This is a genomic window from Bradyrhizobium sp. 18BD, from assembly GCF_054185225.1.
In genome coordinates this window covers 1-47,586 of sequence record NZ_JAVAYL010000036.1, presented here as the reverse complement: position 1 = coordinate 47,586, position 47,586 = coordinate 1, and the positions used below count along the sequence as shown (strand labels likewise).

The following is a 47,586-nucleotide window of genomic DNA, read 5'->3' as shown; positions in this document are numbered from 1 at the left end:
CGATCGCGGCGGTCCGCGCCGTCCGCCGGATGTCGGCGCTCCCCCGGCCGTGCCGCCGCCGGCGCCGGGCGTCCGCGGCTTCCGCGACATCACGGCCGATGCCAACGATCTCGGCGGCGCCGCCGCGCAGGCCAACCGCGCCGCGCGCCGCACCTATGCCAACGTGCCGTCGCCCTCGCCGGAATTCGACCGGCTGGAGCCGAGCCTGGAAAACCGCGTCGGCGAGCAGGACGCGCCCTATTCCTACGACGAATCGATCGAGGAGGCCGAGCGCTACGCGCCGCGGCCGCCGTCGGGGCGCCCGCACATTCCCGTCCTCGACCGCGACGGCAAGAAGCCCAAGCGCCGCGGCTCCGCCTTCCCGTTCAAGAGCGCGATCGCCGTCGGCATCGTGCTGATCCTGGTCGGTGCCGGCATCCTCTGGGGCAAGCAGGCGATGCAGACCGTGAACGGCCTGTTCAAGTCCTCGCCGACCCAGGTGGCGGAGACGCCGAAGGATACGTCGCAGCCGCAGAGCAAGCCGAAGATTCCGGATCGCGTCGGCCAGCCCTCGGCGAGCGACCAGCCGGTCGCGCCGGTGGCGCAGAAGGTCGTGCTCTATGACGAGGATCCGTCCGATCCGAAGGGCAAGCAATATGTCGGCTCGGTGGTGTGGCGGCTCGAACCGATCAAGGCCTCGGGCAGCCAGAAGGCCGACGTCGCCGTGCGCGCCGACATCGAGATCCCCGACCGCAAGTTCAAGATGACGATGTCGTTCGTGCGCAACACCGACGCATCGCTGCCGGCGAGCCACACGGTCGAACTGAACTTCAACGTTCCCGCGGACTTCGCCGGCGGCGGCATCGCCAACGTGCCGGGCATCCTGATGAAGTCGAACGAGCAGGCGCGCGGCACGCCGCTGGCGGGCTACGCCGTGAAGGTCACGGATTCGAAGGTGACCGATCCGCTGAAGGGCCCGACCGGCATCACGGCCCTGTTCCTGGTCGGCCTGTCGAATGTCGATGCGGACCGCGCCCGCAACATCCAGCTCCTGAAGGAGCGGTCATGGTTCGACATGCCGATGGTCTACACCAACCAGCGCCGCGCCATCATCGCGATCGAGAAGGGCGCTCCCGGCGAGCGCGCCTTCAACGAAGCGTTCGCGCAGTGGGGCGACTGAGCTAAGCGAACTCCATCTTCGTCATTCCGGGGCGACGCATAGCGTCGAGCCCGGAATCTATCTCTCTACGTCATCCGCTGCGCGATGGATTCCGGGCTCGCGCTACGCGTCGCCCCGGAATGACATTTTTCAGTGAGCGCAATGCTTACTGCGCCGCGGCTTCCCGCTTGCGGGCTGCCGCCGCAGCTGCGTGCTCGCGGTCCATCACCGCGCGGCATCCGGGACTGACGTGCGACTTGTTCCGCACCATGCAGGCGGTGATCCTGGAGATATCAGGGATTTCACTCGAGCACAGCCGCATCGCATCGGCCGAGCACATCTGCTGCGCTTCGGACGAGAAGGCGAGGCCGGGCGATGTCTGGACGGCGATGGCGGTGGTGGAAAGGGCGAAGAGAGCTGCGATGGTCCGGTAGCGTGTCATGAAAATGCGTCCCCGAGTTCCGTGGGCTTGAGCCACTTGATTTTGGGGCGCCGCACGCGGCTTGATCTGCCGCATGTCACAGCCTTCACGCCGGGATCTCAATCCCGCATGTGGTCGCTCGATTACGTGATGTTCGAATCGAAAAGTGCTGCGCCGCCCGAGCGAAGTATGCGCCATTGTCGAGCGGCTGCAATGGTCATCGCGAAGGAATTCGCAATTGTTGCGCGCGAGTCACGTCGCGGCAATCAGATCGGCCGATCGGATGATGCGCTCGCTTGTTCCGCCTCACTCGCGCCGAGCGATGCGGCGTGTTCCTCCACCGCCGTGACGCCCTTCGCGGTGAGCTCGAACAGATCGCCGTCCTTCATCACGTAGCCGTCGGCGATCAATTGTCCCATCTTGCCTTGGCGGTCGTCGGCGAAGGCAACCGACTGGCTGATGTCCCGCAGGATCGAGAGTTGTTCGTCGCGCAACATGGCTTCACGCTCCGTTCGCGAGGGACGCCATCACATGCCGTGAGTCTGAAACACCTTGCTGCATGATCTCGACAGCTTGGCCCGGTTGGCCTGCAGGCAGCTCTGCACTGCGCCGTCATTGCCGAGGTCCTTGCGGCAGAGGCGCGACGCATCGCGCGAACAGGCGTTCTGCTCCTGCGGCGTGCCCATGTGGCCTTGTGCGAGAGCGGGTGCGCTCGACAGGCCGCTCAGGGCTGCCAGCGTGATCGTCGCCAGAAGAAATTTACGGGACATTGGCGGCTCCAATCCGACAGGGAGAATTTGAGGTTCTGTCTGAACTCGTCGCCTTGCCACTTGTTCCCCAGCCGGCAGGGCCCGTGCCCGGCTGTTCAAGGTTCCCGGGGCGCTGCTATAACGGGGCGAGTGTGAGGGTATCTGATGAAACGCTATCTGGTGTTTGCGCTGGTCGGTCCGTTCGTGGGCGGGTTCCTGCTGCTGCTGACGACGACCTACCAGTCCGGCTATTGGGCCCAGACCAGCCTCGGCGAGGTCGGCAAACTGTTCGTCGTGTTCTTCAAGACCCTGCAATACAGCTATCTGTTCGGCTTCCTGCCGTCGCTGATGATCGGCGCGGTCGACGACATCCTGATCCACATCCGCCGGATCGGTCCGGGCCTGCGCATGCTGCTGGTCGGCCTGTTCGCCTTCGTGCTGGCGTCGCTGACCTACAGCTCGCGCGGGCCGGATTCCGGCGCGGTGCAGTTCATCCTGTACGGCCTCGTCGGCTTCGTGCCGGCCGTGATTTCCTCCTGGCTCGTGCATAGATACATCGAGGAGCCGCACGCGGCACCGGCCTCGACCTGAGGGCGCGACGTTCGGGCGCGGCGCGGCAACTTCCGCCGCTTCGGAACGTTCTCCAGAGGCCATGACCATGTCCGACGACGATATCCTTGCTCCGCGCAAACCCCGTTCCGGGGGCCGCACGCACGCGACCTTCTCGGGCACCGAGGCGCGCGGGCCGATCATCGACCAGGACGGCCACGAGATCCGCCCGGAGACGCTGGAGCAGGGCTTTCGCGAGTTTCGCTTCGAGTTCGGCAAGGACGGTCAGTTCGCGGGCAATCCGTTCGGCAATCTGACGCGCGAGCAGCGCATTGCGCGGATCGAGGCGATCGCAAAGCTGCTCGACGTCGCCTTCATCCTGCCCGGCACCAACATCCGCTACGGCATCGACGGGCTGATCGGCCTGATCCCCGTCGTCGGCGACATCATCACCACGGCGATCTCGCTCTGGCTGGTGCGCGAGGCCCGCGCGCTCGGCGCGCCCTGGTACATCACCGCGCGCATGCTCGGCAATGTCGCGGTCGACGGCGTGGTCGGCATCGTCCCGTTCGCCGGCGATGCCTTCGACGTCATGTTCCGCGCCAATATGCGCAACGTGCGCCTGCTCCGCCGCTGGCTCGACAAGCAGCCTCGGATTTAAGAGCGGCGGCGAGGGCGCTCGCCGCGAGTCCATCCGGTCGACAATGCGCCGGATTTCTCGGCATCGTCATTGCGAGCGCAGCGAAGCAATCCAGCGTCCCTCCGCGGAAGGATTCTGGATTGCTTCGCTGCGCTCGGAGAGAGCTACCCCCAAACGCAAAAAGCGCGACAGCCTTTCGGCCGTCGCGCTTTCCACGCACATCGGAGTTTGGCGAAAACTTACGCCGCGTCGGCGTCGGTCTCGGCGACCGGTTCCGGCTTGCGGTGGCGCGGCAGCGGGAAGGCCTCGCTCTCATAGAGCGAGCGGATGCCGTTCTGGTCGAAACGAGCTTCCTCGACCTGAAGATAGGCGCCGTTCAGCGAATCCGTCGGCAACTGCTCCATCGCGAACTGCACGGCTTCGGCCGCGGTGCCGAACCGGCGATAGGTGAAGCCAGCACGCTTCTTCTTGCGGATCGCGGCGGGGAAGAGCTCGGCAGAAGTGTTGAAGTTGAACGGACGCAGTGGACGCATGGTCAAAGACCTCGTGATCTCTCTGGGGCTTTAAGCGCGTGGGGTTTGGGAGGGCGGAGGCCGCAATCAAGCGGGCCCGCCGCATGTCATTTTCGATCCCTAATATAGGCTGTTTTGACAGAAATGCGACCCCTGCGATGGGAGATGATGAATCCGCGCATGGCAGCCCCGCAGAGGCTATAAACCAAGTAATTTCAATGTCTTATATGGTTTACAATTTGCCAAGAAGCAGTAGGACGATCAGCACCACCAGCACGACGCCGCCGATCCCCATGCCGGAATGGCCCATGCCATAGCCGTAACCGCCGATCCGGCCGGACATGCCACCCAGCAGGTAGATGATCACCAGAATGATCAGGATGGTCCCGAGGGTCATGACATCCTCCCTGACGGCCGCCGGACTGCGCGCTTCGGCCGCACCGCCAGAGAAGAAAAGCACAACGGGCCGCCGGGTTCCATGAGGGAACCGGGCGCCCCGCAAGCTTATTTGGGCATTTTGCGCGAGGCTATTTCGGCTCGAGCTTCAGCGCGGCCGAATTGATGCAGTAGCGCAGGCCGGTCGGCCCGGGGCCGTCGGGGAAGACATGGCCGAGATGGCCGCTGCACTTGGAGCAGAGCACCTCGGTGCGGATCATGCCGTGGCTCGCATCGTGCTCCTCGTCGATATGGCTCTCGACGGCGGGCTGGGTGAAGCTCGGCCAGCCGCAGCCGGAATCAAACTTGGCGTCGGACTCGAACAGCACGTTGCCGCAGCCGGCGCAGACGTAAGTGCCGGCACGGTGGTCGTGCTCATACTCGCCCGTGAAGGGACGCTCGGTCGCCTTCTCGCGCAGCACCGCGTACTGCATCGGCGACAGCTCGCGCCGCCACTGCTCTTCGCTCTTGATGACCTTGTCGTCGGTGGATTTCATCTTGGTGTCGGGCATGGGTCTCCCGTTTCTTTTGCGATCTTCCGATCAGTTGGTGGCCTTGCCGGCATTCACCAGCGTCGGCTTCTCAATGTAGTTATCCGCGAACAGCTTTTTCAGGTTCTCGACCTTGGGAAGGTCGTTATAGGCGATGTAGGGCTGGTTCGGATGCAGCGTCAGGTAATCTTGGTGATAGGCCTCCGCCGGATAGAACGCCTCCAGCGCGCCGACCTTGGTCACGATCGGCTTGCCGAACACCTTGGCGCCGTTGAGCTGGGCGATATAGGCCTCCGCCACCTTCTTCTGATCGTCGGAGGTGGTGAAGATCGCCGAGCGATATTGCGTGCCGATGTCGGGGCCCTGGCGGTTGAGCTGGGTCGGGTCGTGCACCACCGAGAAGTAGATCTGGAGAATCTTGCCATAAGAGATCTTCTTCGGGTCGTACTTGATCTCAACTGATTCCGCATGGCCGGTCCGGCCGCTCGAGACGGTCTGGTAGTCCGCGGTCGCCTTGGTGCCGCCGGCATAGCCGGAGACCGCGTTGACGACGCCCGCGGTGTGCTGGAAGACGCCCTGCACGCCCCAGAAGCAGCCGCCGGCAACCACGGCAGTCTGGATGTTGCTCGCCGCCGGCGCGTCCATGGTCGGGGCGGGAATCACCACCGCGTCCTCGGCGGCCCGGGACGGCACGGCAAAGGCCAGCGTCAGGGCGGTGGTCGCGGCAAGCAGGGTCAGGAGGGCAGGACGGCGCATGGCGGGCCTCTTTCCGGAAGGTTGAAACACTCTAGGTCGGTTGGCGCCGGGCGAACAGACTGCCCGGCCGCATTTTCGGGTCACCTGAGATACGGGTGCTGCCGGCGTTTGTTACACCGGGACGGACACGAGACCGTGAAAAGCGTGGCGTGAGACAGCCGGCTTGGCGGAATGCGGAACTCCGCGCTAGATGAACCCGCGCGATCGACGATCGACTTAGACAAGTGGTGGTTGGAGCTGACCTGATAACATGCTGCGCGTCGTATCCCTGACCCTCGTCACTCTGATCTTCGGACTGGCGACCGCCGCGGCCGAGCCGCCAGCCGGCGACGATCTCGCCACCTGCCGCGACCGGCAGGCCGAGTTGCAGGCCCGCGTCACGGCCTGCGACAACCTGCTCAACGCCGACCGCCTCACCGGCAAGGACAAGGGGATCGCGCTCTCGGTGCGCGGCAGCACCCTGCTCAACAAGCGCGACTACGTCCACGCCATCGAGACCCTGTCCATGGCCGTCGACCTCGATCCGGACAACGTCGTGACGCTCAATCTCCGTGGCCTCGCCTATGAGCGCAAGGGCCAGGACGACCTCGCGATGGCGGACTACAACCTCGCGCTCCAGAAGCGGCCGACCTACGGCGTTCCCTACAACAACCGCGGCGTCATCCAGCTTCGCAGGGGGGCGCTGCAAAGCGCGCTCGACGATTTCAACCTGTCGATCAAGTATACGCCCAAATTCGTGCTGGGCTGGACCAATCGCGCCCGCGTGCGCACGCTGATGAAGAACTATGACGGGGCGCTCGCCGATTTCGCGGAGGCCGAGAAGATCGATCCGACCGCGCAGCAGATCGCGGGCAATCGCTGCATCACCTACGGCCTGATGGGCAAGTACGACCAGGCCTTTGCCGATTGCAACGGCCTGATCGAGAAGCAGCCGAAGAACGTCTACGCGATCAACAATCGCGCGGACGTCTTCATGCTGAAGGGCGATCTCGACGCCGCCCTGAAGGACTACAACACGGCCATTCAGCTCAATCCGAACAATGTCCGCGCCCATTCCGGCCGCGGCCAGATCTACGAGCGCAAGAAGGATCTCGCCCAGGCCCGCGCCGACTATCGCGCCGCGGCTTATTCGCTGACGAGGTTCGACGAGTTCGACGTCGCGCGCGCCCGCACGATTGCGCAGGAGCGGCTCGCAGCGCTGACGCCGCAGGAGCAGGCCGCGCCCACCGGACGCCGCGTCGCGCTCGTGGTCGGCAACGGCGCCTACAAGAACGTGCACGCCTTGCCCAATCCGCCACGCGACGCGAAATTGATCGCCGACGTCCTGCGCGATGTCGGCTTCCAGACCGTGATCTCGGTCAGCGATCTCACCCGCGACAAGTTCTTCGAAGCGCTCGCGACCTTCGCCGCCGAGGCGGAGAAGGCTGACTGGGCTGTGGTCTACTACGCCGGCCACGGCTTCGAGATCGGCGGTGTGAACTATCTCGTTCCCGTCGACGCCAAGCTCGCCGCCGACAAGGATGCCGAGGCCCAGGCGGTCGCGTTGGAGCAGGTCATCGCCGCCGTCGGTGCTGCGCGAAAGGTGCGGCTGGTGATGCTGGATGCGTGCCGCGACAATCCGTTCGCGCCGACCATGCAGCGGACGCTGTCGCTCAAGCTGGTGGACAAGGGCTTTTCCAACATCGAGCCCGGCGCCGGGTTCATGGTCGTCTACGCCGCCAAGCACGGCGAGACCGCGATGGACGGCGACGGCGGCGCCGACAGCCCGTTCGCCACCGCGCTCGCCCGCGAGATCAAGGTGCCGAAGGTCGAAATCCGGAAACTGTTCGACATCGTCCGCGACGACGTCTGGTCCGCGACCAAGCGCGAGCAGCAGCCGTTCACCTACGGCTCGCCGCCGGGACGCGAGGATTTTTATTTTGTCGCGGGGAAGTGAGGGGATCGTAGCCCGGATGAAGCGAAGCGAAATCCGGGAATCCCGACCGCGGAGCCAACCCCGGATTACGCTTCGCTCCATCCGGGCTACGACGGTGCTGTAGGGTGGGCAACGCGAAAGCGTGCCCACCATTTTTCGATGCGGAGAGAGATCGTGGGCACGGCTGCGCGCCTTTGCCCACCCTACGGCAGCGGCGTTCTAAACGACGATGCTCAGCCTTTTCGCTGCGCGCGTGATGCCCGTGTACAGCCACCTTGCCCGGCTGTCCTGAAACGCAAAACTCTCGTCGAACAGCACGACGTCGTCCCATTGCGAGCCCTGCGACTTGTGCACGGTCAGCACGTAGCCGTAGTCGAACTCATCATAGGGCTTGCGCTGCTCCCAGGCGATCTGCTCGACGCCGCCTTCGAAGCAATCGGCGCGCACCGAGACCTTCGTCACCTTGTGGCCGAAATCCTCGTCCGGCGACAGCCGCATCGAGAGGATGCGCGATTTCGAACGCGAGGTGTTGCGCGACTTCACGCGCCACAGGCCGCCGTTGAACAGGCCCTTCTTGCGGTTGTTGCGCAGACACACCAGCTTGTCACCGGCGACCGGAAAGACATCCTCGATGTTCTGGCGCTGGCGCACCCGCATGTTGTAGGCGCGTCGCGTGTTGTTGCGGCCGACCAGGACCTGGTCGGCGCCCATGACGCGGTCGGGATCGAGCTCTTTGCGTGACACCACCTCGCTCTCGCCGTAACGGCCGATGTCGAGCTCGCGGCCCTCGCGCACGTCCATCGACATCCGCACGATCGGATCGTCTTGGGCCTGGCGGTGCACCTCGGTCAGCATCGCGTCCGGCTCGGTGTTGGTGAAGAAGCCGCCGCCCTGGATCGGCGGAAGCTGCGCGGGATCGCCCAGCACCAGCAGCGGGCAGTCGAACGACATCAGGTCACGGCCGAGCTCGGCGTCGACCATCGAGCATTCGTCGATCACGATCAGCTTGGCCTTGGAGGCCGGCGCGTCGTCCCACAGCTCAAAACTCGGCTGCTCCTCGCCGGATTCGCGGGCGCGGTAGATCAGCGAGTGGATGGTGGAGGCCTCGTCGCAACCCTTGTTGCGCATGACGAGGGCCGCCTTGCCGGTGAAGGCGGCGAATTTCACCTCGCCGTCGACGCCCTCGGCGATGTGCCGCGCCAGCGTGGTCTTGCCGGTGCCGGCAAAGCCGAACAGGCGGAAGATCGGCGGCGTGCCGTTGCGTCCGGGTTTTGCCTTGAGCCAGTCGCCAACGGCTTTTAGCGCGGCGTCCTGATGCGGGGTGAAAGTGGCCATATCTGTCTTGAGAAAGGGCGAAACGAGGCGATTCGCCATCCCCCAAAACTAACCATTCGCCCCGCCGGTTCAAGCGGGGCGAATCCGGTCGCGAACGGCCCTACTGCCAGCCGGGAACGCCGCGCATGTCGGGCAGGTGGTGGGCGATGCCCTTGTGGCAGTCGATGCAGGTCTTTTCCTTGGTGAACAGGAAGCGCTGGTGCGCCACCGAGGCCCGCGGCGACTGCTTGGTGATGTCCATGGAATCGGCGCTGTGGCAGTTGCGGCATTCCAGGGAATCGTTGGCCTTGAAGCGCGCCCATTCATGCGCGGCGAGCTCGAGGCGATGATCCTGGAATTTCTCGCGGGTGTTGATCGTGCCGAAGATCTTGCCCCAGACCTCCTTTGAGGCCTGCATCTTGCGTGCGATCTTGTCGGTCCAGTTGTGCGGCACGTGGCAGTCCGGGCAGGTCGCGCGCACGCCGGAGCGGTTGGTGAAGTGGATGGTCGACTTCAGCTCGGCGAAGACGTTGTCCTTCATCTCGTGGCAGCCGGTGCAGAACTTCTCGGTGTTGGTCAGTTCCAGCGCGGTGTTGAAGCCGCCCCAGAAGATCACGCCGGCCATGAAGCCGGCCAGCACCAGCACGCCGAGCCCGAACACCGAGCTCGGCCGGATCAACACCTGCCAGAGCTCGAGCAAAAAGGCCCAGCTTCGCGCGATGAAGCCGCGCTTGGCTTTTGGCTCGTCAGCAGTCGTCGTCATCGGCGGCCACCGGGGCTGGAGCGCGACAGCAGCGTGTCGATGTCGGTGAAGTCGTTGCTGACGGGCGGATTGGCGGTGTTCTGCGGCACGTGACATTCCGTGCAGAAGAAGCGCCGCGGCGAGATCGAGGCCAGGAACTGGCCGTCGCGGTCCATGAAATGCGTGATCGAGACCATCGGCGCCTGCGATTCCGCGGTGCGCGCCCGCGCGTGGCAGGACAGGCACTTGTTACCGTTGAGATCGATTTGGTAGCCGTCGATCGTGTGCGGGATAACGGGCGGCTGCTCCGGATAGTTGCGCGATTCCCGCTCGGACGTGTTGCGGTTCGGCAGCATCGGCGGCGCCGGGCCTTCGTCGTTGAGCGGGGTCGCTCCGCGCAGGCCTGAATTGACGGTCTGCGCGGCGAGAGAGCTCGCGCCCGCGGCGATCACGACCGCGAGCAGGGCAATGCCAAAGCGTTTCATCATGACTGGGTCACCCGCTCGATGCGCACGGCACATTTCTTGTAGTCGGTCTGCAGCGAGATCGGATCGGTGGCGTCGAGCGTCACCTTGTTGATCATCTTGGATTCGTCGAACCACGGCACGAACACGAGGCCGCGCGGCGGCCGGTCGCGGCCGCGCGTCTCGACGCGGGCGCGGATGAAGCCGCGGCGCGAGACGACCTTCACCTCATCGCCGCGCCGGAGCTTGGCTTCCGACGCGTCGTCGGGATGCATGAAGCACACGGCCTCGGGGAACGCCTTGTAGAGTTCGGGCACGCGGCGCGTCATCGTGCCGGAATGCCAGTGCTCGAGCACGCGGCCGGTCGAGAGCCAGAACGGATATTCGTTGTCGGGCGATTCCGCCGCCGGCTCGTAGGGCAGGGCGAAGATGCGGGCCTTGCCGTCGGGGTAGCCGTAAAACTGCACGTCGGTGCCCTGCTTGACGTAGGGGTCGCTGCCTTCGCGGAAACGCCATTTCGTCTCCTGGCCGTTGACGACAGGCCAGCGCAGGCCGCGCTCGCGGTGATAGGCGTCGAACGGCGCGAGGTCGTGGCCATGGCCGCGCCCGAACGAGGCGTACTCTTCGAACAGGCCTTTCTGTACGTAAAAGCCGAACGCCTTGGATTCCTCGTTGGCATAGCCTTCCTCGATGTCCGTGGTTGGGAATTTGTCGACCTGGCCGTTCTTGTAGAGCACGTCGAACAGCGTCTTGCCGCGCACCTCCGGCTTCTTGGCGATCAGCTCCTCCGGCCACACGTCCTCGATCTTGAAGCGCTTGGAGAACTCCATCAGCTGCCAGAGATCGGACTTGGCTTCACCAGGCGCCTTGACGAGCTGGTGCCAGAACTGCGTGCGCCGCTCGGCATTGCCGTAGGCGCCTTCCTTCTCCACCCACATCGCGGTCGGCAGGATCAGATCGGCGGCGAGCGCCGTCACCGAGGGATAAGCATCCGAGACCACGATGAAATTGTCGGGGTTGCGGAAGCCCGGATAGGTCTCCTCGTTGGCGTTGGGACCGGCCTGGAGGTTGTTGTTGACCTGCACCCAATAGGCGTTGATCAGGCCGTCCTTCAGCATCCGGCTTTGCAGCACGGCGTGGGCGCCGTTCTTGTCGGGAATGGTGCCTTCGGGCAGCAGCCAGAGATGCTCGGCGTGATCGCGATGCGCCTTGTTGGTCACGACCATGTCGGCCGGCAGGCGGTGCGAGAACGTGCCGACCTCGCGCGCGGTGCCGCACGCCGAGGGCTGGCCGGTCAGCGAGAACGGGCTGTTGCCGGGCGAGGAGATCTTTCCGGTCAGAAGATGGATGTTGTAAACGAGGTTGTTGCACCAGACACCGCGGGTGTGCTGGTTGAAGCCCATGGTCCAGAACGAGACCACCTTGGTCTTGGGATCGGCATAGAGCTCGGCCAGCGCCTCGAGCCGGTTCAGCGGCACGCCGGACATCTCGGCCGCCTTCTCCAGCGTGTAGTCCGAGACGAACTTGACGTACTCGTCATAGCTCATGTCGGTGGAGTCGTTGGCCTTGGCTGCGCCCGTCGCCTTCTTCTGCAGCGGATGCTCGGGTCGCAGGCCGTAGCCGATGTCGGTCTGGCCGCGCCGGAAGATGGTATGGGCGGCAACGAAGTCCTTGTTGACCCTGTTGGTCTTGATGATGTGGTTGGCGATGGCGTTGAGGATGTAGAGGTCGGTCTGCGGCTTGAACACCATGCCGATGTCGGCAAGGTCGAACGAGCGGTGCTCGAAGGTCGAGAGCACGGCGACGCGGACATGCGGCGCGGACAGCCGGCGGTCGGCGAGGCGCGTCCACAGGATGGGGTGCATCTCCGCCATGTTGGAGCCCCACAGCACGAAGGCATCGGTGGCCTCGATGTCGTCATAGCAGCCGGCCGGCTCGTCGATGCCGAAGGTGCGCATCATGCCGGCGACGGCCGAGGCCATGCAGTGGCGTGCATTGGGGTCGATGTTGTTGGTGCGGAAGCCGGCCTTGAACAGCTTTGAGGCCGCATAACCTTCCCAGATCGTCCACTGGCCCGAGCCGAACATGGCGACGCCGTTGGGCCCGCGCTTCTTAAAGGCTTCCTTCCACTTCACTTCCATGATGTCGAAGGCTTCGTTCCAGCTAACAGGCGTGAAGTCGCCGTTCTTGTCGTACTTGCCGTTGGTCTTGCGCAGCATCGGCTGCGTCAGCCGGTCATGGCCGTACATGATCTTGGAGAGGAAGTAGCCCTTGACGCAGTTGAGGCCGCGATTGACCTCGGCCTTGATGTCGCCATGGGTGGCGACGACGCGGTTGTCCTTGGTCGCGACCATCACGGAGCAGCCGGTGCCGCAGAAGCGGCAGGCGGCCTTGTCCCATTTCAGTTCGCTGTTGTCGCGTTCGCTGACGAGGTTGGCGGCGAGCGCCGGAGCCGGCATGCCTGCTGCGGCGGCCGCAATCGCGGCGGCCTCGAGCTTGAGCATCTGGCGGCGGTCGAGCTTTGGCGATGTCATGATGGCTCTTCCTGACTCAGGCGGTTTCGATGGCGTGGAAGACCAGCGCTGCGGAATAGACGTCCGGCAGCGACTGGATGGTGTTGAGCATGGTGCCGAGGCTGCCGGCATCCGGCGCTTCGGTCACGACGACGAGTTTGCCGCGCGGGTCTCGTCCGTGAATCTCGCAGCCGGGAAGCACAGTGATCGCGGCTTCCAGCGCGTCGAGGCGCTCGGGGCGCGCCTGCACGACGATGCTGGCGATCTCGCAGCCGGGCGGAGAGATGACGCGCTCGGCGCTGAGCACCCGGCCGATGATCAATGCACGGCGGTTGAATGTGGTGTGGGCCATGATGGCTGTCTTTCGCTGTGAGAAGATCAATGCGGGGAAGAAGGGGGGCCGGGAGGGCCGGCGAACATCTGGTAGATCCAGACGCCGAGCCCGTAAGAGCCGACCGTTCCGACCGCGAGGACGGGCATCACGACCGCGGTCAGGAACAGGAACGCAAAAATCTCCATGCGCTTACGGCGCACGCGCGAAGTCGTGTCGTCAGGGGCCGACATATTCGGTCTCTCTGAAATGGTATGGGGAATCGGGACGGCATCCGGGCCGTTGCCTTGCTGCTCTTTAGATACGTTCGAGCCGCTAACGCGTTGATCTGGATCAATCGCTCAAGTTGCTATGGTCGAAGCCGCCACAACCCAAGGTTAAGTTTAGCAAGCGCAAGTTTAGATTGTGCACGCGCGAAGACGATGCGAGAGTTGAGTTCCCTGGTGGAGACGACAAGGTGTGATGGGGCTCACGGCCATCGATCTCGGGCTTCGCGGCGCAACGAGCGGCGTGTTCCTGTTGATCATTCTCGTGGCGCTTCAGCGCCGTGCCGCTCATCAGAACGCCTTTCTGGGCATCGCCATGTGCACCGGAGGCGTCTTCTACTCCATCGCGACTGCTCCGTTCTTTCCAAAATCGTCATGGTGGTGGGTGTTGCCGATCCTGTCCGCGCAGCCTGTCGTCTTCTGGCTGTGGGCGCGCGCGGCGTTCGACGACGATTTCGTGCTCAGGCGATGGCACGGCGCCCTGTGGCTGGGCATCGTGGCCTACGGCTTTGCGATCGCGCTGGGCTGGGCGTACTGGCCCGCTTTGGCCGTGGCCGGCGGCCGGGTCCTGGCGCTGGTCGCTCTGGCGCCGGCTCTCGCGGCCGCGGTCCAGACGGTCAAGACCTGGCGTGCCGATCTGGTCGCGCGGCGCCGCCGGCTGCGGCTGGCGATGCTGGCGATCAATGTCGGGCTGATTGCAGCCGTCGCCGGCGCCGGCTTCGCCGCAGTTCCCGTCGCGGTCCCCGGCGCGCCCGGCAGTCTCCCGACTGCGCTCGGCCTGTTCGTGGTGGCCATGCTCGCCGGACTGGGTGCTTTCGTGACGCAGCCGGCCGTGCCCGTCAACGACGCCACGGCGGCCATCGCATCCGGCGACGCGCGCGGGGCCGATCGTGCTCCCGCGGGCCGGGTCGCGGTTGACCCCATCCTGCTGCGGCGTCTCGACCATCTGATGACCGTGGAGCGAACCTACCGGCAGGAAGGTCTTGCGATCGGGGCGCTCGCGGCACGGCTCGACGTTCCCGAGCACCGGCTGCGCCAGGCCATCAATGAAGGGCTGGGCTATCGGAACTTCAATGCGTTCTTGAATCACTACCGCATCGAGGATGCCAGGCTGGCGCTGTCCGATGTGACACAACGGGAGGTCCCCGTGCTGACCATCGCCATGGATGCGGGCTTCCAGTCGATCGGACCTTTCAACCGGGCCTTCAAGGCCGAGACCGGCGTGACCCCGACCGAATTCCGGCGCGAGGCGCTGAGCCGGCCGGACATGGCTGAAATCAGCCGGCCGCGTCGAGAAATCGGCTAGCCGATTTTTGGATCGGGCGAGATGGCCGCGGCCCGATTGGGCAGATTGCGGGGCAGAAAGACCTGTCCAGCCAGCGCGAGCCCATCCATGTCCACTTCGCCCTCCGCCGTCCCTGCATCAGAACGACTCCACGCCCTCGATGCGCTCAGGGGAGCTGCCCTGCTGCTTGGCATCTTCCTGCACGCGGCAATGTCGTTCGTGCCTGCAACGCCCCGGTTCTGGTTTATCCAGGACGCCCATTCAAGCCTGCTCGTGGGCCCGCTGACTTTCACCATCCACGTCTTCCGGATGACGACCTTCTTCCTGATGGCGGGTTTCTTCGCCCGCATGAGCTTTCATCGCCGGGGCACGTGGGGTTTCGTCCGGGACAGGCTCCAGAGAATTGGGCTGCCGCTTGTGGTCGGTTGGCCGATCCTGTTCACGCCCATGAGCCTCATCGTGATCTGGGCGTCTCATTTTCCGAATGGCGGTTGGCCCCGCAGCTGGCCGCCGGTGCTGCCGAATTTCCCCCTGACCCACCTCTGGTTCATCTATGTGCTGCTGGAGCTCTATGTCGCCATGCTCTTGCTGCGCGGCGCCTTTGTCTGGCTCGATGCGTCAGGCACCTGGCGAGCTGTGATTGATCGCCTCTTCGCAGGGATCATGAGAAGTCCGCTGGCCCCCCTTGTTCTGGCGATCCCGATCGGCATCGCATTCTGTCTCGATCAACGCTGGATCAATGTGATGGGTGTGAGGACGCCGGATCAATCGCTCATCACCAACGCGCAGGCCTGGATCGGCTTCGGCACCGCCTTCGCCGTCGGCTGGCTGCTGCATCGGCAGGTCGATCTGCAGCGGCTCATCGAGCGGCGCTGGCTTCCGCACCTCCTGCTCGCGATCGCTCTGATCCTGATCAGCTTCGTGCTCTCGGGTGTGATGTTGTCTGCGCCGGGCGCGCCGAAATTGCCGGTCAGTTTCGCCGCGCTCAGGCTTGTCTCCGCCATCCTCTACGCACCGGCAATCTGGATTGCGACCTTCGCGGTCATGGGTCTCGCGCTCCGCTTCATGTCGGGCTTCAGCCCGACACGGCGCTATCTCGCCGACGCCTCCTACTGGCTCTATCTGATCCACATGCCGATCGTGATGACGTTACAGGTCGCGCTGTCGCAGCTCGACTGGCCCGGGCTGGTCAAGTTCGCGATCATTCTCGTCGTCGCCATTCCGCCGATGCTGGCGAGCTATCATCTCCTGGTGCGCTTCACTTTCATCGGTGCGGTCCTGAATGGCCGCCGCGCCGAAAAGCGCGTTCTCCCGCATGGCGGAATTGCGACTGCGTAGACAGCGCCGTCCCGCACATTAAGATGCCTGCAACAAGAATAAGCGGGCAAAAAACTTGGGAGAGGCGTCATGAAGTTCGGCATATTCTACGAGCTGCAACTGCCAAGGCCTTGGGTCGCCGGCGACGAGCTCAGGCTCTATCAGAACGCACTCTCGCAGATGGAGCTTGCAGACAAGCTCGGCTATGACCACGCCTGGGTCGTCGAGCACCACTTCCTCGAAGAATATTCGCACTCGCCTTCGCCGGAATCCTTCCTCGCCGCCGCCAGCCAGCGCACGAAAAACATCCGCCTCGGCCACGGCATCCTGCAGCTCACCACCAACCATCCGGCGCGCGTCGCCGAGCGTGTCGCGGTGCTCGACCTGCTCTCCAACGGCCGCTGCGAATTCGGCATGGGCGAGAGCGCCTCGATCACCGAGCTGACGCCGTTCGGCCGCGACATGGAGACCAAGAAGGAAGTGTTCGAAGAGGCCGTCGCCGCGATCTTCCCGATGTTCAAGGACGCAGGCTCCGAGCATCACGGCAAGTATTTCGACATCCCCCTGCGCAACGTCGTGCCCAAGCCGGTGCAGAAGCCGCATCCGCCGCTGTGGATGGCGTGCTCGCAACTGCCGACCATCGAGCGCGCCGGCCGTCACGGCTTTGGCGCGCTCGGCTTCCAGTTCGTCAGCGCCGATGCTGCGCATGCCTGGGTGCATGCCTACTACAACGCCATGACGAAACGACTGCATAAGCTCGCCGATTACGAGATCAATCCGAACATGGCGCTGGTCTCGTTCTTCATGTGCGCCAAGACGGATGAAGAGGCACGCGCGCGCGCCGACGGCGCCACCTTCTTCCAGTTCGCGCTGCGCTTCTACGGCGCCTCGCAGAACCGCCAGCGTCCCGCGCCCTACACCGTCAACATGTGGGACGAGTACAACAAGTGGAAGCGCAACAATCCCGAGGCGCAGGAGGCGGCGCTGCGCGGCGGCCTGATCGGCTCGCCCGAGACCATCGCTAAGAAGCTGAAGCGCTTCCAGTCGTCGCACATCGATCAGGTCATCCTGCTGAATCAAGCGGGCAAGAACAGCCACGAGCACATCTGCGAGTCGCTCGAGCTGTTCGGCCGCGAGGTGATGCCGGAGTTCCAGAACGATCCGGCGCAGGCCGCCTGGAAGAGGAGCGTGATGAGCGGCGAGATCAAGCTGGAAGAGATCGACACCGAAGCCTTCACGGACCGCTATGGCAAGCTCGCCATCAACGTCGCGCCGGCGAAGGCCGCGGCGGGATAAGCCGTTGGTTAAGTCGATTGTTTGCTCGAACAATCATATCGAGGACTGACGCGGTCGCCCCTAGCTCCTGCCGTACGCGTCTTGATCGTAGGACTGCAGGATCCGGACAAAATCAGCCATGCTAGATCGATCTCGGTTTTCGGCAATAGCTGCGATTTCAGTATTGGATGTGGACTGGCCCCCTTGCCAGAATCGCATCAGGAGTTCGGCGATGTTTCTCATGGCGTACTCTCTGCGGCCAAGCGTGGCAGTAGACACCAATTGAGCGGCCACGCGCCGCTCGGTCGAGAAAGGCCGGCGGGCACTACGCCGCCGTCCTTGCCCCGCAACTGCCGGCTCGCAAGACCGGTTCCGTTGCTTTTCACTCCGGATTTATTGGTAGCATCACGCACTCGGATGGCGCCATTGCGCACGGGTATGAAGGGGGCATACTTAGGTAGACTTGGGTTAGATAGGCTTGGATTAGGTAGGCTTGGACTGGTGAATCGGAATCAGTCGACCCAGCCGCCTCGTACGCTGGCCTCGCCGGCTTCCGGGAAAATCCCCTTGCTGCTAACCTCCGGCAAAAGGCGTCTGACGGAGGAAGCGATGCGGTCCCATGGGACAGGCTCAGGTTTGGCGGCGGGCGATGTCACGTCCGCGGTGCTCGCCATCGGCCGCCCGGACTTCCCAAACATCCTCATCGACACCCTGCGCCGGCAGGCCGGCGTCGGCCATTGCATGGTGTTTGCGCTGACGCGCGCGGGTGCGGCGCGCTGCCTGCTGGATGCCGGCAACATCCCGACCGGCGGCGATCTCGGCGCCGCCTATGCCGGCCAGTTCCACGAATCCGATCCCAACCGCGGTGCGCTGTTCGAAGCCGAGAGCAGCGCGCCGATCGTGCTGCCGTCGTTCGCGCCGCGCATGTATGGCGCGCGCTACCGGAAGATCTTCTTCCAGGAGTCCAACATCGTCGACAAATGCGCCACCGCGATCTGGACCGGCGACACCTGCTTCTACGTCAATTTCTACCGCATCACGTCCCAGGGCCGCTTCGACGATGCGCAGCGTGCGCGGCTTCAAGCGATCGCGCCCGCGATCGGCGCCAGCGTCGCACGTCATTTCCAGCAGGCCGCAACGCCCGACCAGAACCTCGGTACATTGTTCGCGACGCGCGCGCCGCTCTCGGCGCTGACGCCGCGGGAGCAGGAGGTCTGCCGCCGCATCCTCGAAGGCTTCAGCTCCGAGGCGATCTCGCAAGCCCTCGGCATCAGCCTGCACTCGACCCTGACCTACCGCAAGCGCGCCTATGAGCGGCTCGGCATCTCCTCGCAGAATGAATTGTTTTCGATCGTGCTGCGCCTGTTCGCGGGGCCTCACAGCCTGAACTAAGGGGCTCTTAGTCCGCGATCCGCTTCGGAGCAAGGCGGATACGCAGCCCGCCCGCCAGGATTGTCGTCTTCTGGAGCCCATAGCTGTCCTCTGTCTCCAGCGCCAAAGTGTTGGTTGTCGGCTGGTGCTTAAGGATTTCGCGGCGACAGTCCTTATGCCGACCGGGGCGAATACCGGAGCCGTTCGGGCGTCACCCTTAGGCCCCTTCGCCGATCTCTTACCTCTCGGGAAAGAGCAGAGATAATTGGGCTCGCAACTGCCAATTTGGTGCGCCGGTTGGACGAACGACATTCTAGTAGCCGGCAATATTTGCACTCACCGGCTGGTCGCCGAGCTTGAAGATTCGACCAAAGCCGCCGCCGATCGGGACGGTCCATTGCTGGCCCGGCGCTGCCAGCCAGTCCGCGGTGATAACTGGTGAGCTTGTCAGGTACCAGCCGTGCGCCATGTTGTAGTTGACAAACGGCTGCGCGAGAAACTCGTTCACGGGCGGCCGCAACGGATTGCCGCCAACTGACCACTGATTGTTGACCAGCACGCCGATCACCCAATGTCCGGGCGTTACGAGGGCAACCGCGGTCGGGCCGAACAGCACCTTACCGGTTCCGAGAATCGGATCGGTCGCGGACGGGACCGTAAAGACGGGACCGACGCCCCAGATCAGAGTGCCTGGATGGGTCGGCGTGAAGAAGAACTGTTGGGTAATGTCGCCAATTCCATTCGTGTTGTTGTTGAAAAACGGACTGGGTTGACTGATCACGGGCATGATGGTGCGCGAGATCACGTTCCAGTCCGCGTTGATGCGCAGCGGTATGACAGGCTGAATGTTGAGCACTTCCTGGGTGCGGTTGAACGGCCCGGCGTTGAAATTCGTATTGCTCTGGAACGGAACGCTGACGAGATCGGCGATAGGGTTCTGCGATTTTTGGGCGAGGTCTTCATCTTCGGCAGGTTCGACAGAATGCGCGACTTTTGTCGGCGCGACCTTGTCGGGAAGGCCGCTCTCAAATTTGTAGTTTGCACCGAACTTGACCATTTGAAGGTCACGGTTCAACTGGATTGACGGGACGGTAGGCGACGTCCAGTGTCCCAGCCCAATGTAGTCGTATTCGAGTTTGAGCGTCCAATTCGGTTTGAATCCGTACTCGACACCCACGCCAGCCAGCCAGCCGGGGCTGGTGTTGGACCCCTGCCAGGTGACGCCGGGGAAGTTCAGCAAGGCATTGCTGTGCACCCAGCCGCCGCCAAGCTTGGCGTATAGGAGCCACTTATCCTCCACCAGGCCGACGCGGCCTGCAATCGTTCCAATCCAGTTCTGCCTGACGGTGCCGAGCGTAGGTGTCGGAAGCGCGGGATGACCAAACGTCGCCCCATCGAAATCACCTTCGACGCCAAGCAAAAGATGATCGGCCTGGAAATTATAGCCAGCCTGAATGCCACCGATGAATTCGGTGATGCCGCCATACACATTGTTGCCTGGAATGTTCAGGCTGCCGCTGGTCCACGCGCCACCGAGATTTACGCCAAGATAAAATCCTGACCAATTGTAGGCCGGTGAGGGAATCGGCGGAGCCTTCAGCGGCATATCCGCGGCACGCGCGGTGACACTCACACAGATTGCAAGAAGTGCGGCGCTTCCAAGGAACGGCTTCATGACGCCCCCCAAAACAGGGTAACGATAACTGCCAGTTCTTCCCGTAGCCCCATTCGACTACAAGGCCTTGCTTTCCCCTGTCTCTCACGGGCCACACTCTCGAGAAATACGATTTGCCGTTGGGCGACTCACATCTTCCTTTATTTCGTCCTGAACGACACGCAAGCGATGCGCTACGGCATCGGCGTCGGCCGCGAAGGGGTCACGTGGTCCGGCGAACAGACTGTGGCTGTTCCCGAGATCGGCACCAAAATTCCGCGCGACGCAGGATATCGGGAAATTCACCGCGAACTCTCAGGGTATGATCGGATCATCATTCGGAACGCTGAAGTTTATAGTCGAGCTTGGTCCCAGTGCCTTTCCAACCCAACTGGAGCACAGGTGAGCACTCACCCAGCGCGTCGTACAGGAGGACTCAGATGGGCCGTATTGTGTTTGCTGCGGTCTCCGCCATCCTGATCCTGATCACGGTCGGATCACTCTCGCCCGCGTTCGCAGATCGCTACTGCCTGCAAGGCCGTCGCTGGGGCTTTCCCGGCAACTGCCAGTTCTCGACTCTCCAGCAGTGCAGGGTGGCTGCCTCCGGCACCCATGCGTCCTGCGGGCTCAATCCGCGCTATGCATTCGGACGCTCGCGGCAGGGCAGACAGTAATTGAGCGCTGCGGGCGCACCGGGCGAGGCTTCGCGTGGGTTCGGCTCCTGGCCTGTGATGGACTCGCGTCAGTTTCGGCTGAGGTACTTCTCCTGACCAAGCTCGCGGAGGCCACGGGGCTGAAATCGTGAAGGGAGCCACGGCCATGAAGCGATTATCTCTGCTGATTGCAGCTTTGGCCGGAGCTGCCATCACTCCAGCCCATACCGCCAAGCCGCCCCAAGTCGACGACATCATCACGTTGCAGTTCCAAACGCTCGCCTGCTTCGACCTGGAGAACACCAAGGAGCTGGAACGCACGCGCGCCAGGGATGGCCTCTCGGCGGCGCTGCATTTTGTCGACCGCCATCCCCTGCCGGACAACCCCGCCGCGGGAACCGGCATGTTCACCAACATCTGCAGCCGCCTCGGACCAGGCGGCACGATGTACCGGGTCAAGAAGGTCTACGACTGGACGAGCGGCGGACTGACCCTGTTTTGCATTGATCCGGCGACAAAATGGGATCTCGGCCCGCCAGGCGAGCAGAAGGAACCGACCGCTGAGGTGGCCGATCATTGTTGGTGGGTGCGGCTTGGTGATTGAGAAAATCGTCGACCTGGACGAGTCCGTCTGCCTGAACTTCAAGGACTCAAACGGAGGGATGAGAATGTCGGTCCCCTGCAAGTTCGAACGCAGCCTGCTCAGCCACGAAGAATATGAGACGATCCGCCTCACGCACCATCCCGCCATCTATGACGTCGAAATCGCTGAGCTTGAGGACATGCGACCCCGCCTGCGCAAGATGCGCGATAAGGAGCGAACGTTCGGCCGACAAAGGCAGCGAGAGGGGCGTGGAAAGGCCGAGGCTCGCGGAGCCAGCTTTCCCGGAACCGCCGAGCATGCATCAGAACGCAAGCAAGTCTTCGCCGCGGCGCTGAAGCGGTTGAACAACGAGCTGAGGCGTCTCCACAACCTGGCAGCTCGGACCGCGCATGTGGAGGCGGCTCGAAAGGCTCTCGCGCTGCATCGCGCCGCGAACTTCACGACTTATCCGCCAGCCGGAGCGACCGCAGGGGAAGGAATGGTGCCGAAGGCAAGCACACGCCGAAGAAAGATCATTGCAGGCGCAAAGATCGGACGAGTGTCGCAGGCGACGAAAGTCGCGCAGGCGGTGCGCGACGCGCGAGGTGGATGAGCCTAAAGCATGATCCGTTGAACCCTTGATGTGTATCAAGCCTGCTCTACTGGACGCTGTCGCAAAATTGCGAACGGATAGCAGTTACGGCTTCATTGCGAGACGCCGGGGGCACGTCACGTGATCGGGCGGCTTTCCCCCGAATCTCGTTCCCCATCGCCATTTATTGAGGAGATCGACATGGAGCAGATTCTGATCAATCTCATTGCAGGCGCCGTCGGCGGCTATGGCGTTGGCAAATCGTCCCCCACATTTGATCTGGGCACGGCTGGAAACATTATCTCAGGTCTGGTCGGAGGCGGGCTCCTCGGGCAGATCGCGACCCTGTTGTTGCCTTCTGTCCTGGCAGCGGCACAATCAGGAAATTTCAGTGTGAGCGGTATTATCTCTCAGGCGGTCGCGGGTGGCGCAGGCGGCGCTATACTGACCGCGATCGTCGGCGCCATAAAGAACAAGGCGGCAGCCTGACTTTGGGCGCAACAACTGTTCCAGATGGCGCCTGCTTCGCAGGTTGACGCTGCTTCGCGACCGCGATGGGAAGTGCGTTGTTCCCGCCGCTACCTCAATACAAGCAGTACTTCCATTTCTGAAATTGCCGACCAAGAATTCGGCGTTAACCATCACCGACGGTTCCTGCCCGGGCGGCATCGCTTCGAAGTTTCTTAAATTTTGCTGGGTTACCTCTTCAGGCATAGTGACCTGGGGAAAGAGTATGGGTAAGCGGGCCAAGCGTGGAAAGGCGGAGACGTTCGCACTGCCAATGGCCGCGCGCGTTGCAATTGGCGTCGTGGCCGTCGCCGCAGCGGGGTACGGTTTGCTGTATCACCCGGCGAGCGAGCAACCGACACGGAAGCCGTCCCCACCCCAGGCCCAGGCATCGTCATCGCCGGTTTACGTGGCACCTCCAGTTCGTGCAGCAGCGGCAGCGCCGGCTCTTGCCCCTGTTCCGGTTCCGATCCCGGCCCCGGCGCCTCTGGTCGAACCACCAAAAGCCGCTGACGGTCCCGGGGCACTTGTCCGGCAGGTGGTTGACTACGCCAGCCACCAGCCGCCGGGCACCGTGATCATCGATACCAAGAACACATTCCTCTATTTCGTCCTGAACGACACGCAGGCGATGCGCTACGGCATCGGTGTCGGCCGCGAAGGTTTCACATGGTCCGGCGAACAGACCGTGGCTCGCAAGACGGAATGGCCGGACTGGCGTCCGCCCGCAGAGATGGTTGTGCGTCAGCCTTATCTGCCGCGCTTCATGGCAGGCGGCCCCACCAATCCGCTCGGCGCCCGGGCGATGTACCTGGGCGAGACCGAATATCGAATTCACGGCACCAACAAGCCCGATACGATCGGGAAGCGGGTGTCGTCCGGCTGTATCCGGCTGACCAATGAGGACGTCACGGACCTCTACGACCGGGTGAAGGTCGGTGCGAAGGTGATCGTGCTTCCGGGAGCCGTTGCCCGCCGTCCGTCTCAGGGCGCGCCGTCCGACTCTGCTTCCCGATCGCCGGACCCGGCATCGCCGATGAGCCGGCCCCTGGCAGCCAACGCGCAGATGCCGTCATCCGGACCGAGGATCGCCGAGGCTCAATAACCCGGGTGCTCCGTCCGTCCCTATCGCTAGGGACAGACGCCGTCAGCGGAGTTCGCTAGTCTGGCCTGAAGCACAATAGCATCAGGGGAGACTGTCTTGAGCACCGCGCCGCGCATCGACATCGACCCGGCCGCGTTCTGGGCCGATCCCTATCCGATGCTTGCGAAGATGCGCAAGGAGGCGCCGATTGCCTTTGTGCCGCAGCTCGGCTCGACATTGCTGGCGAGCCGCGACGACATCTCGATCTCCGAGAAGCAGATCGACGTGTTTTCCTCGTACCAGCCGGCCGGCCTGATGAACCGGCTGATGGGCCACAACATGATGCGCAAGGACGGCGAGGCGCATCAAATCGAGCGGCGCGCGATGTTTCCGACGGTGTCGCCGAAGACCGTGAAAGCGCACTGGACCGTGCTGTTCCAGGCGCATGCCGACCGTATCATCGATGCGATCGCGCCCGGCACGCGGATCGACTTCATGCGCGACTTCGCGTTGCCGTTCTCCGGCGAATGTCTGAAGTCGATCACCGGCCTTACCAATATCGGCTATGCGGACATGGATGCGTGGTCGCAGGGCATGATCGAGGGCATCGCCAACTACACCGGTGATCCCGCGGTCGAGGCGCGCTGCCACGCGGCGACGTCGGGTATCGATGCTGCGATCGACGACATCCTGCCGGTCATGCGCAAGAATCCCGACCAGAGCATTTTGGGGGTGCTCCTCGCCTCGGGCATGGCGATGGAGAGCGTGCGCGCCAACGTCAAGCTTGCGATATCAGGCGGCCAGAACGAGCCGCGCAAGGCGATCGCCGGCACCGTGTGGGCGCTGCTGACCCATCCCGAGCAGCTCGATCTCGTGCGCAAGGGCGAGGTGAGCTGGCTGCAGGCGTTCGAGGAATATGCCCGCTGGATCTCGCCGATCGGCATGTCGCCGCGGCGCATCGCAAAGCCGTGGAGCATCCGCGACGTGTCCTTCGAGACCGACGAACGCGTGTTCCTGATGTTCGGCTCCGCCAACCGCGACGAGAAGCATTTTGAGCGCGCCGACCAGTTCGACGTCCGGCGTGACACCTCCAAGAGCGTCGCCTTCGGAGCCGGTCCGCATTTCTGCGCCGGAGCCTGGGCCTCCCGCGCCATGATCGCCGACGTCGCGCTGCCGACGGTGTTCGCGCATGCCGGCCGGATCGAGATCGCCGATGACGAGCCGGTGCGGATCGGCGGCTGGGCGTTTCGCGGGCTGCAGAATCTGCCGATGAATTGGTTGCATTAGGGCACGGCTTCGCCTGCCGCTGGCGCCTGCCAACCGTATGCAGTCGAAAATCGTGCCATTGGGCAAAGACTGTCGCTGAACAGATCCTCCTATGAGTTGTCTCTGGTTTGATCCGGGACGATGATCATCGCCGTAACGGCGCGGACGAGGAGGCAGACATGACGTCTGATTCAGACGGAGCACAGCACGCCGCTCCACAACCGCAGGCAGGCCCGCCTGTTGCCATGTTCAGCGCACCCGGACACCGCGATACCGTCTGGTCCGATGTCAAGGGAAGCGTGCTTCAACCGCGGCAGATCAAGTGGACGGGCGGGATCGCCGCCACGCACAGAATAGGCAAGGTCACCGGCGCAGCCGAAATTCGCACGCGGTCGCTCGCGCTCCAATTCTCGTGGAACTCCGGCTATGTCGAGGCCGATGCGGAATCAAGGAAAGAGCTTCGCGCCTACAAGAACAGGCCTCGTTACGGTCTGGTCCTGCCGCCTGAAACTGCCGTGGAATTTCGGATCAAGGAGAAGTCGAACTATCGATTCCTGGCGATCGAGTTCGAGCCGGAATATCTGCTCCGCACCGTCGAAATCCAGCACCGCCATGACGTCGAGTTCGTGGAGGCGTGGGACTACAACCATCCCCTGACCTGGGAGCTTGCACAGATCATTTCCGAGGAATGCGAAAGCGACGCTCGGCAAGGCATGTGTTATGCCGAGACCGCCGTCACGCTTCTCGTCCTGCATGTCTTCAGAAGTTTTTCCAACCATCCCGATGCGGTGGCCTTCACGCGCCGGGGCGGACTTGCGCCGAACATTTTACGCCGGGCCTGCGAGTACATGGTCAGCCGTCTGGCTGACGACCTGTCGTTGTCCGAGGTCGCGAGCCTGTGCAACCTGTCCACGTCGCATTTCTCGATCGCTTTCAAGCAGTCGATGGGGATCGCGCCGCACGCGTGGCTGCGTCGCCAGCGTATCGACCGGGCCAAGGTTCTGCTCCGTCAGCGCGAGCTGAACCTGACGTCGATTGCACAGCTGGTCGGCTTTGCAAATCAAAGCGCATTCGGCGTCGCCTTCAAGAAGGAGACGGGCATGAGCCCGATGGCGTGGCGACGGATGCATTGGCTGTGAACGCGCGCCCAAGTCTGTCTTCGTTCAAGAGGCTGTCTTCGCCCAAAGAGACTGTCTTCGTTCAAAGAGGCTGTTTTCGCTCAAAGAGGCTGTCTTCGTTCAAAACTCAGGCGATTGTTCTGAACGTCTGACGAAACGACGAGGTCGAATCGTTGTGAATTCATTTTCTCCTTTCGGACGGCCTAGATCGGGCGTCAGCCGAAAGGAGCCAAGTGAACCATGCAGCAAGTCGCGCGCGTACTTACAGAAGAAGGCGCTGTCCCGGTCGTCCTGAGAGGGAGTGATCACCTCGATCTGCGCCCGGTCGTATCGGACATCACACCGGACGCCATCGCCACCAACGCCCTCGCCAACATCGACACGGCGCGTTTGCGTCCGGTCGCCGGCAAGTTCTCCTATCTCGCACCGATTGAAGGCATTCGCCAGGTTGCGGCGACCGGCTTCAATTACAGGAAGCACATCGCGGAATTCCATATGAAGCCGCCGACCGAACCCGAGGTCTTCCTGAAGGCAACGTCGTCGCTCTCAGGACCGTTCGACCCGATCTCCGGTGGGCCCAACCCGGGCCTGAAGCTCGATTGGGAGACCGAGCTGGCGATCGTCATCGGCCGCGAGACGAAGGACATCACGGCGACCGAGGCGGCCAGTCATATCTTCGGGTATCTCTGTCTGAACGACATCTCCGATCGATCGACGCAGGTGGATGCGGAGGGGCAGCAACATCTGGTACGCGCCAAATCGCGCCCCACTTACTGCCCGATCGGCCCGTATCTGACGACCGGCGTCGATGGAATGAACCTGGAGATGTGGACCAAGCTGAACGGCAAGTTCGAGCAGCAAGGCAACACCAGCGATATGCTGTTCGACGTCTATCAGATGGTCGCCTATTTCTCCTCGCACATGCTGTTGCTGCCGGGTGACCTCATCGCGACTGGGACGCCGCCGGGCGTCGGCTTCGGCAAGAACCGCTATATGGCCGTCGGAGACGTGCTCGAATGCGGCATTGCGAATCTCGGTGCGCAGCGTCACGAGATCATGTCCTAGGAATCCGCTGCGCACGCGCTTGAGGGATGGCGGCATCAGTTCACTGGGATGCTCGCCCATCCCGAGCGCCGCCATGATGTCATTATGCCCCTGTTTTGCCCGACGGGTCAATCAGATTTCGGCTAATCCGTAAGTCATTGTTTTTGCTCGCCCCGGCTACTGTGCATGGGGTTGTTTTCGCCGTTTTTGGTTCCGGCCCCGAGAGCATTGCCCAAAATCCGCGCAGCCCTCACATTCGCGTGCAGAAAAATTCCATCCTCATTCGCTTCGCCGCTTGAAAGATTAATCATGCACTCCGCCACGTGCGCAGTGCTCGCATCGCTATTTTTCCGGCTGTCTCGACACATCCAGCAACCCGCACCATCATTCACAAAATCTGAATGAACGACGGCCGCACGCGGCCGGGAGCTTGGAATGCAGCGTCGCGACTTCCTGAAACTGTCCGTTGGAACTGCAGCCGCCGCTGCGTTCGCCTCGCGTGCGAATGCGCAGGGCGCGGTGAAGGAAATTCGTATCGGCTATCAGAAGAACGGCGTGCTGGTCATCACGCGCCAGCAGGCCGCCTTGGAAAAACATTTCACGCCGCAAGGCATCGAGGTGAAATGGGTCGAGTTCTCCTCGGGGCCGCCGATGATGGAGGCGATGAATGTCGGCAGCGTCGATTACGGCGCGGTCGGCGATTCGCCGCCGGTGTTTGCGCAGGCCGCAGGCGCCGCGATCGTCTATGCCGCGGGACAGCCGATCACCAACGGCCAGGGCATCCTGGTGCCGAAGGATTCGCCGATCCGCTCGATCGCGGAGTTGAAGGGCAAGCGGGTCGGCTTCACCAAGGGCTCCAGCGCCCACAACATCGTGGTGCAGACGCTGGAGAAGGCCGGGCTCACCTATGCCGACATCACCCCGGTCTATCTGACGCCGCCGGATGCCGGCCCCGCCTTTGCCAATGGCAGCATCGAGGCCTGGGCGATCTGGGATCCCTATTTCGCGATCGGCGAGACCAAGCAGAACGGCCGCATCCTGATCAATGCGCGCGAGGTCACCAAGACCAACTCCTTCTACATCGCCAACCGCGACTTCGCGAGGAATCACGGCGCGATCCTGCAGCAGATCGTCGACGTCACCACCGCGACCGCCAAATGGGCCGAGCAGCACCGTGACGAGGTCGCCAAATCGCTCGCCGCGGTCACCGGCATTCCGTTGGAGATCCAGACCATCGCGGCGAACCGTTCGAACTTCGTGGTCGGTCCCGTCACCGACGACATCGTCACGACTCAGCAGGGCGTCGCCGACCGCTTCTACAAGCTCGGCCTGATCCCCAAGCCGATCGTCATCCGCGACATCGTCTGGCGCAACCCGGCAGCCTGATCGTGCCGACCAGCCTTCCCACCCACAGGGGTTTGAACATGAGGCGTATCATTCAGCGTCTGATCGCGGCCATCGTGCTGTCGATCGGCATCGTCGCCGCTGCGGTCGGCACGTCCTATGGTCAGGACAAGGTGGTCCGCATCGGCTACCAGAAATACGGCAAGCTGGTGCTGCTCAAGAGCAAGGGCACGCTGGAGCCGAAGCTCGCTGCCGACGGCTACAAGGTGGTGTGGACCGAATTCCCGTCCGGCCCGCCGCTGCTCGAAGCGCTCAATGTCGGCGCGATCGATTTCGGCAACACCGGCGAAGCCCCGCCGATTTTCGCGCAGGCCGCCGGCGCGCCCATTCAATATGTCGCCTACGAGCCGCCGGCGCCGAAGGGCGAGGCGATCCTGGTGCCGAAGGACAGCCCGCTGAAATCGGTCGCCGATCTCAAGGGTAAGAAGGTAGCGCTCAACAAGGGCTCCAACGTCCACTATCTCCTGGTCAAGGCGCTGGAGAAGGCGGGCGTCAAATACTCCGAGATCGAGTCGGTGTTCCTGGCGCCGGCCGATGCGCGTGCCGCCTTCGAGCGTGGCGCGGTCGATGCCTGGGTGATCTGGGATCCGTTCCAGGCCGCCGCGGAAGCCGCCACCGGCGCGCGCACGCTTGCCGACGGCACCGGCATCGTCGCCAACTATCAGTTCTATTTCTCCTCGAAGAAATTCCTCGAGGCCAACCCGAAGATCGTCGATGCCGTGCTCGCCGAGCTCAGCTCCGTCGATGACTGGGCCAAGGGCGATATCCACGCGGTCGCCGAGCAGCTCGCGCCGGCGATCGGTCTGTCGGTGCCGGTCGTCGAGGTCGCCTTGAAGCGGCAGTCCTACGGCATCAAGCCGCTGACCGATGCCGTCATCGCCGACCAGCAGCAGGTTGCGGACGCATTCTTCGCGCTCAACCTGATCCCCAAATCCATCAAGATTTCCGACGTGGCGCGGAGGCCAGGTTCATGAGTACGAAGTCCAACGCGAATATCCTCTGGTTCCTGCCGACCCACGGTGACGGCCGCTATCTCGGCACCGGCATCGGCGGGCGCGAGGTCAACTTCAACTATCTGCGCCAGGTCGCGCAGGCGGCCGATCAGCTCGGCTACTACGGCGTGCTGCTGCCGACCGGGCGGTCCTGCGAGGATTCCTGGATCGTCGCCTCCAGCGTCGCGCCGTTCACCGAGCGGCTGCGTTATCTCGTCGCCGTTCGCCCCGGCCTGCAATCGCCGACCGTGGCCGCACGCATGACCGCGACGCTCGACCGCGTCACCAACGGCCGGCTGCTCATCAATGTCGTCACCGGCGGCGATCCCGTCGAGAACAAGGGCGACGGCATCTTCCTCGGCCATGACGAGCGCTACGAGGTCACCCGCGAGTTCCTCAACGTCTATAACGACCTCCTCGCCGGCAAGACCGTGACGGTCGAGGGCAAGCACATCCACATCGAGGATGGCAAGCTGCTGTTTCCTCCGGTGCAGTCGCCGCGGCCGCCGCTCTATTTCGGCGGCTCGTCCGATGCCGGCATCGACGTCGCGGTGGACGCCGTCGACAAATATCTCACTTGGGGAGAGCCGCCGGCCTTGGTTGCCGAGAAGGTCGCCAAGGTGAAGGCGATCGCGGAAGCGCGCGGCCGCAAGCTCTCGTTCGGCATCCGTCTTCACGTCATCGTCCGCGAGACCAATGAAGAGGCCTGGCGCGCCGCCAACGAGCTGATCAAGCACGTCAGCGACGAGACCATTGCCACCGCCCAGAAGAACTTTGCGCGGATGGATTCGGTCGGCCAGCAGCGCATGGCGCAGCTCCATGGCGGCAAGCGCGACAAGCTCGAGATCGCGCCGAACCTGTGGGCCGGTGTCGGCCTCGTGCGTGGCGGCGCCGGCACGGCGCTGGTCGGTGACGCCGAGACCGTCGCGGCCCGCATCAAGGAGTACCAGGACATCGGCATCGATACCTTCATCATGTCGGGCTATCCGCATCTGGAGGAAGCCTATCGCTTTGCCGAGCTGGTATTCCCAAAGCTCTCGCTCGATCTGCCGAGCAACGTGACCAAGCTGCACTTCAATGGCGGTCCCTTCGGCGAGACCGTCGGCAGCGATTATCGTCCGCAGCACCGGGTGTCGCAATCATGAGCTTGATCGATAGCGTTTCGCTCCCGCGCGGTTTTCGCCTGCCGCGCGTCGACGGCCTGGTCCAGTGGATCGTGCCGCTCGCGATCATCGCGATCTGGCAGGTGGCGAGCGTCACCGGCTTCGTGCCGGTGCGCGTTCTGCCGGCGCCGAGCGACGTCGCGCTCGCGGGCTGGAAGCTGCTGCTCTCCGGCGAGCTCATCCGCAACATCTGGGTCTCGTTCTGGCGTGCCTCGATCGGCTTCCTGATCGGCGGCAGCATCGGCTTCGCCTTCGGTCTCGCCAACGGCCTGTCGCAGCTCTCGGCAAAGCTCACCGACACCACGCTGCAGATGGTGCGCAACGTGCCGCATCTGGCGCTGATCCCGCTGGTCATCCTGTGGTTCGGCATCGACGAGAGCGCAAAGCTGTTTCTGGTCGCGCTCGGGGTGTTCTTCCCGATCTACCTCAACACGTTGCACGGCATCCGCACCGTCGATCCGCAACTGATCGAGATGGGCCGCATCTACGGCATGACCGACAGTGAGCTGTTCCGCCGCGTGATCTTCCCGGGCGCGCTGCCCTCGATCTTCGTCGGCATCCGCTTCGCGCTCGGCATCATGTGGCTGACCCTGATCGTCGCCGAGACCATCGCGGCCTCGTCGGGCCTCGGCTACATGGCGATGCAGGCGCGCGAGTTCATGCTGATCGACGTCGTCGTGCTCTCGATCCTGATCTACGCCCTGCTCGGCAAGCTCGCCGACAGCGCCTCCCGCGTGCTGGAGCGCCTGACGCTCTCCTGGCACCCCGCCTTCCAGAAACGCTGAGCAGACATACTGGGAATCACATGCAGACAGCTCTTCGTACCTCCCTTCCCGAGACCGAGCTCGCCAGCCGCGCCAATTTCGCGCCTCACGCCCGCGTCGTGCGCGAGGAGCGACCGATACAGACCAGCGGCCTGCCGCTCAGCATCCGCGGCTTGCGCAAATCCTTCGGCGACAACGAGGTGCTGCGCGGTATCGACCTGCACATCCCCGCCGGCCAGTTCGTCGCGATCGTGGGCAAGAGCGGTTGCGGCAAGAGCACGCTGCTGCGCCTCATCGCCGGCCTCGAGAAGATCGATTCCGGCAGCATCAGCTTCGGCCAGGATGTCCAGCCGGAAGATATCCGCGTGATGTTCCAGGAGCCGCGGCTGCTGCCCTGGGCGCGCGTGCTGTCGAATGTCGAGGTCGGTCTCGGCCGCGATCGTGCATCTGACGATGCGCATGCGCGGGCCGAGAAGGCATTGAACGAGGTCGGCCTCGACGACAAGCGCGACCAGTGGCCCTCGGTACTGTCGGGCGGTCAGAAGCAGCGCGTCGCGCTCGCCCGCGCGCTGGTGTCCCGGCCGCGCGTGCTCGCCTTCGACGAGCCGCTCGGCGCGCTGGATGCGCTGACCCGCATCTCGATGCAGCGGCTTTTGGAGCGCGTCTGGCGCGACCAGGGCTTTACCGCGATCCTGGTGACCCACGACGTCGCCGAAGCGGTCGCGCTGGCCGACCGCGTGCTCGTGATCGACGAGGGCCGGATCGCCCATGACGTCACGGTTAACGCCGCCCGGCCGCGCGAACGCGGCTCCGCCGAGCTTGCCGCGCTGGAAGGCTCGATCCTGAGCCACCTTTTGTCGGCGGACGATCGTACCTAAATACAAGGGAACCCCGGTGAGGGGACCATGCCATGAATGTAGTGCCTCGCGATCTCATGACTGAAATCCCCGTCTCGGCCGCCGATTTCCGCGGCGCCATGCGCCATCTCACCGGTGGCGTCAGCGTCATCACCGCGGGGCGGGGCAAGGACATCACCGGCATGACAGTGACGTCCGTCACCTCGCTGTCGGTCGACCCGCCGACGCTGATCGTCAGCATCAACCGCGATGCCTCGTCCTTCCCGCTGATCAAGCGCTACGGCGCCTTCGGGGTGAACATGCTGGCGGCAGACCAGCTCGACGTCGCCGAACGCTTTGCCGGCAAGGGCGGCCTGAAGGGTGCCGATCGTTTCACGGGCAGCCAGTGGGTGACGGTGGTCTCGGGCGTTCCGCTGCTGGTCGGCGCCTTGTCCGCGGTCGATTGCGAGGTCGAGGAGATCGTCGAGCGTCACTCGCACGGCATCGTCATCGGCCGCGTCAGGGCTGTCCGAAATTCGACCCGCAACGCGGCGCTGGCCTATTGGCACGGCCAGTATGTGGCGGTGGACCAGGACGAGGACGCCGCCAGGCTCGCCGACGTCAGCGTTCCCGCCCGCGGCCGGCGCGGCGTGTGACCGCCGCCGGTCCTTGTCCCTTGGGCTGGCCTTTTCCCCCTCATCGCTCTAGAAGCGCCCTGAGCCGTCCCGCCGGGTCGGCAATGGAGCGGACCAATGAAACGCGTCGCGACCTGGGCCTTCTACGCCGTCGGCGCGCTGGCGATCGCCTATCTCGCGCTCTATGCCTACGCGATGTTCTCGGGCCAGCCGATCGTGCCGGGCGACCCTATCCATATCTTCCGCAAGCCCGACGCGCCGAGTTATTCGTAAGGCTCGGGAGGTCTCGTAGGGTGGGCAAAGGCGCACTTGCGCCGTGCCCACCATCTCTTCACGACCGCGAAAAGTTGGTGGGCACGCTTCGCTTTGCGCACCCTACGGCACCTTCGTTCACCCCTGCAAAATCGCCAGCGCCAGCGCCTGTGCGCGCGGCACGATGCTGTCGATCTCGAGATATTCCTCCGGCGTGTGCGCGAGCCCGCCGACCGGCCCGAGACCGCAGATGGTCGGCGTGCCGACCGCGGCCGTGAAGCCGGAATCGGCGCAGCCGCCGGAGAATTCGCCCTGCAGCGTGGTGAGGCCGACCTGCCGTGCGGCGGCCTGATAGCCTTCGAACAGCGCCTTTGACTCCGCGCTCTGCACCACCGGCACGAACTCGCCCTTGATCGTCAGCGTCGCGCTGGTGCCCGGGACGTAAGAGGTGGCGACGATCTTCTCGATCGCGGCCATGATCCGCGCGCGATCGGCGGGATCGACATAGCGCAGGTCGATCTGGCCTTCCGCGTAAGGCGCGGTGGTGTTGACGGACTGGCCGCCCGAGACGAGGCCGACATTGAGCGTGATGCCCTTGTCGAGATCGGTCAGCGCGTGGATCTGGACGATCTTCTGCGCGAGCTCGCCGATCGCGCTGACGCCGGCGGCGAAATTGGCGCCGGAATGCGCGGCCTTGCCGGTGATGGCCATGTGCATGAAGATGCCGCCCTTGCGGCCCGTCACGACATTCCCGGTCGGCCGGCCCGGCTCGGAGTTGAACACCGCGCGGGCGGCGCGTCCTTCGCGCTCGATCACGGGACGGGAGGAGGGCGAGCCGATCTCCTCGTCGGAGGTGATCAGCACCTTGATCGGATGCGGTGAGCCGCCGAATTTGTGGAAGGCCGTCGCCACGAACACGTTCATGACGAGGCCGGACTTCATGTCGGCGACGCCGGGACCATAGGCGCGGCCGTCCTTGATCGTGAACGGGCGCCGCCCGGCCTCGCCCTTGCCGAACACGGTGTCACGATGCCCCATCAACAGCACCGGCTTCTCGTTGCTGCCCGGCTTTGCCACCTCGGCATGGATCACATCGCCGAAGGTGGCATCGCTTTCGCGCTTGCAGGGAATGCCGTGCTCGGCAAAATGCCGCTCGAACCGCGCACCGACCGCATCGACGCCCTCCTTGTCATAGGACCCGGAATCGATGTTCACGACATCGCGCAGCAGATCGATCATCGCCTGCCGCTGCGACGCCAGCCAGTCCGTGATTTGGGCTTGAGACATGTTTATCCTCGCGTGGTTCTCACGCGGGGTTATAGGGCCTGACGTGCGCCCGACCTAGTCGCCGGATGCGGTGCGGCCATGTGCTGGCCTGCGGTAGCCTGCGTAGCCCGGATGAGCGAAGCGATATCCGGGGTGCCACAAGGCGCCACTGCCCCCGCATGTCGCTGCGCTCATGCGGGCTACGGGAGCGGTGCGTGTGGAGGCAAGGTGGCCCCGCAACAGGACGGATCTCCCGTAACCCCGCTCCAAAGGCAGCAGCTTAGCGGCTTGGCTGCGCCAAGGCCTCCACACCGCGAAGCTGCGTCGTGACCGTCAATGCGCCGATCTTTCGACCCATCTCCTTGCCGACTTCGGTCGAGAACCGGTAGTGAAAGCCGGCCCAGATGCGGGCGTTGGAGACTTCATCGCCATAGTCCTGGAGCCGCGACCACTTTCGTGTGACGCCCGGTGCAGTCGGGCTGGTCAATGAGAACTCGCCGAAATCTCCGACGACGTTCTGAAGCACGGTCGAAATCGTGGCCGAGACGATGCAGTGAGCGCAGGGATATTCCGGGTGCATCGGTGTGTCCCCCAGCGGCAGCCAGGATGGATCGCGCGCCGTCGCTGGATTTGACGTCAGGTCGGCGTTGCGTATGGCCGTGATCGGCCGCCAGAAATTATAATGGTACTTCGCGTCAAACACGGCGACGATGGCGTCGTTGCCCGCGATTGACGTCAGCGCGAACAGCCGGGCACAGTCGACGAGATCCATCCCCTTCGCCATTGCAGCCTGCCTCACGATGGGATTGTAGGTGCGGGCACCGACCAAGAACCAGAATCGACCGACCGTGGTTTGCTCGGGCGTCCGGGTCGGGCTGCTTCGGCTACCGACCTCGCGGATCTCGTTGACGTCCCGGGTCCAAACGTCTGAATCGAGTGCCGGTGGCGGTCCGGGACGAAATTGCGATCCGGAGGCCATGACCCACGGCGTTGTCGCGCCCGTGGTTGAGAAAAGCGGGACGACGGTTGGAACGTACGCGCCCGGCGTGGTCAGGGGCCGGTAGGCTTCCTTGGCAGCGCTGCCGTCGTTCGCACGAAGCTCGATGATCTTTGTCGCGGCCTCGTTCCCAAGGTTGATGCCGGCGACCTTGGACTCACCGTCGGCAATCGACGCCAGCGAATTCGCCAACGTCGCATCCAGGTCCTGCTTGAGGTCTGGATAGATGGACAGCAGCACCTCGTGGGCCGCAACGGCTGCGGCAGCTTCCCGCGATGTCGAGCGCTCCGCGGACAGGGTGAATTTATACGGCGCGTAACGGTGGTCGATCGCGTTGACGGCTTCGAACATTGCGACGTGCATCATCGATAAGGCGCGGCTGTGGGGTGCCGGAGGAATTTGCTTCTCGGTAGCGATCGCGTCGGCCTTTGCGTTCCAGTCCATGATCACGTCGGCACGTGCGAACGTCACCGGCGCTGCGAGCAGCATTGCGATCATCGATAGGCGGGAGATCGTCCACGACGAGTGTTTCATGGCTTGCCCTTTCGAGTTGAAGGACGTTTGCGAAGACGGATGCAGCCCCTGGCCGACGTCACGTCACTCCAAATTCTACCGATCCCGATGCATGTCGATAGTGAACTGCTTCACTCGCAGCGCGCCTCGATCGTCGATCGTCGAATTTGTCGCATGCGGCACGATAGTAGTGGCGCGCCAATGGGTCGGCTTGGCTTACCCTTCGCGCAGCACAGAGGAGTCGGCTATATTCCAGACAAGCTGCCAGACGGACGTGCCGAGGTCCGCAACTCGATTTTCAAGGCAGCTCACGTGCCGTCGGCAGGCGGTGCCTTGCTCTCGCTCAGAGAGCTCTTTCCAAAACGACATTTGTCATCGCTCTAACTTTGACGGAGAGAAAGCATGCCGCTGTTCATCTCGTACGTCTCATACTCAAATGCCGGCATCAAGGGATTGGTCGACAAGCCGTCCGATCGCACCGCCATGATCGCTGGGATGATCGAGAAGGCCGGGGGGAAGCTGCAGGGAGCGTTCATGACGACAGGCGCACATGACGCGCTGGTCGTTGCGGAGTTCCCCGACGGAGCCGATGCTGTCGCCATCGGAATGGCGGCCGCGGCGAGCGGCGCCATCGCCAAGATCGAAACCGTACGCGCCTGGAAGATGGGTGACTTCAAGAGCATCGCGGAAAAGGCCGCGAAGCTTACGAGCGCTTACGTTCCGCCCGGGAAGTAGCCGGATGTGAGCGTGCCGCCGCGATGAAGTAGGACACGCCGTGGCCGGGCTCGTCCCGGCCATTCGCGCGCTTCATGTGAATGCACCGCGGCGGGTGGGATGAGATCGAAGAGCTGTCTGCTTACCCCATGGCCGGCATGCGGGGATATTCTCCGGGCGCGCCCGCGGGCGTGATCGGAATGCCGCCGTCGGCGTATTCGTTGAGCTTGTTGCGCAGCGTGCGGATCGAGATGCCCAGGATGTTGGCGGCGTGCGTCCGGTTGCCGAGGCAGTGCTTGAGTGTCTCCAGGATCAGGTCGCGTTCGACGTCGGCGACGGTGCGCCCCACCAGCGCGCGGGTCACCTGCTCGGCGGCCATCGTGGCGTGCGCCACGGCCGGCGCGGTCTTGGCGAGGTCGAGGCGGTCGCCGTCCGGGGTGATGATCGCATCGGGCCCGATCTCGTCGCCCTGTGCCATCAGCACCGCGCGGTGCATGGTGTTTTCGAGCTCGCGGACATTGCCCTGCCAGCGGTTGGTGGAGAGCACACGGCGCGCTTCCGCCGAGATCGGGCGCATCGGAACGCCGTTGGCCTCGGCATATTTCTTCACGAAGTGCTGGGCGAGCTCCAGAATGTCGGCGGGACGCTCGCGCAGCGGCGGGATCTTGAGGTTCACGACGTTGAGGCGGAACAGCAGATCCTCACGGAACGTGCCTTCGCGCACGGCCTCGGCGAGATTGCGGTTCGAGGTCGCGATGATGCGGATGTCCACCGACACCGGCTTGGTACCGCCGACGCGATCGATCACGCGCTCCTGGATGGCGCGCAGCAGCTTCGATTGCAGGCGGACATCCATCTCCGAGATTTCGTCCAGCAGCAGCGTGCCGCCCGTCGCTTCCTCGAACTTGCCGATGCGGCGGGCGATCGCGCCGGTGAAGGCGCCTTTCTCGTGGCCGAACAGCTCGGACTCCAGGAGATGCTCAGGGATCGCGGCGCAGTTGATCGAGATGAACGGGCGCTTGGCGCGGGCCGAGCGGGTGTGGACGTAGCGGGCCAGCACTTCCTTGCCGGTGCCGGACTCGCCGGTGATCATCACCGAAGCGTCGGAACCTGCGATCTGCTGCGCCAGCTTGATCACGCGCGCCATGGCGTCGTCGCGATAGACCAGCTCGCGGGAATCGTTGGCGACGGCGGCCAGCACCGCGGCGATCAGCTCCGGCTCCGGCGGCAGCGGGATGTATTCCTTGGCGCCGGCGTGGATGGCGGCGACCGCGGCGCGGGCATCGTTGGTGATGCCGCAGGCGACGATCGGGGCGTGGATGTGCTCGGCTTCCAGCCGCATCACGAGGTCGCGGATGTCGAGGGCGACGTCGACCAGCAGGAGGTCGGCACCCTTGCCGCCGCGCAGCACCCGCATCGCCTGCTCGTGATCCTCGGCATGGGTCACGGTCGCGCCGTTGTCCATCGCGATCTTGGTGGCGGTGGTGAGCTGGCCCTTCAATGTGCCAACGATGAGAAGCCGCATGTCAGTCTCCTGTTCGTCTGGTCGCGCTGCCGCGCGTCATTCCCTGCGTATTAGGTGCGTTCGGTCTTGATGATTTCGGTCATGGTCACGCCAAGCTTGTCCTCGACCAGCACGACTTCGCCGCGGGCGACCAGCTTGTTGTTGACGTAGATGTCGATGGCTTCGCCGACGCGGCGGTCGAGCTCCAGCACCGTGCCGGGCCCGAGCTTGAGCAACTCGCCGACGTCCATCTTGGAGCGGCCGAGCACGGCCGAGACCTGCACCGGCACGTCGAACACGGCCTCGAGGTCGGCCGCGGCGCGCGCCGCATATTCGTCCTCGTTGTAGCCGACGTCAGTGGTCGGCGGCATCGGGCCGTTGAGATCGGGCAGCGGGACTTGTCCGTCGGTGTCGCTCATGGCTTAGCTCCCCCTGCGGGACGCGATATAGCGTCCGACCATTTCGTCGATCTTGGCGGCGATGGCGCTGCGCTCCAGCACGACGCCGCCATCGGCCCATTCGATCCGGCAGTCGCCGGCGGCAATTTCAGGTTCGGCCAGGATCACCAGCCGGCCCTCGAAGCCGCTCTGCTTGGCCAGCCGCTCGATCTTCTCGCGCGCGGCGTCGTAGAGCGCATCGTTGATGCGGACGACGAGATGCGGCGTGGCGACCAGATGCGAGAAGCAATCCTTGACCAGCGCCATGACCTCGCCGAGCGGCTCGGCGGCGACGAGGTCGGCGCACAGCTTGCGGGCCACCGCGATCGCGACCTCGACCGCCTCGGTCTCCATCCTGGTCTCGATGTTGCCGATGCCGGAGGCGACGCCGCGGATGCCGATGTTGATTTCTTCCATGGCAAGCGCGATGCGGCGGTCGCTCTCGGCCTTGGCTTCGCGCTGGCCGGCGGCAAAGCCGTCCTGATAGGCGCGCGCCTCGGCTTCCGCGATCTTCTGCGCGATCTCGGCCGCGGTCGCGGCCTTCTCGCGCGGCGAGCGCTCGGGCGCCGTGAAGTCGGTATCGAACAGGAATTTTGCCGGAGCGGCCATCAATACACCAGTTCGTCGTCAGCGCGGTTCTTGGTCAGCATGATCTCGCCCTTGGCGGCGAGGTCTTTGGCGAGATTGACCAGCAGCGCCTGGGCCTCGTCGACGTCGCGCAGACGGACCGGGCCCATTGCCGCCATGTCGTCCTGCAGCATCTTGGCCGCGCGCGAGGACATGTTGCCGAAGAAAAAGTTGCGGACGTCCTCGTTGGCGCTCTTGAGCGCGACGCCGAGCTTGTCCTTGTCGACGTTGCGCATCAGCGTCTGGGCCGAGCCGGAATCGAGCTTCACCAGGTCGTCGAAGGTGAACATGAGCGCCTTGATGCGCTCGGCGGATTCGCGGTTGTCCTCTTCCAGCGAGGTGATGAAGCGGGTTTCGGTCTGACGGTCGAAATTGTTGAAGATTTCCGCCATCACCTCGTGGGCGTCGCGGCGGCGGGTCTGCGACAGGTTCGACATGAACTCGGTGCGCAGCGTCTTCTCCACGCTCTCGATCACCTCCTTCTGCACCGCTTCCATCTTCAGCATGCGGTTGACGACGTCGAGCGCGAGCTCCTCGGGCAGGATGCCGAGCACGCGGGCGGCGTGCTCCGACTTCAGCTTCGACAGCACCACGGCGATGGTCTGCGGGTATTCGTTCTTGAGATAGTTGGCGAGAACCTCTTCCTGCACGTTGGAGAGTTTTTCCCACATGTTGCGGCCAGCAGGGCCGCGGATCTCGTCCATGATGCCGTTGACGCGCTCCGGCGGCAGGTACTGCTGCAGCAGGCGTTCGGTGGCGTCGAAATTGCCCATCAGCGCTCCCGAAGCCGACATGCGCGAGACGAATTCGAGCAGCATGTCCTCGACGGTGTCGACCTCGACGGTGCCGAGCGTGGACATTTCCAGCGACAGCTGGCGCACCTCGTCGTCGTCGAGCAGGCCCCAGATCTTGCCGCCATATTGCTCGCCGAGCGCCAGCATCAGGATCGCGGCGCGCCGCGGGCCGGACAGCTGCCCGGCGCCCTTGCCGCCCTTGGCGCGGTCGCCGGCGCGCTGGCCAAGCGTGGAGATCACGCTGGTGATGTCGTTGGAGTTGGCGTTTTGCAGACTGGCGGCCATGTCAGATCACTTCTTGATGCACTTGGCGTTGCGTTACTTGGTTTCGGTTACTTGGCGGGCTCTGCGAGCCACTGGCGGATGATGGCGACGGTTTCGTTGGGGTTGCGCTCGGCGAGCTCGCCGACGCGGTGAACGGACTGGGCGTGGACCTGGCCCTGGATGGTGGCGACGTCGATCGCGCTGGCGGCACCGCCCGGCAAGAGTTGCTGGCCGCCGGAGGCGGGCGCGGCGTCTTCGGACGCGGACGGGCCGGTGAGGACGCCGGAGATGGCGGCTGCGACTTCGTCGGAGGCGAGGATGCGCTTGACCAGCGGGCGGATCACCATGAACAGCACGACGAGGCCCAGCAGCATCATCACGCCGAGCTCGAAGAAGTACATGACGTCGTCCTTGGTGAACTGCAGCATGCCGAGGAAGCCCGAGGGCTCGCCGATCGGGCCGGTGGAGGGCGCGTCGGCGAAGCGCAGATTGACGACCTCGACCTGGTCGCCGCGCTTCTGGTCGAAGCCGATCGCCGAGCGGACCAGGGTGGCGATCCGGTCGAGCTGCTCCTTGGTGCGGTCCTGATAGGCCAGCTCGCCCTTGTCGTTCTTGCTGTAGATGCCGTCGACCAGCACCGCGACCGAGATGCGGTTGACCCGGCCGGCCTCGGTCACCTCGGTCTTGGTGGTGCGGGAGATCTCGTAATTGTTGGTCTCCTCGGTCTTCTTGCTCTGGTCCTTGGCCGCGACGCCATTGTTTTGCTGGTTGCCGGGCAGCTCGTTGTTGACGGTGACCTGGCCGTTGTTGTCGGCGGTCATGCTGCTTTCTTCCCGAGTCTGGCTCGAGCGCAGCACGCGGCCCTCGGGGTCGAACTTGTCCGAGGTCTGGGTGATCTTGTTGAAGTCGAAATCGGCAGAGAGCTGGACGCGGGCGCGCCCCGATCCGACCACCGAGGAGACGATGTCCTCGACCTGCTTGCGCATCCGCTTCTCGAAGGCGGTGCGGCGCTCGTCGCCGAGCGCCTGCTCCGGATCGGTCTGAGCGCCGTCGGCGAGCAGCTGGCCGGCCTCGTCCACGATCGAGACCCGCTGCGGCTTCAGCCCGTTGACGGCGGAGGCGACGAGGTGGCGGATGGCGCGGATCTGCTGGGCTTCCAGTGAGCCGCGGACGCGGACCACGATCGAGGCCGACGGCTCCGGCGCCTCGCGCGAGAACAGCGGGCGCTCGGGCAGCACGAGGTGGACGCGGGCGGCCTGGATACGGTCGATGGCGCGGATGGTGCGGGCGAGCTCGCCTTCGAGCGCGCGCAGATGATTGATGTTCTGGACGAAGGAGGTGGTGCCGAGCGCGTCCGACTTGTCGAACACCTCGTAGCCGACGCCGCCGCCCTTGGGCAGGCCGCCCTCGGCGAGCTTCATCCGCAGGCGCGTGACCTTGTCCTTGGGCACCATGATGATGGTGCCCTCATTGCGGATCTCGAACTGGATGCCTTGGCGTTCCAGGTCCTTGATAATGCTGGAAGAATCTTCGACCGAGAGGTCGGTGAACAGCGTCGTCATCTGCGGCGTGGTCACGCGCATGATGACGAAGGCGAAAAAGCCGACGAGCGCGGCGGTGACCGCGATCATCGCCCCGAACCGGGCGGCGCCGATACCCTTTAAGAAGTCCGCAAGACCTTGCAAGCAACCGCCCCGACAATTCGACCCGCATTCCCGAGCGGTCGACTGGGCAATTATTGCCTAGGTGATGGTTTCGATATGGTTAACGAAGATTAAGAGGTCGGACAAAAGTAGTGCCAAAAGAAAACATGAAAAAAAATCGGCCTCGCTGGGCGAGGCCGATTTTCGTCAAAAGCAGCAGATTTCCGGATCGCTTACTGGCGATATTGCTGGATGCGGGTGGTGCGAAGACCCGCCAGACCGTGCTGGTCGATGGAAAACTGCCAGGAGAGGAATTCGTCGACCGTCAGGGTATAACGGCTGCAGGCCTCCTCAAGGGAGAGAAGTCCGCCACGCACAGCGGCGACGACTTCGGCCTTGCGGCGGATGACCCAGCGTTTGGTGCCGGGGGCGGGCAGATCTGCGATCGTCAGCGGACTGCCGTCCGGCCCGATGACGTATTTTACCCTCGGGCGATGGGGTTCTGTCATGGCGTACTCACAAACTCTCAACCACTGAACTCACGCCGTAACCCTACGCCCGGCGGCTTAAAAATCCGCTAAGCCTAAGGCTTCAATACAATTCTCGTTGAAACTTGCGGGAACACGGCCGGCCCGGAGGGCTGAAACGCGGTTTCAGCCGGCCAAGCGGGGCAGAAGGTAAATACTTTACTAACAAACAGGGCCCGGAGCGCGGTGTCGCGGAGGCCCTCAACCGTCGTCCCGGGGCGCGCGGAGCGCGAGCGGGGGGTGACGAAGACTCGGAGTGGCCAGCTAGGCGCTACAACCGCTCCCTGTGGTTATGGATCCCCGCCTTCGCGGGGATGACATCAGATGCGTGGCGAGAGATGCGTTCCGCGCCCTCAATTGCTGCTGGTGGCGATGATGCTCTTGACCTGGCTCAGCGTGTAGCTGGCGCCGTCGATCGAGAGCAGGGGCGGCGATTGGGTCAGGTCGACCGACGACACCACGCCCTGCACCTGCGCGGCGATGCCGACATCGTTGTTCGCGACGTCCTTGCCGGTGGCCGAGATCGTGTACTTGCCGTCGGGCCATTGCGTGCCGTCATTGCCCTGGCCGTTCCAGGTGAAGGGAATGTCGCTGCCGGCGGAGGTGGTATATTTGCCGGTGAACACGGTCTGGCCGCTGGCATTGGCCACCGTGATGTCGACGGTCGAGTCCGAGGGCACGTTGAGATGCCAGGTCGCCGACGATTTGGTCATGGTCGCGGTGGTGCCGTCGACCAGCGCGGTCTTGCCGACGAAGCCCAGCGCCTGGGTCGCCTGCGTGGTCTGCTGCAGGGTGACGAGTTGCGACAGCGAATCGTTGGTCTTGAGCTGCTGCTCGACGCCCGCGAACTGCACCAGCTGCTGGGTGAACTGATTGGTGTCGAGCGGGTCGAGCGGGTTCTGGTTCTGCAACTGCGTCGTCAGTAGCGTCAGGAAGGTCTGGAAATTGCCGGCGAGCGTCGATCCCGTGGTCGAGCTCAGCGAGTTCGACGAGGAGGATTTCGGAACGTCGGTGGTGCCGGAGACGACGGCGGGGGCGGTGGCGGCATTCGTGGTGGTCATAAGCGAATACTCCTCACACTCTGATGTCGACGCCGATGCTCGATCCGAGCATGCGGCCGTAGCCGCGCCCCACGGGCGCTGCGGGAACGCTGTCGTCCTCGCTGATGATCAGCCGGCGGGCATTGCCGCCATTGTCGTTGTTCTGGCCGGATTGCTGGCCCGATGAATTCTGGTCGCGCAGGCTGAAGGAGAGCCCGTTGCTGCCGGTCTTGAAGCCGGCATCGTCGAGCGCGCGCTGCAATTGCGGCGCGTCCTGCCGCAGCATCTGCAGCGTCTCCGGCTTCTCGACGGTGAGGTGCGAGGTGACCTGGCCGTTGCGGTCGACATTGATGCGGACGTCGATCCGGCCGAGGTCGATCGGATCGAGGCTGATGTCGAAGCGCGTCTTGCCGGCACGGGCCGCGGCCGCGATCTCGATCGGCACGGCGTTGATCGGCACCGCGGTCGAGGTGGCCGCCGTCGCGGTGAGCGTTGCGGTCGAGGCGCTCGCCGTCGAAGTGGTCGTGGTCAGCGGCGCCTGCACGGAGGAAGCGGCCTGCGCGCTGGTGTCGGCCTGTACAGCTGCGGCTTGCGCGCCGGCATGGGCGTGCGTGGACGTGGTGGCGGGCGCGGCATCGGCGGCGCCAGCCTTCGCATCTGCCTTGGCGTCGGTCGCGCCGGCCTCAGGTTTCGCGGTCTGCGCATGCGCGGCATTGGCATTCGCCGGGGTCTGCGCGGCGTTCGCCTTCGCGTCCTGGCCGATATTGGAGACGTCGGTCTGTTGCTGCGCGGTCGCGGCGGCCTTGAACGAGGTCTTTGGCGTGCCTTGGTCCACGGCGGCGATCAGGCCGCCATTGGTCTTGGTATCACCCTTGGCATCGGTCGCGGTGCCGTCGGTGGCTCCGGTCGCGGTATCGGCGAGCGTCGCCGACGTGTCGGCATCGACCTTGGCGCTCGCGGTCTTGGCGCTCTTGTCGCCGGGCGTCGCGCTGTCGGTCTTGGTGCCGGCGATCTGCGCCGCGGTGGAAGCGCTGGCGGCGATGCCGGCGGCGGCAATCGTCAGCGGCGAGGACGCGGTGTCGCTGGCCTGCGTCGCGGCCGCGTTCGGATCGACCGGCACGACGGGGGCTGCGACCGGAACGGCGTTCGGATCGGGCACCGCGGTCTGCGTCGCATCGACTTGCGCGGTGGCCGCGGCATCGACGGCGGCGGCGAGCCCGTCGGCGGTCTTGTCGCCCTTGGTCTCGTCGGACTTGTCGGCCGATTTGGCGTCTGACGTCTCGGACTTTTCCTTGGCCTTGGTCGGTTTTGCCGGATCCTTGGCCGGATCGGTCGTCGTCCCACTCGTGGTGTCGTTCGTGGCAGGCGCGGAATTGTCGTCGCTCGCCTTGCTCTGCGAGGAGGGATCCGTAGAGGACGTGTCGCGCGTGCTGCGGTCGGAGGTGGAGGACGAATTCGCGGAATCGGTCCGGCGCGGCGCGGTGTCCTGCGTATTGTTGCCGATCGCCTGGGTGTTGCTGTCCACCAATGAGCCGAACGAGTCGGTCGTGTCCTTCGACGCTTGCGACCGCGCAGGCTTCTGGCTCGCGCTCGAAGCGTGCGCGCTGACAGCTACATCTGACGAAACACCGACCACAGGCGACCTCTTGGCAACATCTTCGGGATAGGGGTAGCAAGGAGCGGGCCAGCGCCGCGCAATGTTATTTTATATAATTATATCAATGGCTTGATGGATTGTCGTCGCGACCGCCGGGCAGTCCCGGACCCCGCCATTTCTGCCGGTCCCGGCAAGAATTGCCCTAAGCTGGTCTGCCCTGCGATTGCTTCACCGGAATGCCGCCTATATTAGAGAGGCAGCTTTCAGCCGCTTTCGACCGGGCCGTCGTGCCCCCCGGGGGAACCGTAGTTCCCGGGGACCGGCGCTATCCCGGTCAGAGGCATTCATCGCGGATCGCCAAACGCCGCCGTCACAACGCTTTAAGGCCCATGCTCAACAGTCTGGATCTCGAAGGCCGTCCTGAGGACACCAGGGTCGTCGTCGCCATGTCGGGCGGCGTCGATTCCTCGACGACGGCTGCGCTGTTGAAGGCCGAGGGCTACGACGTCGTCGGCATCACGCTGCAGCTCTACGACCATGGCGCCGCCACCCATCGCAAGGGCGCCTGCTGCGCCGGCCAGGACATCCACGACGCCCGCGACGTCGCTGCAAAGCTCGGCATTCCCCATTACGTGCTCGACTATGAGGACCGCTTCCGCGAGTCCGTCATCGACAATTTCGCCGACAGCTACGCGCTCGGCGAGACGCCGGTGCCGTGCATCGAGTGCAACCGCAGCGTCAAATTCCGCGATCTGCTGAAGACCGCCCGCGAGTTAGGGGCGCAGGCGCTCGCCACCGGCCATTACGTCGCCTCGCGCCGCCGCGACGACGGCTCGCGCGCGCTGGTCTGTGCGGCCGACAGCGATCGCGACCAGAGCTACTTCCTGTTCGCGACCACGCAGGAACAGCTCGACTTCCTGCGCTTCCCGCTCGGCGACATGACCAAGCCCGAGACGCGCGAACTCGCGCGCCGCTATGGCCTTTCCGTCGCCGACAAGCACGACAGCCAGGACATCTGCTTCGTGCCGACCGGCCGCTACACCGACATCATCACGCGCCTGCGTCCGAACGCGATGGACCCCGGCGACATCGTCGATCTCGACGGCCGCGTGCTCGGCCAGCATCACGGCATCGCCAATTTCACCGTCGGCCAGCGCCGTGGCCTCGGCATCGCCTCCGGCTCGCCGCTGTTCGTTGTGCGCCTGGATGCCGCCAATCGCCGCGTCGTCGTCGGCCCGCGCGATGCGCTGAAGATGCACCGCATCGCCTTGCGCGACGTCAACTGGATCGGCGGCGGCGACATCGACCGCGCCATCGGAGGCGGCCTCGAGCTGTTCGTCCGCGTGCGCTCGACCCGCAGCCCCCAGCCGGCCTGGCTGCGCGGCGCCAACGGCCATTACGAGGTCGAGCTCGTCGCCGGCGAGGAGGGCGTCTCGCCCGGCCAGGCTTGTGTGTTCTACGACGGGCCGTCAGGGCAAGCGCGCGTGCTCGGCGGCGGCTTCATCCAGAGCGCGGCGGCGAAGCTTGGCGCTGCGACAGCACGCCCGCTCGCCGAGGCCGTGCGCGGCTAACTTGCCGAGATCGGTCCCGCCTGCTACCGCGAGAATGATCGTTTCACATCATTACCAGTAGAGTATCCGGGGCAGGGCAGGGGGCATGGCAGCAGACATCTCGCGGGCCGGGGTCGAGAAGGCCTATGGCCGCTGGGCGCCGGTCTACGATCTCGTGTTCGGCAAGGTCTTCGACGCCGGACGGCAGTCGACCATCGCCGAGGCCGACCGCATCGGCGGCCGCATCCTCGATGTCGGCGTCGGCACCGGCCTGTCGCTGTCGGACTATTCGCGCACCACAAAGATCTGCGGCGTCGACATTTCCGAGCCGATGCTGCGCAAGGCGCAACAACGCGTGCGCGCGCTGCGGCTCTCCAATGTCGAAGTGCTCTCGGTGATGGACGCCAAGAACCTCGCCTTCCCGGACAATTCTTTCGACGCGGTGGTCGCGCAATATGTCATCACCGCCGTGCCCGACCCCGAAGGCACGCTCGACGAGTTCGTGCGCGTGCTCAAGCCCGGCGGCGAGCTGATCCTGGTCAACCACATCGGCGCCGAGAGCGGCTTTCGCAAACTCTCCGAGCTCGCCTTCGCGCCCCTGGCGCGTCGTCTCGGCTGGCGCCCGGAATTCCCGTGGCAGCGTCTCGTCAACTGGGCCGCCAAGCACGGCGGCGTCACGCTCGCCGAGCGCCGTCCCATGCCGCCGATGGGCCATTTCTCGCTGATCCGCTATCACAAGGCCTGACTGCGAAGGCCACCGGCGGTGCGTTCCTCCCGCGCTTGTCTCGCCGAAGCCTTGGCGAAGGCGGATGCGGGAGAGGCATAGGCGGCCTTCGGCCGCCGTTCCTTAAGATGAAGCCGATGCGAAAGCATCGGCTATGGGAGAGGGCTCTCTCCACCAGCGATATCTCGCGAGCGGATGAAGCTCTCACCACGTCGTCATTGCGAGGAGCGCAGCGACGAAGATTCCATGGGGAGTGGATAGCGACCGGGTCTGAGGCCAGACTGAGGTTGCTGAAGCACTCAACCTGGAGACAACGATGTTGTTCGATCATCTTTCCGACGGACCGGCCGCTATCCGC

General features: G+C 64.2%; 50 protein-coding genes and 1 pseudogene. 27 read left to right on the top strand and 24 right to left on the bottom strand.

Features of this window, described 5'->3' with window-relative positions; genetic code table 11:
• On the top strand, positions 1-1,159 hold a 1,159-nt coding region (locus RAD16_RS39405), incomplete at its 5' end, for a hypothetical protein (protein WP_458163304.1).
• A gap of 145 nt (positions 1,160-1,304) precedes the next feature.
• Here RAD16_RS39405 and RAD16_RS39400 read toward each other — a convergent pair.
• From RAD16_RS39400 to RAD16_RS39390, 3 genes are all read right to left on the bottom strand, one after another.
• A complete protein-coding gene (locus tag RAD16_RS39400; protein ID WP_458163302.1) occupies positions 1,305-1,580 on the bottom strand; it encodes a hypothetical protein in 276 nt (91 codons plus the stop codon).
• A 245-nt stretch (positions 1,581-1,825) separates the two neighbouring features.
• Entirely contained in the window at positions 1,826-2,056 is a 231-nt protein-coding gene (locus RAD16_RS39395; protein WP_458163300.1) for a hypothetical protein, read from the bottom strand.
• Between the two features lie 30 nt (positions 2,057-2,086).
• Positions 2,087-2,329 (bottom strand): hypothetical protein, encoded by a 243-nt coding sequence (locus RAD16_RS39390; RefSeq protein WP_458163298.1) that lies wholly within the window; start codon positions 2,327-2,329, stop codon positions 2,087-2,089.
• Positions 2,330-2,473: 144 nt separating this feature from the next.
• Between RAD16_RS39390 and RAD16_RS39385 the strand changes: the two genes are divergently transcribed.
• Together RAD16_RS39385 and RAD16_RS39380 are read left to right on the top strand one after the other, a co-directional pair.
• Positions 2,474-2,899 carry a DUF5413 family protein gene (locus RAD16_RS39385; protein WP_458163296.1) on the top strand — a complete coding sequence of 142 codons (426 nt, stop codon included), beginning with the start codon at positions 2,474-2,476 and terminating at the stop codon, positions 2,897-2,899.
• A gap of 61 nt (positions 2,900-2,960) precedes the next feature.
• Positions 2,961-3,518, top strand: a complete 558-nt coding sequence (locus tag RAD16_RS39380) for a DUF4112 domain-containing protein (protein ID WP_458163294.1) — start codon at positions 2,961-2,963, stop codon at positions 3,516-3,518.
• A gap of 218 nt (positions 3,519-3,736) precedes the next feature.
• On the opposite strand, the gene RAD16_RS39375 is transcribed toward RAD16_RS39380, so the two are convergent.
• The 4 genes from RAD16_RS39375 to msrA form a co-directional block, all read right to left on the bottom strand.
• Entirely contained in the window at positions 3,737-4,030 is a 294-nt protein-coding gene (locus tag RAD16_RS39375) for a hypothetical protein (protein ID WP_027532521.1), read from the bottom strand.
• 211 nt (positions 4,031-4,241) lie between these two features.
• On the bottom strand, positions 4,242-4,406 hold the full coding sequence (locus tag RAD16_RS39370; RefSeq protein WP_326902669.1) for a DUF3309 family protein: 165 nt from the start codon (positions 4,404-4,406) through the stop codon (positions 4,242-4,244).
• Between the two features lie 130 nt (positions 4,407-4,536).
• Positions 4,537-4,956: a peptide-methionine (R)-S-oxide reductase MsrB gene (gene msrB / locus RAD16_RS39365; RefSeq protein WP_458163291.1), complete on the bottom strand. Its 420-nt coding sequence runs from the start codon at positions 4,954-4,956 to the stop codon at positions 4,537-4,539.
• A gap of 30 nt (positions 4,957-4,986) precedes the next feature.
• Positions 4,987-5,691: a peptide-methionine (S)-S-oxide reductase MsrA gene (gene msrA / locus RAD16_RS39360; protein WP_458163289.1), complete on the bottom strand. Its 705-nt coding sequence runs from the start codon at positions 5,689-5,691 to the stop codon at positions 4,987-4,989.
• Positions 5,692-5,941: 250 nt separating this feature from the next.
• Here msrA and RAD16_RS39355 point away from each other — a divergent pair, with 250 nt between their 5' ends.
• Positions 5,942-7,627: a caspase family protein gene (locus tag RAD16_RS39355; protein WP_458163287.1), complete on the top strand. Its 1,686-nt coding sequence runs from the start codon at positions 5,942-5,944 to the stop codon at positions 7,625-7,627.
• A 198-nt stretch (positions 7,628-7,825) separates the two neighbouring features.
• Here RAD16_RS39355 and RAD16_RS39350 read toward each other — a convergent pair whose 3' ends face one another.
• From RAD16_RS39350 to napE, 6 genes are all read right to left on the bottom strand, one after another.
• Positions 7,826-8,941, bottom strand: a complete 1,116-nt coding sequence (locus tag RAD16_RS39350) for an ATP-dependent DNA helicase (RefSeq protein ID WP_028160993.1) — start codon at positions 8,939-8,941, stop codon at positions 7,826-7,828.
• 100 nt (positions 8,942-9,041) lie between these two features.
• Complete coding sequence (locus RAD16_RS39345) at positions 9,042-9,683, bottom strand: NapC/NirT family cytochrome c (RefSeq protein WP_458163285.1); 642 nt, start codon at positions 9,681-9,683, stop codon at positions 9,042-9,044.
• The gene (locus tag RAD16_RS39340; protein WP_458163283.1) at positions 9,680-10,150 is read right to left on the bottom strand and encodes a nitrate reductase cytochrome c-type subunit; all 471 of its coding nucleotides are present in this window, start codon (positions 10,148-10,150) and stop codon (positions 9,680-9,682) included. The genes RAD16_RS39345 and RAD16_RS39340 overlap by 4 nt, the downstream gene beginning before the upstream one ends.
• The gene (napA, locus tag RAD16_RS39335) at positions 10,147-12,660 is read right to left on the bottom strand and encodes a nitrate reductase catalytic subunit NapA (protein ID WP_458163281.1); all 2,514 of its coding nucleotides are present in this window, start codon (positions 12,658-12,660) and stop codon (positions 10,147-10,149) included. Before napA ends, RAD16_RS39340 begins: the two co-directional genes overlap by 4 nt.
• 16 nt (positions 12,661-12,676) lie before the next feature.
• Positions 12,677-12,991: a chaperone NapD gene (locus RAD16_RS39330; RefSeq protein WP_458163279.1), complete on the bottom strand. Its 315-nt coding sequence runs from the start codon at positions 12,989-12,991 to the stop codon at positions 12,677-12,679.
• Between the two features lie 26 nt (positions 12,992-13,017).
• A complete protein-coding gene (gene napE / locus RAD16_RS39325; protein ID WP_326902677.1) occupies positions 13,018-13,203 on the bottom strand; it encodes a periplasmic nitrate reductase, NapE protein in 186 nt (61 codons plus the stop codon).
• 229 nt (positions 13,204-13,432) lie between these two features.
• Between napE and RAD16_RS39320 the strand changes: the two genes are divergently transcribed.
• From RAD16_RS39320 to RAD16_RS39305, 4 genes are all read left to right on the top strand, one after another.
• Positions 13,433-14,542, top strand: a complete 1,110-nt coding sequence (locus RAD16_RS39320) for a helix-turn-helix domain-containing protein (protein ID WP_458163277.1) — start codon at positions 13,433-13,435, stop codon at positions 14,540-14,542.
• A gap of 87 nt (positions 14,543-14,629) precedes the next feature.
• Positions 14,630-15,859 (top strand): acyltransferase family protein, encoded by a 1,230-nt coding sequence (locus RAD16_RS39315; protein ID WP_458163275.1) that lies wholly within the window; start codon positions 14,630-14,632, stop codon positions 15,857-15,859.
• A 69-nt stretch (positions 15,860-15,928) separates the two neighbouring features.
• The gene (locus RAD16_RS39310; protein WP_458163273.1) at positions 15,929-17,134 is read left to right on the top strand and encodes an LLM class flavin-dependent oxidoreductase; all 1,206 of its coding nucleotides are present in this window, start codon (positions 15,929-15,931) and stop codon (positions 17,132-17,134) included.
• 588 nt (positions 17,135-17,722) lie between these two features.
• Positions 17,723-18,505, top strand: a complete 783-nt coding sequence (locus RAD16_RS39305; RefSeq protein ID WP_458163271.1) for a helix-turn-helix transcriptional regulator — start codon at positions 17,723-17,725, stop codon at positions 18,503-18,505.
• A 292-nt stretch (positions 18,506-18,797) separates the two neighbouring features.
• Here the strand turns inward: RAD16_RS39305 and RAD16_RS39300 are convergent, their stop codons facing one another.
• Positions 18,798-20,159, bottom strand: a complete 1,362-nt coding sequence (locus tag RAD16_RS39300) for an outer membrane protein (RefSeq protein ID WP_458163269.1) — start codon at positions 20,157-20,159, stop codon at positions 18,798-18,800.
• A 135-nt stretch (positions 20,160-20,294) separates the two neighbouring features.
• On the opposite strand from RAD16_RS39300, the pseudogene RAD16_RS39295 reads away from it, so the two are divergent.
• The 16 genes and pseudogenes from RAD16_RS39295 to RAD16_RS39220 form a co-directional block, all read left to right on the top strand.
• A pseudogene (locus tag RAD16_RS39295) lies at positions 20,295-20,390 on the top strand (L,D-transpeptidase); the annotation flags it as partial.
• Between the two features lie 188 nt (positions 20,391-20,578).
• Positions 20,579-20,812 (top strand): DUF3551 domain-containing protein, encoded by a 234-nt coding sequence (locus RAD16_RS39290; RefSeq protein WP_458163267.1) that lies wholly within the window; start codon positions 20,579-20,581, stop codon positions 20,810-20,812.
• A gap of 145 nt (positions 20,813-20,957) precedes the next feature.
• Entirely contained in the window at positions 20,958-21,395 is a 438-nt protein-coding gene (locus RAD16_RS39285) for a hypothetical protein (protein WP_458163265.1), read from the top strand.
• Positions 21,396-21,459: 64 nt separating this feature from the next.
• Positions 21,460-21,987 (top strand): hypothetical protein, encoded by a 528-nt coding sequence (locus tag RAD16_RS39280; RefSeq protein WP_458163306.1) that lies wholly within the window; start codon positions 21,460-21,462, stop codon positions 21,985-21,987.
• A 180-nt stretch (positions 21,988-22,167) separates the two neighbouring features.
• Positions 22,168-22,455: a hypothetical protein gene (locus tag RAD16_RS39275; protein ID WP_458163263.1), complete on the top strand. Its 288-nt coding sequence runs from the start codon at positions 22,168-22,170 to the stop codon at positions 22,453-22,455.
• A 244-nt stretch (positions 22,456-22,699) separates the two neighbouring features.
• Complete coding sequence (locus RAD16_RS39270) at positions 22,700-23,578, top strand: L,D-transpeptidase (protein WP_458163261.1); 879 nt, start codon at positions 22,700-22,702, stop codon at positions 23,576-23,578.
• Between the two features lie 96 nt (positions 23,579-23,674).
• Complete coding sequence (locus tag RAD16_RS39265) at positions 23,675-24,844, top strand: cytochrome P450 (RefSeq protein WP_458163259.1); 1,170 nt, start codon at positions 23,675-23,677, stop codon at positions 24,842-24,844.
• Positions 24,845-25,002: 158 nt separating this feature from the next.
• On the top strand, positions 25,003-25,962 hold the full coding sequence (locus RAD16_RS39260; RefSeq protein WP_458163257.1) for a helix-turn-helix domain-containing protein: 960 nt from the start codon (positions 25,003-25,005) through the stop codon (positions 25,960-25,962).
• Positions 25,963-26,181: 219 nt separating this feature from the next.
• On the top strand, positions 26,182-27,006 hold the full coding sequence (locus RAD16_RS39255) for a fumarylacetoacetate hydrolase family protein (RefSeq protein WP_458163255.1): 825 nt from the start codon (positions 26,182-26,184) through the stop codon (positions 27,004-27,006).
• 414 nt (positions 27,007-27,420) lie between these two features.
• Positions 27,421-28,371 (top strand): sulfonate ABC transporter substrate-binding protein, encoded by a 951-nt coding sequence (locus RAD16_RS39250; RefSeq protein WP_458163253.1) that lies wholly within the window; start codon positions 27,421-27,423, stop codon positions 28,369-28,371.
• 38 nt (positions 28,372-28,409) lie between these two features.
• Positions 28,410-29,363: a sulfonate ABC transporter substrate-binding protein gene (locus tag RAD16_RS39245; protein WP_458163251.1), complete on the top strand. Its 954-nt coding sequence runs from the start codon at positions 28,410-28,412 to the stop codon at positions 29,361-29,363.
• Positions 29,360-30,526 carry an FMNH2-dependent alkanesulfonate monooxygenase gene (gene ssuD, locus RAD16_RS39240; protein WP_458163249.1) on the top strand — a complete coding sequence of 389 codons (1,167 nt, stop codon included), beginning with the start codon at positions 29,360-29,362 and terminating at the stop codon, positions 30,524-30,526. The genes RAD16_RS39245 and ssuD overlap by 4 nt, the downstream gene beginning before the upstream one ends.
• On the top strand, positions 30,523-31,329 hold the full coding sequence (locus tag RAD16_RS39235) for an ABC transporter permease subunit (protein ID WP_458163247.1): 807 nt from the start codon (positions 30,523-30,525) through the stop codon (positions 31,327-31,329). Before ssuD ends, RAD16_RS39235 begins: the two co-directional genes overlap by 4 nt.
• 20 nt (positions 31,330-31,349) lie before the next feature.
• Entirely contained in the window at positions 31,350-32,186 is an 837-nt protein-coding gene (locus RAD16_RS39230) for an ATP-binding cassette domain-containing protein (RefSeq protein WP_458163245.1), read from the top strand.
• 32 nt (positions 32,187-32,218) lie between these two features.
• Complete coding sequence (locus tag RAD16_RS39225) at positions 32,219-32,800, top strand: flavin reductase family protein (protein WP_458163243.1); 582 nt, start codon at positions 32,219-32,221, stop codon at positions 32,798-32,800.
• Between the two features lie 96 nt (positions 32,801-32,896).
• Positions 32,897-33,052, top strand: a complete 156-nt coding sequence (locus tag RAD16_RS39220; RefSeq protein ID WP_247424234.1) for a hypothetical protein — start codon at positions 32,897-32,899, stop codon at positions 33,050-33,052.
• Positions 33,053-33,169: 117 nt separating this feature from the next.
• Here RAD16_RS39220 and RAD16_RS39215 read toward each other — a convergent pair whose 3' ends face one another.
• Positions 33,170-34,318, bottom strand: a complete 1,149-nt coding sequence (locus tag RAD16_RS39215; RefSeq protein ID WP_458163241.1) for a M20 family metallopeptidase — start codon at positions 34,316-34,318, stop codon at positions 33,170-33,172.
• 259 nt (positions 34,319-34,577) lie between these two features.
• On the bottom strand, positions 34,578-35,783 hold the full coding sequence (locus tag RAD16_RS39210) for a vanadium-dependent haloperoxidase (protein ID WP_458163239.1): 1,206 nt from the start codon (positions 35,781-35,783) through the stop codon (positions 34,578-34,580).
• A gap of 426 nt (positions 35,784-36,209) precedes the next feature.
• Here RAD16_RS39210 and RAD16_RS39205 point away from each other — a divergent pair, with 426 nt between their 5' ends.
• Positions 36,210-36,542, top strand: a complete 333-nt coding sequence (locus RAD16_RS39205; RefSeq protein WP_458163237.1) for a GYD domain-containing protein — start codon at positions 36,210-36,212, stop codon at positions 36,540-36,542.
• Positions 36,543-36,663: 121 nt separating this feature from the next.
• On the opposite strand, the gene flbD is transcribed toward RAD16_RS39205, so the two are convergent.
• The 8 genes from flbD to RAD16_RS39165 form a co-directional block, all read right to left on the bottom strand.
• Positions 36,664-38,046 carry a sigma-54-dependent transcriptional regulator FlbD gene (gene flbD / locus RAD16_RS39200; RefSeq protein WP_458163235.1) on the bottom strand — a complete coding sequence of 461 codons (1,383 nt, stop codon included), beginning with the start codon at positions 38,044-38,046 and terminating at the stop codon, positions 36,664-36,666.
• A 50-nt stretch (positions 38,047-38,096) separates the two neighbouring features.
• Positions 38,097-38,444 (bottom strand): flagellar motor switch protein FliN, encoded by a 348-nt coding sequence (fliN, locus tag RAD16_RS39195; RefSeq protein ID WP_326902700.1) that lies wholly within the window; start codon positions 38,442-38,444, stop codon positions 38,097-38,099.
• Positions 38,445-38,447: 3 nt separating this feature from the next.
• Complete coding sequence (locus RAD16_RS39190) at positions 38,448-39,071, bottom strand: FliH/SctL family protein (protein ID WP_458163233.1); 624 nt, start codon at positions 39,069-39,071, stop codon at positions 38,448-38,450.
• The gene (fliG, locus tag RAD16_RS39185; protein ID WP_326902702.1) at positions 39,071-40,168 is read right to left on the bottom strand and encodes a flagellar motor switch protein FliG; all 1,098 of its coding nucleotides are present in this window, start codon (positions 40,166-40,168) and stop codon (positions 39,071-39,073) included. The genes RAD16_RS39190 and fliG overlap by 1 nt, the downstream gene beginning before the upstream one ends.
• Positions 40,169-40,215: 47 nt before the next feature.
• A complete protein-coding gene (gene fliF / locus RAD16_RS39180) occupies positions 40,216-41,832 on the bottom strand; it encodes a flagellar basal-body MS-ring/collar protein FliF (protein ID WP_458163231.1) in 1,617 nt (538 codons plus the stop codon).
• Positions 41,833-42,023: 191 nt separating this feature from the next.
• Positions 42,024-42,299 (bottom strand): CtrA inhibitor SciP, encoded by a 276-nt coding sequence (sciP, locus tag RAD16_RS39175; RefSeq protein WP_002714638.1) that lies wholly within the window; start codon positions 42,297-42,299, stop codon positions 42,024-42,026.
• Positions 42,300-42,670: 371 nt separating this feature from the next.
• Entirely contained in the window at positions 42,671-43,378 is a 708-nt protein-coding gene (locus tag RAD16_RS39170) for a flagellar hook assembly protein FlgD (RefSeq protein WP_458163229.1), read from the bottom strand.
• Between the two features lie 13 nt (positions 43,379-43,391).
• On the bottom strand, positions 43,392-44,993 hold the full coding sequence (locus tag RAD16_RS39165; RefSeq protein WP_458163227.1) for a flagellar hook-length control protein FliK: 1,602 nt from the start codon (positions 44,991-44,993) through the stop codon (positions 43,392-43,394).
• Positions 44,994-45,343: 350 nt separating this feature from the next.
• On the opposite strand from RAD16_RS39165, the gene mnmA reads away from it, so the two are divergent.
• Both mnmA and RAD16_RS39155 read left to right on the top strand, forming a co-directional pair.
• Entirely contained in the window at positions 45,344-46,525 is a 1,182-nt protein-coding gene (mnmA, locus tag RAD16_RS39160; RefSeq protein WP_458163225.1) for a tRNA 2-thiouridine(34) synthase MnmA, read from the top strand.
• Between the two features lie 85 nt (positions 46,526-46,610).
• Positions 46,611-47,249 (top strand): class I SAM-dependent methyltransferase, encoded by a 639-nt coding sequence (locus RAD16_RS39155; RefSeq protein ID WP_458163223.1) that lies wholly within the window; start codon positions 46,611-46,613, stop codon positions 47,247-47,249.
• Positions 47,250-47,586: the final 337 nt, after the last annotated feature.

Excerpts from the sequence above, each read along its gene's own strand:
- RAD16_RS39400 (WP_458163302.1), bottom strand. The coding sequence starts at position 1,580 with ATGACACGCTACCGGACCATCGCAGCTCTCTTCGCCCTTTCCACCACC.
- RAD16_RS39395 (WP_458163300.1), bottom strand. The coding sequence starts at position 2,056 with ATGTTGCGCGACGAACAACTCTCGATCCTGCGGGACATCAGCCAGTCG.
- RAD16_RS39390 (WP_458163298.1), bottom strand. The coding sequence starts at position 2,329 with ATGTCCCGTAAATTTCTTCTGGCGACGATCACGCTGGCAGCCCTGAGC.
- RAD16_RS39385 (WP_458163296.1), top strand. The coding sequence starts at position 2,474 with ATGAAACGCTATCTGGTGTTTGCGCTGGTCGGTCCGTTCGTGGGCGGG.
- RAD16_RS39380 (WP_458163294.1), top strand. The coding sequence starts at position 2,961 with ATGACCATGTCCGACGACGATATCCTTGCTCCGCGCAAACCCCGTTCC.
- RAD16_RS39375 (WP_027532521.1), bottom strand. The coding sequence starts at position 4,030 with ATGCGTCCACTGCGTCCGTTCAACTTCAACACTTCTGCCGAGCTCTTC.
- RAD16_RS39370 (WP_326902669.1), bottom strand. The coding sequence starts at position 4,406 with ATGACCCTCGGGACCATCCTGATCATTCTGGTGATCATCTACCTGCTG.
- msrB (WP_458163291.1), bottom strand. The coding sequence starts at position 4,956 with ATGCCCGACACCAAGATGAAATCCACCGACGACAAGGTCATCAAGAGC.
- msrA (WP_458163289.1), bottom strand. The coding sequence starts at position 5,691 with ATGCGCCGTCCTGCCCTCCTGACCCTGCTTGCCGCGACCACCGCCCTG.
- RAD16_RS39355 (WP_458163287.1), top strand. The coding sequence starts at position 5,942 with ATGCTGCGCGTCGTATCCCTGACCCTCGTCACTCTGATCTTCGGACTG.
- RAD16_RS39350 (WP_028160993.1), bottom strand. The coding sequence starts at position 8,941 with ATGGCCACTTTCACCCCGCATCAGGACGCCGCGCTAAAAGCCGTTGGC.
- RAD16_RS39345 (WP_458163285.1), bottom strand. The coding sequence starts at position 9,683 with ATGACGACGACTGCTGACGAGCCAAAAGCCAAGCGCGGCTTCATCGCG.
- RAD16_RS39340 (WP_458163283.1), bottom strand. The coding sequence starts at position 10,150 with ATGATGAAACGCTTTGGCATTGCCCTGCTCGCGGTCGTGATCGCCGCG.
- napA (WP_458163281.1), bottom strand. The coding sequence starts at position 12,660 with ATGACATCGCCAAAGCTCGACCGCCGCCAGATGCTCAAGCTCGAGGCC.
- RAD16_RS39330 (WP_458163279.1), bottom strand. The coding sequence starts at position 12,991 with ATGGCCCACACCACATTCAACCGCCGTGCATTGATCATCGGCCGGGTG.
- napE (WP_326902677.1), bottom strand. The coding sequence starts at position 13,203 with ATGTCGGCCCCTGACGACACGACTTCGCGCGTGCGCCGTAAGCGCATG.
- RAD16_RS39320 (WP_458163277.1), top strand. The coding sequence starts at position 13,433 with ATGGGGCTCACGGCCATCGATCTCGGGCTTCGCGGCGCAACGAGCGGC.
- RAD16_RS39315 (WP_458163275.1), top strand. The coding sequence starts at position 14,630 with ATGTCCACTTCGCCCTCCGCCGTCCCTGCATCAGAACGACTCCACGCC.
- RAD16_RS39310 (WP_458163273.1), top strand. The coding sequence starts at position 15,929 with ATGAAGTTCGGCATATTCTACGAGCTGCAACTGCCAAGGCCTTGGGTC.
- RAD16_RS39305 (WP_458163271.1), top strand. The coding sequence starts at position 17,723 with ATGCGGTCCCATGGGACAGGCTCAGGTTTGGCGGCGGGCGATGTCACG.
- RAD16_RS39300 (WP_458163269.1), bottom strand. The coding sequence starts at position 20,159 with ATGAAGCCGTTCCTTGGAAGCGCCGCACTTCTTGCAATCTGTGTGAGT.
- RAD16_RS39290 (WP_458163267.1), top strand. The coding sequence starts at position 20,579 with ATGGGCCGTATTGTGTTTGCTGCGGTCTCCGCCATCCTGATCCTGATC.
- RAD16_RS39285 (WP_458163265.1), top strand. The coding sequence starts at position 20,958 with ATGAAGCGATTATCTCTGCTGATTGCAGCTTTGGCCGGAGCTGCCATC.
- RAD16_RS39280 (WP_458163306.1), top strand. The coding sequence starts at position 21,460 with ATGTCGGTCCCCTGCAAGTTCGAACGCAGCCTGCTCAGCCACGAAGAA.
- RAD16_RS39275 (WP_458163263.1), top strand. The coding sequence starts at position 22,168 with ATGGAGCAGATTCTGATCAATCTCATTGCAGGCGCCGTCGGCGGCTAT.
- RAD16_RS39270 (WP_458163261.1), top strand. The coding sequence starts at position 22,700 with ATGGGTAAGCGGGCCAAGCGTGGAAAGGCGGAGACGTTCGCACTGCCA.
- RAD16_RS39260 (WP_458163257.1), top strand. The coding sequence starts at position 25,003 with ATGACGTCTGATTCAGACGGAGCACAGCACGCCGCTCCACAACCGCAG.
- RAD16_RS39255 (WP_458163255.1), top strand. The coding sequence starts at position 26,182 with ATGCAGCAAGTCGCGCGCGTACTTACAGAAGAAGGCGCTGTCCCGGTC.
- RAD16_RS39250 (WP_458163253.1), top strand. The coding sequence starts at position 27,421 with ATGCAGCGTCGCGACTTCCTGAAACTGTCCGTTGGAACTGCAGCCGCC.
- RAD16_RS39245 (WP_458163251.1), top strand. The coding sequence starts at position 28,410 with ATGAGGCGTATCATTCAGCGTCTGATCGCGGCCATCGTGCTGTCGATC.
- ssuD (WP_458163249.1), top strand. The coding sequence starts at position 29,360 with ATGAGTACGAAGTCCAACGCGAATATCCTCTGGTTCCTGCCGACCCAC.
- RAD16_RS39235 (WP_458163247.1), top strand. The coding sequence starts at position 30,523 with ATGAGCTTGATCGATAGCGTTTCGCTCCCGCGCGGTTTTCGCCTGCCG.
- RAD16_RS39230 (WP_458163245.1), top strand. The coding sequence starts at position 31,350 with ATGCAGACAGCTCTTCGTACCTCCCTTCCCGAGACCGAGCTCGCCAGC.
- RAD16_RS39225 (WP_458163243.1), top strand. The coding sequence starts at position 32,219 with ATGAATGTAGTGCCTCGCGATCTCATGACTGAAATCCCCGTCTCGGCC.
- RAD16_RS39220 (WP_247424234.1), top strand. The coding sequence starts at position 32,897 with ATGAAACGCGTCGCGACCTGGGCCTTCTACGCCGTCGGCGCGCTGGCG.
- RAD16_RS39215 (WP_458163241.1), bottom strand. The coding sequence starts at position 34,318 with ATGTCTCAAGCCCAAATCACGGACTGGCTGGCGTCGCAGCGGCAGGCG.
- RAD16_RS39210 (WP_458163239.1), bottom strand. The coding sequence starts at position 35,783 with ATGCTGCTCGCAGCGCCGGTGACGTTCGCACGTGCCGACGTGATCATG.
- RAD16_RS39205 (WP_458163237.1), top strand. The coding sequence starts at position 36,210 with ATGCCGCTGTTCATCTCGTACGTCTCATACTCAAATGCCGGCATCAAG.
- flbD (WP_458163235.1), bottom strand. The coding sequence starts at position 38,046 with ATGCGGCTTCTCATCGTTGGCACATTGAAGGGCCAGCTCACCACCGCC.
- fliN (WP_326902700.1), bottom strand. The coding sequence starts at position 38,444 with ATGAGCGACACCGACGGACAAGTCCCGCTGCCCGATCTCAACGGCCCG.
- RAD16_RS39190 (WP_458163233.1), bottom strand. The coding sequence starts at position 39,071 with ATGGCCGCTCCGGCAAAATTCCTGTTCGATACCGACTTCACGGCGCCC.
- fliG (WP_326902702.1), bottom strand. The coding sequence starts at position 40,168 with ATGGCCGCCAGTCTGCAAAACGCCAACTCCAACGACATCACCAGCGTG.
- sciP (WP_002714638.1), bottom strand. The coding sequence starts at position 42,299 with ATGACAGAACCCCATCGCCCGAGGGTAAAATACGTCATCGGGCCGGAC.
- RAD16_RS39170 (WP_458163229.1), bottom strand. The coding sequence starts at position 43,378 with ATGACCACCACGAATGCCGCCACCGCCCCCGCCGTCGTCTCCGGCACC.
- mnmA (WP_458163225.1), top strand. The coding sequence starts at position 45,344 with ATGCTCAACAGTCTGGATCTCGAAGGCCGTCCTGAGGACACCAGGGTC.
- RAD16_RS39155 (WP_458163223.1), top strand. The coding sequence starts at position 46,611 with ATGGCAGCAGACATCTCGCGGGCCGGGGTCGAGAAGGCCTATGGCCGC.